Source organism: Leptospira noguchii serovar Panama str. CZ214 (genome assembly GCF_000306255.2).
Classification (GTDB): domain Bacteria; phylum Spirochaetota; class Leptospiria; order Leptospirales; family Leptospiraceae; genus Leptospira; species Leptospira noguchii.
Window position 1 is genome coordinate 1 of the sequence record NZ_AKWY02000015.1, and the last position, 57,500, is coordinate 57,500.

At 36.2% G+C, this 57,500-nt stretch carries 43 protein-coding genes, 2 tRNA genes and 1 pseudogene (1 of these 46 running past the window's edge); 25 read left to right on the plus strand and 21 right to left on the minus strand.

The window, feature by feature from the left end; all coding sequences use genetic code 11:
* The coding region (locus tag LEP1GSC059_RS05740) for an IS5 family transposase (protein WP_238323704.1) at positions 1–302 on the minus strand (302 nt) is incomplete at its 3' end.
* A gap of 568 nt (positions 303–870) precedes the next feature.
* Between LEP1GSC059_RS05740 and LEP1GSC059_RS05745 the strand changes: the two genes are divergently transcribed.
* Positions 871–1,227 (plus strand): Zn-ribbon domain-containing OB-fold protein, encoded by a 357-nt coding sequence (locus LEP1GSC059_RS05745; protein WP_002176291.1) that lies wholly within the window; start codon positions 871–873, stop codon positions 1,225–1,227.
* Between the two features lie 619 nt (positions 1,228–1,846).
* Here LEP1GSC059_RS05745 and LEP1GSC059_RS05750 read toward each other — a convergent pair.
* From LEP1GSC059_RS05750 to LEP1GSC059_RS05765, 4 genes are all read right to left on the minus strand, one after another.
* Positions 1,847–3,061 carry an imelysin family protein gene (locus tag LEP1GSC059_RS05750; protein WP_017214095.1) on the minus strand — a complete coding sequence of 405 codons (1,215 nt, stop codon included), beginning with the start codon at positions 3,059–3,061 and terminating at the stop codon, positions 1,847–1,849.
* A complete protein-coding gene (locus tag LEP1GSC059_RS05755) occupies positions 3,058–4,401 on the minus strand; it encodes a di-heme oxidoreductase family protein (RefSeq protein ID WP_002176311.1) in 1,344 nt (447 codons plus the stop codon). The genes LEP1GSC059_RS05750 and LEP1GSC059_RS05755 overlap by 4 nt, the downstream gene beginning before the upstream one ends.
* 198 nt (positions 4,402–4,599) lie before the next feature.
* Positions 4,600–5,916 carry an imelysin LruB gene (gene lruB / locus LEP1GSC059_RS05760; protein WP_002176222.1) on the minus strand — a complete coding sequence of 439 codons (1,317 nt, stop codon included), beginning with the start codon at positions 5,914–5,916 and terminating at the stop codon, positions 4,600–4,602.
* 423 nt (positions 5,917–6,339) lie between these two features.
* Complete coding sequence (locus LEP1GSC059_RS05765) at positions 6,340–8,805, minus strand: TonB-dependent receptor family protein (protein ID WP_017214097.1); 2,466 nt, start codon at positions 8,803–8,805, stop codon at positions 6,340–6,342.
* A 967-nt stretch (positions 8,806–9,772) separates the two neighbouring features.
* Here LEP1GSC059_RS05765 and LEP1GSC059_RS05770 point away from each other — a divergent pair.
* Together LEP1GSC059_RS05770 and LEP1GSC059_RS22860 are read left to right on the plus strand one after the other, a co-directional pair.
* Positions 9,773–12,184, plus strand: coding sequence for a M4 family metalopeptidase thermolysin (locus LEP1GSC059_RS05770; protein WP_020980474.1), 2,412 nt, complete (start codon positions 9,773–9,775; stop codon positions 12,182–12,184).
* 137 nt (positions 12,185–12,321) lie between these two features.
* A protein-coding gene (locus LEP1GSC059_RS22860; RefSeq protein ID WP_238323699.1) for an IS5 family transposase occupies positions 12,322–13,061 on the plus strand; the annotation gives its coding sequence in 2 pieces (ribosomal slippage) (positions 12,322–12,610 and positions 12,610–13,061; 741 coding nt in all).
* A 1,188-nt stretch (positions 13,062–14,249) separates the two neighbouring features.
* Here the strand turns inward: LEP1GSC059_RS22860 and LEP1GSC059_RS05785 are convergent.
* The 7 genes from LEP1GSC059_RS05785 to LEP1GSC059_RS05815 form a co-directional block, all read right to left on the minus strand.
* Entirely contained in the window at positions 14,250–14,597 is a 348-nt protein-coding gene (locus LEP1GSC059_RS05785) for a transmembrane 220 family protein (RefSeq protein WP_017214100.1), read from the minus strand.
* Positions 14,579–16,162 carry a bifunctional GNAT family N-acetyltransferase/carbon-nitrogen hydrolase family protein gene (locus LEP1GSC059_RS05790; RefSeq protein WP_036057169.1) on the minus strand — a complete coding sequence of 528 codons (1,584 nt, stop codon included), beginning with the start codon at positions 16,160–16,162 and terminating at the stop codon, positions 14,579–14,581. The genes LEP1GSC059_RS05785 and LEP1GSC059_RS05790 overlap by 19 nt, the downstream gene beginning before the upstream one ends.
* Positions 16,162–17,586, minus strand: a complete 1,425-nt coding sequence (locus LEP1GSC059_RS05795; RefSeq protein WP_020980455.1) for an FAD-binding oxidoreductase — start codon at positions 17,584–17,586, stop codon at positions 16,162–16,164. Before LEP1GSC059_RS05795 ends, LEP1GSC059_RS05790 begins: the two co-directional genes overlap by 1 nt.
* 10 nt (positions 17,587–17,596) lie before the next feature.
* Positions 17,597–19,735, minus strand: a complete 2,139-nt coding sequence (gene ppk1, locus LEP1GSC059_RS05800) for a polyphosphate kinase 1 (RefSeq protein ID WP_002176204.1) — start codon at positions 19,733–19,735, stop codon at positions 17,597–17,599.
* A 1,060-nt stretch (positions 19,736–20,795) separates the two neighbouring features.
* Positions 20,796–20,945 (minus strand): hypothetical protein, encoded by a 150-nt coding sequence (locus LEP1GSC059_RS23585; RefSeq protein ID WP_017214104.1) that lies wholly within the window; start codon positions 20,943–20,945, stop codon positions 20,796–20,798.
* A 99-nt stretch (positions 20,946–21,044) separates the two neighbouring features.
* A complete protein-coding gene (locus LEP1GSC059_RS05810) occupies positions 21,045–22,241 on the minus strand; it encodes a M23 family metallopeptidase (protein ID WP_002176248.1) in 1,197 nt (398 codons plus the stop codon).
* A 1,428-nt stretch (positions 22,242–23,669) separates the two neighbouring features.
* Positions 23,670–24,386 (minus strand): MIP/aquaporin family protein, encoded by a 717-nt coding sequence (locus tag LEP1GSC059_RS05815; RefSeq protein WP_017214106.1) that lies wholly within the window; start codon positions 24,384–24,386, stop codon positions 23,670–23,672.
* 559 nt (positions 24,387–24,945) lie between these two features.
* On the opposite strand from LEP1GSC059_RS05815, the gene fliD reads away from it, so the two are divergent.
* The 3 genes from fliD (at position 24,946) to LEP1GSC059_RS05830 (ending at position 29,081) form a co-directional block, all read left to right on the plus strand.
* A complete protein-coding gene (gene fliD, locus LEP1GSC059_RS05820; RefSeq protein WP_002176394.1) occupies positions 24,946–26,865 on the plus strand; it encodes a flagellar filament capping protein FliD in 1,920 nt (639 codons plus the stop codon).
* A 17-nt stretch (positions 26,866–26,882) separates the two neighbouring features.
* Entirely contained in the window at positions 26,883–27,839 is a 957-nt protein-coding gene (locus tag LEP1GSC059_RS05825) for a hypothetical protein (RefSeq protein ID WP_002176290.1), read from the plus strand.
* 624 nt (positions 27,840–28,463) lie between these two features.
* Positions 28,464–29,081: a DUF4304 domain-containing protein gene (locus LEP1GSC059_RS05830; RefSeq protein ID WP_017214107.1), complete on the plus strand. Its 618-nt coding sequence runs from the start codon at positions 28,464–28,466 to the stop codon at positions 29,079–29,081.
* Positions 29,082–29,265: 184 nt separating this feature from the next.
* Here the strand turns inward: LEP1GSC059_RS05830 and LEP1GSC059_RS05835 are convergent, their stop codons facing one another.
* The 3 genes from LEP1GSC059_RS05835 to LEP1GSC059_RS05845 form a co-directional block, all read right to left on the minus strand.
* Positions 29,266–31,041 carry a SpoIIE family protein phosphatase gene (locus LEP1GSC059_RS05835; RefSeq protein WP_020980450.1) on the minus strand — a complete coding sequence of 592 codons (1,776 nt, stop codon included), beginning with the start codon at positions 31,039–31,041 and terminating at the stop codon, positions 29,266–29,268.
* A gap of 3 nt (positions 31,042–31,044) precedes the next feature.
* A complete protein-coding gene (locus tag LEP1GSC059_RS05840; RefSeq protein ID WP_002176404.1) occupies positions 31,045–32,823 on the minus strand; it encodes a SpoIIE family protein phosphatase in 1,779 nt (592 codons plus the stop codon).
* Between the two features lie 99 nt (positions 32,824–32,922).
* A complete protein-coding gene (locus tag LEP1GSC059_RS05845) occupies positions 32,923–33,879 on the minus strand; it encodes a bifunctional riboflavin kinase/FAD synthetase (RefSeq protein WP_002176218.1) in 957 nt (318 codons plus the stop codon).
* Positions 33,880–33,910: 31 nt separating this feature from the next.
* On the opposite strand from LEP1GSC059_RS05845, the gene LEP1GSC059_RS05850 reads away from it, so the two are divergent.
* Positions 33,911–34,513, plus strand: coding sequence for an LIC10729 family protein (locus tag LEP1GSC059_RS05850; RefSeq protein ID WP_017214109.1), 603 nt, complete (start codon positions 33,911–33,913; stop codon positions 34,511–34,513).
* Positions 34,514–34,590: 77 nt separating this feature from the next.
* Here LEP1GSC059_RS05850 and LEP1GSC059_RS05855 read toward each other — a convergent pair whose 3' ends face one another.
* Positions 34,591–35,070, minus strand: a complete 480-nt coding sequence (locus LEP1GSC059_RS05855; protein ID WP_002176257.1) for an LIC_10730 family protein — start codon at positions 35,068–35,070, stop codon at positions 34,591–34,593.
* A 137-nt stretch (positions 35,071–35,207) separates the two neighbouring features.
* On the opposite strand from LEP1GSC059_RS05855, the gene LEP1GSC059_RS05860 reads away from it, so the two are divergent.
* The 4 genes from LEP1GSC059_RS05860 to LEP1GSC059_RS05875 all read left to right on the plus strand — a co-directional run bounded on the left by LEP1GSC059_RS05860 (position 35,208) and on the right by LEP1GSC059_RS05875 (position 40,949).
* On the plus strand, positions 35,208–36,470 hold the full coding sequence (locus LEP1GSC059_RS05860) for a serine hydrolase domain-containing protein (RefSeq protein WP_017214111.1): 1,263 nt from the start codon (positions 35,208–35,210) through the stop codon (positions 36,468–36,470).
* 650 nt (positions 36,471–37,120) lie between these two features.
* The gene (gene bcp, locus LEP1GSC059_RS05865) at positions 37,121–37,600 is read left to right on the plus strand and encodes a thioredoxin-dependent thiol peroxidase (protein WP_002176242.1); all 480 of its coding nucleotides are present in this window, start codon (positions 37,121–37,123) and stop codon (positions 37,598–37,600) included.
* Positions 37,597–39,084: a leucyl aminopeptidase family protein gene (locus tag LEP1GSC059_RS05870; RefSeq protein ID WP_017214112.1), complete on the plus strand. Its 1,488-nt coding sequence runs from the start codon at positions 37,597–37,599 to the stop codon at positions 39,082–39,084. The genes bcp and LEP1GSC059_RS05870 overlap by 4 nt, the downstream gene beginning before the upstream one ends.
* 1,046 nt (positions 39,085–40,130) lie before the next feature.
* Positions 40,131–40,949 (plus strand): DUF4846 domain-containing protein, encoded by an 819-nt coding sequence (locus tag LEP1GSC059_RS05875; RefSeq protein WP_155243408.1) that lies wholly within the window; start codon positions 40,131–40,133, stop codon positions 40,947–40,949.
* Positions 40,950–42,028: 1,079 nt separating this feature from the next.
* Here the strand turns inward: LEP1GSC059_RS05875 and LEP1GSC059_RS05880 are convergent.
* Both LEP1GSC059_RS05880 and LEP1GSC059_RS05885 read right to left on the minus strand, forming a co-directional pair.
* Positions 42,029–42,535 carry a hypothetical protein gene (locus tag LEP1GSC059_RS05880; protein ID WP_020980471.1) on the minus strand — a complete coding sequence of 169 codons (507 nt, stop codon included), beginning with the start codon at positions 42,533–42,535 and terminating at the stop codon, positions 42,029–42,031.
* On the minus strand, positions 42,525–42,992 hold the full coding sequence (locus tag LEP1GSC059_RS05885) for a RidA family protein (protein ID WP_002176402.1): 468 nt from the start codon (positions 42,990–42,992) through the stop codon (positions 42,525–42,527). The genes LEP1GSC059_RS05880 and LEP1GSC059_RS05885 overlap by 11 nt, the downstream gene beginning before the upstream one ends.
* A gap of 118 nt (positions 42,993–43,110) precedes the next feature.
* On the opposite strand from LEP1GSC059_RS05885, the gene LEP1GSC059_RS05890 reads away from it, so the two are divergent.
* From LEP1GSC059_RS05890 to LEP1GSC059_RS05910, 5 genes are read left to right on the plus strand one after another with little or no spacing between them, the layout of a single operon-like run.
* The gene (locus tag LEP1GSC059_RS05890) at positions 43,111–43,914 is read left to right on the plus strand and encodes a class I SAM-dependent methyltransferase (RefSeq protein WP_002176249.1); all 804 of its coding nucleotides are present in this window, start codon (positions 43,111–43,113) and stop codon (positions 43,912–43,914) included.
* Positions 43,911–45,533 carry a DEAD/DEAH box helicase gene (locus LEP1GSC059_RS05895; RefSeq protein ID WP_017214115.1) on the plus strand — a complete coding sequence of 541 codons (1,623 nt, stop codon included), beginning with the start codon at positions 43,911–43,913 and terminating at the stop codon, positions 45,531–45,533. The genes LEP1GSC059_RS05890 and LEP1GSC059_RS05895 overlap by 4 nt, the downstream gene beginning before the upstream one ends.
* Positions 45,500–46,591 carry an N-acetylmuramoyl-L-alanine amidase family protein gene (locus tag LEP1GSC059_RS05900; protein WP_017214116.1) on the plus strand — a complete coding sequence of 364 codons (1,092 nt, stop codon included), beginning with the start codon at positions 45,500–45,502 and terminating at the stop codon, positions 46,589–46,591. Before LEP1GSC059_RS05895 ends, LEP1GSC059_RS05900 begins: the two co-directional genes overlap by 34 nt.
* Positions 46,572–47,348 carry an LIC_10740 family protein gene (locus tag LEP1GSC059_RS05905; protein ID WP_017214117.1) on the plus strand — a complete coding sequence of 259 codons (777 nt, stop codon included), beginning with the start codon at positions 46,572–46,574 and terminating at the stop codon, positions 47,346–47,348. Before LEP1GSC059_RS05900 ends, LEP1GSC059_RS05905 begins: the two co-directional genes overlap by 20 nt.
* A 43-nt stretch (positions 47,349–47,391) precedes the next feature.
* Positions 47,392–48,999 (plus strand): hypothetical protein, encoded by a 1,608-nt coding sequence (locus LEP1GSC059_RS05910; RefSeq protein WP_002176316.1) that lies wholly within the window; start codon positions 47,392–47,394, stop codon positions 48,997–48,999.
* 730 nt (positions 49,000–49,729) lie between these two features.
* Here LEP1GSC059_RS05910 and LEP1GSC059_RS05915 read toward each other — a convergent pair.
* The 3 genes and pseudogenes from LEP1GSC059_RS05915 to LEP1GSC059_RS24065 form a co-directional block, all read right to left on the minus strand.
* The gene (locus LEP1GSC059_RS05915; RefSeq protein ID WP_004426478.1) at positions 49,730–50,155 is read right to left on the minus strand and encodes an ASCH domain-containing protein; all 426 of its coding nucleotides are present in this window, start codon (positions 50,153–50,155) and stop codon (positions 49,730–49,732) included.
* Positions 50,128–51,594, minus strand: coding sequence for a GNAT family N-acetyltransferase (locus LEP1GSC059_RS05920; RefSeq protein WP_017214118.1), 1,467 nt, complete (start codon positions 51,592–51,594; stop codon positions 50,128–50,130). The genes LEP1GSC059_RS05915 and LEP1GSC059_RS05920 overlap by 28 nt, the downstream gene beginning before the upstream one ends.
* 639 nt (positions 51,595–52,233) lie before the next feature.
* Positions 52,234–52,457 (minus strand): annotated as a pseudogene (locus LEP1GSC059_RS24065) (hypothetical protein).
* A 332-nt stretch (positions 52,458–52,789) separates the two neighbouring features.
* Between LEP1GSC059_RS24065 and LEP1GSC059_RS05930 the strand changes: the two are divergent.
* The 9 genes from LEP1GSC059_RS05930 to rpoB all read left to right on the plus strand — a co-directional run.
* Positions 52,790–52,861, plus strand: a tRNA-Thr gene (locus LEP1GSC059_RS05930).
* Positions 52,862–52,872: 11 nt separating this feature from the next.
* Positions 52,873–52,943: transfer RNA gene (locus tag LEP1GSC059_RS05935), tRNA-Trp, on the plus strand.
* A 50-nt stretch (positions 52,944–52,993) separates the two neighbouring features.
* The gene (gene secE, locus LEP1GSC059_RS05940; protein WP_002176366.1) at positions 52,994–53,182 is read left to right on the plus strand and encodes a preprotein translocase subunit SecE; all 189 of its coding nucleotides are present in this window, start codon (positions 52,994–52,996) and stop codon (positions 53,180–53,182) included.
* A 27-nt stretch (positions 53,183–53,209) separates the two neighbouring features.
* Positions 53,210–53,755, plus strand: coding sequence for a transcription termination/antitermination protein NusG (gene nusG, locus LEP1GSC059_RS05945; RefSeq protein WP_000536871.1), 546 nt, complete (start codon positions 53,210–53,212; stop codon positions 53,753–53,755).
* A 26-nt stretch (positions 53,756–53,781) separates the two neighbouring features.
* Positions 53,782–54,210, plus strand: coding sequence for a 50S ribosomal protein L11 (rplK, locus tag LEP1GSC059_RS05950; protein WP_000729204.1), 429 nt, complete (start codon positions 53,782–53,784; stop codon positions 54,208–54,210).
* Positions 54,211–54,216: 6 nt separating this feature from the next.
* Positions 54,217–54,909, plus strand: coding sequence for a 50S ribosomal protein L1 (gene rplA / locus LEP1GSC059_RS05955; RefSeq protein ID WP_002176262.1), 693 nt, complete (start codon positions 54,217–54,219; stop codon positions 54,907–54,909).
* Between the two features lie 27 nt (positions 54,910–54,936).
* The gene (gene rplJ / locus LEP1GSC059_RS05960; RefSeq protein ID WP_002176383.1) at positions 54,937–55,470 is read left to right on the plus strand and encodes a 50S ribosomal protein L10; all 534 of its coding nucleotides are present in this window, start codon (positions 54,937–54,939) and stop codon (positions 55,468–55,470) included.
* Positions 55,471–55,518: 48 nt separating this feature from the next.
* Positions 55,519–55,899, plus strand: coding sequence for a 50S ribosomal protein L7/L12 (gene rplL / locus LEP1GSC059_RS05965; RefSeq protein ID WP_002176323.1), 381 nt, complete (start codon positions 55,519–55,521; stop codon positions 55,897–55,899).
* A 209-nt stretch (positions 55,900–56,108) separates the two neighbouring features.
* On the plus strand, positions 56,109–57,500 hold the beginning of the coding sequence (rpoB, locus tag LEP1GSC059_RS05970; protein ID WP_017214121.1) for a DNA-directed RNA polymerase subunit beta. The gene runs 2,289 nt beyond the window's last position; the window shows 1,392 of its 3,681 coding nt (coding positions 1–1,392); its start codon is at positions 56,109–56,111; its stop codon lies off the right edge, out of view.

Genomic DNA, 57,500 nt, shown 5'->3' on the forward strand with positions numbered 1-57,500 from the left:
ACCATTGCCGAATCCATCGAAGCCCAGTCCCATGCTATTTGATTCTTTACATCATAATATTTTAAAATAGATTTATAAATCTTTTTGAATACTCCTGCTCGTTCCCATTCTTGAAATCTTCTGTGACAAGTTTGGCCTGATCCAAACTCATTCGGAATGGCACGCCACTGACAGCCTGTTTTCATTCGATAGATGATACCTGACATTACTACTCGTGTTGGTACTCGATTGCGACCTCCTTTCGGATTTACATTTTCTTTCGGGATTAATGGGGCTATTTGTTTCCAAAGTGCATCCGGTATCTCTGAATAATATTTGTCCATTTCACATTGATATTATTACCCTTTCTCTCTACAAACAGTTTTGAGACCGGCTCTTAGTCTGTGGGAACTCCTATAATAACAAAAGAATTTTAAAAAACTATAAATCATACGGTTTCTGTAGGAACTGCTACACTTTATTGAAAATTTAAAAAAGATTCTTCAAAGATTTTAAAATAGAGTTGTTGAAAAATGAATTCTCCATTAGTTTCTCTTTCATTGAAACAGTTTTGTTGACCTGAACTATGGAATTTTTCAACAATTCTAATACATTTAGCCTAAAATAAATAGATTTTCTAAATTAGAAAATTAAAATATTCTTATTATTTTTTAACTTAAATCGAAATTCAAAATTAAACGTTTTTTGATTTTATCCGTATCGGTTTTAAAACGTTAAAGTCCAAGTTTGGAAAATACGAAGATCGTTTTGGGATTGCGAAAAATGACAATATAAAAGATCAATGTTTTTAGAGAAATTGTGGAATAGTTTCACGTCCGTCTTGGTGAAAAATCTATTATAAAATAAAGTAATAAGCGTAAGGGATTCAACATGTCCGAAAGTATATTAGAAATTTTGAAAGGAAAAAGATGCGATTCCTGTGGATTCCAAACTGTGGAAACTATCATAGCTTGCACACGTTGCGGAAGTTCTAAAACATCTGAAATCCAATTTTCGGGGAAGGGAACAATTTATACTTACACCATTGTTTATGTAGGTTTCGGACATTTATCTAAAAGAGTTCCTTATGTATTAGCAGTCGTAGAATTGGAAGAGGGAATCAAAACGATTGGAATTTTAGAAGGAAAAATTTCCGGGATTCCAGTAACCGAATCTGTAAAAATTGATATTCCGGTTCGATTTCAAAAAGATGAACCAGGGATTGGGTTTATATTTAATGTAGTTTAAAGTAAGTTCGACGTAAGAAAATCTGAGCGAATCCGGCTTGCCTATGGCAGCCGGACCGGGCTCTCAGCTTTGGTCAATAAATTGCATACGGAACATGATACAACATATTATTTTTAGTTTCAATTTATTGACCTCGCGTCGATCCCTTTCGCGTTATACAGAACTCACGTTCAATAGAACGATCTTACAATCAAACTTCTACATGAAATCGCTGTTATACAATCATTCTTAAATTTAAAATTTATTTATAGAAATTTTTTACAGTTATAAGTTTGATATAAGAACCCGAATTTTTCATAAAAAGTAAAATATAAGAACTCTTACTTTTAGAAATAGCGGTTCTCACATATTACTCAGAACTGTATAATAGGCTCCTAATATTTCGTATTGAAACAGGGTTTTACGATTAAAATTTGCGGTACTTAATTTTATAGAAATTACTCATAACTATATAATAGAGTACCTAATATTTTGTATGGAATCAGTGTTTTGTGATAAAATTAACGATACTTAATATTATAGAAATTAGTAAGGTTTTGAAACCAATTGATTTCCAAGTATAAAAAGAAATCATAATCTAACAATAAAAGTTAGGACGATTTTAAAATGTAATTCCTTTTTAATCACCGTCCGAATTAGAAGGAAGAGCGTTAGCACCTAAGATACCGATGACTTCAGTAGCAAATATAATTCTAAGTTCTCTAAATCTCGAATAAATTTCCGTATTCACAAAGCTAAGGTTTGCAACTAGATCAGATTTGAGAGTTGTTGGCGAGTTGATCCTTCCTTGAATGAGTGATTTTAAAGTGGAAATTTTAGATCTTAAACGAGCGTCTAACGCACTATTTTGAAACTGAACTAAATAGCTCAGAGATTTTGCTTCACGATCCCCGGGATTACCAAAATAAACTAGCTCCAAACCTTCTAAAGAAGATAACAAATCTTGATACGCCGTATCGCTGTAAACGGATTCTAGTTTAGTAGGATATTGGGTTGTTCCTGCAACCGTGAGGCCTGCTGGCACCCCCACTCGAACGTCTTGATTTGTATATTCCAATTGAACCAAACCGTTGATAAACGAATCGATCGCATCTTTGACGCCGCCGAAAGAACCTTGGCCAGAGGCTAATTCTTCTGCAAAGTTTCCAGAAGAAGAACTCCAGGAATTTAAAAGTCTTTGTGCGTCCAATTGGATCACGTTTGCGAGAGAAACTATATAAGTCCTTCTTCCCACGTTCCCATTTGCAACATTGATTGCGGCTAACGTATGTATTCCGTTTCCATCGTCGAAAATGAAATATTCTAAAGCGGCAAAACCTTTTCTTGGCAGAGGATAGGAATCCACAGTATTTGTGTTCGGATTGGTGGCCGCGGCCGCGGTTAAATCGTTTGGTACAGGACGACTATTCTCATTTAAAATATAACCGTCCAATCTATGAAAGTAATTGGAAGGAAGATAAGATCGGTTGATATAAAAAATCTCTGATTGTTTAAAAAGTTTTCTCGCGGCCAACCATTTGGATTGAAGGTCCGAGAGAGTAGTGTCGTTCTGATTGGCTTGGTAGGTCGCGGCGCTCGTTTTTAATTCGTCTGTTGCAATTAGAAGGCGCTTAAATTGAGGAACCGCAACTTGATTGGCGGTATAATTCAAAAATTCTCCCGTACTTGCATTTGCAAACAATGCAACTAGTAAAATTTCGGTTCCGGTAATTTTTCCCAAATCTTGACAACGGATTCCCGGTAAAAGAATTGTAAAACTTAGGAACAATCCCGTAATCCCTTTGAAACCCCGAGTTTTTCTAAAAGACATATTCGTAAATTCTAAAATTCTCATAAAGATTCTAGAAATAAAATCAACTTGTCTCTATCGGCTTTCGGAAGATTTACGAACTTATTTCTGGATGTCAAAGCCTCGCCTCCGTGCCAAAGAATTGCTTCTTTATGGCCTCTTGCACGTCCGTCGTGAAGTAAATGATTGTGGCCGTTGACCTTCTGTATAAGACCCGTTCCCCAAAGAGGAGGAGTTCTCCATTCCGTTCCTGAGGCTTCAAAATCTTCTCGATTGTCTGCAAGGTCAGGCCCCATGTCATGAAGTAAAAGATCCGTATACGGTTTGATATGTTGAAACGAAATTTCAGGAAATCCTTCCGAATATCCCGTAAAAATATGAGGTTTGTGACAAGCGTTACAGCCGATTTCTGAAAAAATTTCTTTCCCTCGAACTATGTCTGGTTGAGTCCAATTTCTTCTGCCTGGAACGCCTAACAGTTTTGTGTAAAAGGTCACTAACTCAGCGGTTCTATTGGAAATTTCGGTTCCTTCTGGATTTCCGTTATTACCCGCAGGAGCTGCAAAACAGGCGGCTTGTGCGCCAACACAATTTTGATCAGGAAACAAAGGACTTGTAATTCCTATATCTCCTAAAAACGCACCTTGGTTTTGTTGGAATAAAGTCGGCTCGTTTGCCTTCCAACCAAATCTACCTAAAACTTTCTTTTGTAGTTTTGCGTCCCAAACTAGATTCGGTTTTCCTGATATTCCATCTCCGTCCAAATCGTTTTCATCGGCAAAGGAAAGGATCGTAGATTCTGGAATTGCTTCTAAAAGTCCAAGCCCTGGAATCATGGGAGATGTTCGGGGAGATTGATGTACAAGCGCAGGTGCTACGAAGTTCCAATTTGAAATTGTGAATGTAGGTCTTCTCAGAGAATAGGTTTCTCCATCCGGAAAATTTCCAGGTTCTTCCGCAAAGTTTACTGTAGTAGTCGCTTCGGCTTGAATTCCCGGAATTGCACGGTTATTGATTTGAAGTCCATAGTTATCTAATCCGATTGGTCCGCCCGTGATCGGATCTTTTCCATCTTTGCTGACTCGAATCAACATAGTAGAAAAAACGTTACTCCCATCCGGTGGAGGAGTTCCTCTTCCGTCTTTTACGTGACAACCGTTGCAGGCTGTACTGTTAAAAACCGGACCCAATCCATCGGAAGCGGAGTTGCCTCCTTGAACCCAAGTGCGATTGAAAAATGAATTTCCACCTTGAAATTCTATGTTGCCACCTTCTCTCAGATTTGAGGCGGCGAGGTCGAAAGCGTTTACTGTAGTATCAAAGGTTGTAGTGTAACCTCCGGAGTATTGTTCTCCCGGATCCATATAGGCGAGTAGTAGCAACATAATCGCTAGTTCTTGGTCGTTGTTTTTTTTATGGTCAAAAATTTTGAGGTTACACTGAGTGAATAAACAGAATAGGATTCCGATTAGAAATCCCATTCGAATTTTAGAATATACTGAAATTTTGCGGGGAATCAATTTTCCCCGCGCTGAAGGTCTTTTAATTTTCATTTTCTCTCATATTCAAATATTATTTTAAATTTAAATAGAAAAGTCCGTGATGGAAATTCCGATAGTTTTTGCAGCATCTGTGATCGTCTTTTTCATCTTGTCTCCGATAAACTTTTGTACTTCAAAAAGAATTTGATATTCGCTATCCGTATTTCTGATAATTTGATCGTATCTTCCGGTCAAAGAACCAGGTTTACAAGAAGTGGTATAATTTGGATCTGCGGTTTGTTCTGGGAGATTAATACAGAATGTGTCTCTGGCCGCAGTCGCTTGAAAACCGATCCCAGGAACGTTAAAAGTACCAAAAAGATTTTTTAGACCGGGACCTGTGGAAGTTACGGTTCCTTTTTTCAATTCGTAAGATCCGTTCCAAATGTTCAACACACTTTGTGCGTTATAATAGAAGTCTGCTTTTGTAGTATCACTAAAACAAGAATGCTCTTCTTCTTGTTGTCCGCCAAAAGTTCCGGTAAGTCTTTCTCCTCCCCATTCTCCTGCGATAAATTTACCAAGTCCTTGAAAGATATAAGTGACCGCTACGTCAGGATTGGATTTAAGTCCATTCGAATATTGGGCACCATCTTCAAATTGATTTCGAATTAATCCTAATTGAAGAACGAGTCCGTCTGTAACTGCTTTCATATAGGTTCTTCTTTTATGTCCGTCTGTGCCAGCAGCTCCTGTAAGTTCGGCTATCGTACGTTGTCCTGAAATTTGATTGACTCCTCCGTTAGATGTATCCTGTCCCCAGAGTATAAATTCAATTGCGTGCCAACCAACTGTAAGTGCAGTTTCATCGTCTTGATCATCTGCGTTATTTGCGTTTGCATCTCCGTTTGCGGCTAAGACATTTGCATAAGTCATTTGTGCTGCGTTAGTGTTGTTAATATAACCATTAATCGCGCTTTCGTCTAACGGCCATCCGTTGATCAATCCTTCACATTCTTCGTCTCCGGAACCGTCTGCATTACTTCCACAACCTAAAATGTCTACGTTGTCTATCGGTCCGGATGAAAAACGAAATGCTTCTGTAGTTAAATAAGAAGCTCTTGCGATGATGTATAAATTTTTAAGATTGATATGATCTGCCGCAGTCGGATTGTTATTGGCGGCAAAGGCTGTGACAGCGGTTTGAAAAGCGACCGCGTCTTTATAACTTTGATCGTAGGACTCGTAGCCTAATTTAAGATAACGATCAACTACTTGCGCTTTAGTTGCAGTAGGTTGAAATAAGGCCATCAGTAAGGCTAAACCTAAATCGTTGTTTGTATCTGATTTACAATTTGAGAAAAGAAACGATACAACGATCCAAGGTAGAAAATAGTGTGTGATTTTTTTTAGATTCATTCAAATTTCCTGAAAGTTTTTGAAAAAGATCCCGGAAGAGGGCGTTGCCCGCAACCGGGGAATTTTCGATGAACTGGTTGTTATGATATTGATACTAATTCTCAATATCAAATTTTATGTCAATCGAAAATATTCTATTTATGGGAACTCATACAAAAAAATTTACAAACAAAGTAAGTTCCCATAGGTTTCATAAAAAATTTCTGCATCAAATCGTTGTTGTGCGGTCATCCTCAAATTTAAAATTCATTTTTATAAAAGTTCCCTGGAGCAAAAGTAAAAAACTCTTATCAAAAACGTTTAGTATAAAATTGTGTTTGAAGGCGTAAAAAGGCGCATAACGCACCTAAAACATAAAAGGTTTAATAGAGTCAAACTTTTGATTTTCTAAGTTTTAAAAGATCGAATCTATTAAAACAAAGATCAAAGTTCAAACGAAGCGCCTACGTTGATTTGACGAAACGGGCCGACTTGAATCCCTTCTGGTAGACGACCTGAAATGTAACGGACGTCCGTTAAGTTTTTACCCGTGATAAAAAGGCTCCAGCGTTTGACGGGGTCCTTATATCCTAAAGAGCAATTGATCAGTTCGTATGCAGGAATTACACCGGTTTCGCCGGAACTATTAGAAGTAATATTCAAATATTGTAATACTTTTTTGCCAAGAGGGTCAGTGATAGAATCCGCCCAATAAACGGTTCTGGTATTTGAGTCGTCATGATACTGGGAGGAAAAATATTGATATTCCGCTCTTACATAAAAACCTTTGGGATGAATAAAACCAATCGCCAAAGTCGCAGTATCTCTAGAAACATACGGAACGTAGTTTCCATTTTTATCTTTTTGGGTAACAACAAAATCTAGAAAAGACTGATCGGCTGTAATTTTAGAAGTATCTATGGAATATTGGTTCATTCTCGCGTCTGCTCTTGTATAAATCAGATCGATCGGAAGTTTAAAAGAAGCGTCGAACAATTGGGCCGGATCGAAAGTAACGTTAGTTTCCACACCTTTGCTGTAGGTCCTGCCGCCGTTTTTAGCAGAAGAAGCAGAATCGTTACCGGAAGTAGAAGAAGTGATTATGATCTGATTGATGTAGTTTAAGTGGAAGTAAGTGATCTGGGCATTTAAGTATTTTGTAATATCACCTCTAAAACCGGTTTCGTAATTATAGGAATATTCCGGGTCAATCCGATTTATGATTCCTGAATTATTCAATGCGTCTTGGTATCTAGGCGGAGAAAAACCTTTGTGAGCGCCCGCAAACCAAGTTAGGTCTTTAAACCAATTTGAGTTTTTACGAATATCGTATGTAAGACCGAGTCCTGGAATGACTACGTGATAGGTATGTTTACTTCCTTTATCCACTTCTTGAGAAGGAGAATTTGGATCAGGTTGATTGGTCACAGGGTCAATGGTTTGTTGACGGAGGATCGTCCTATTTTGAGTAAACATTTCGTAACGAATTCCTGGGATTACGGAAAAACTATTCTGGAATTTAAAACTGTTTTGAGCAAAACCTGCGATTGACTTGGTATTATTGACTTCGTGGTCTCTTACGTTTCCCGATTTTGCAAGAGAATATTCAGAGGAAACAACTCCGGTAGGTGGATTGTTAAAACCGTTGCCAAACATCGCATAATCGGGAGTAGGTGGCCCGTCCAGATATTTGATATCTGCGGTTTCGTAGTGATAACGAAGTCCGGTGTCTAGTTGGTTTTTAATTCCTAAAAATTGATAGTCTTGCTGATAACGAGATTCCACTCCTACAAAACGGTAGGAACGATTTCTATGACCCACACTATCTAACATATAAACAGTATCACCTGGACGATTTACAAAAGGTTCCGTATCGTATGATTTGATCACGTTAGACGGAATTGCGCTGAAGTTGGAGCCGGTGTTTCTAAGGTAATTTTGTCTTGCCCAGTTTCTTTCCGTATAAGCAGAATAAACTTTGGTTACAAGCTTAGAATGATCGGCTAGTTTCCATTCGTGACCTATATCGCCTGAGTATCTTTCTAATTTTCGATTATCTTGTTCCGCAAAGTTAGAAGAAGGATGGTTCCAAAATTGAGCCGTGGTAAGACCTAGATAAGTCATATTCGCGTCTTGTGCGGTTGCAAGAAATTTAGAAGTAAGAGTATGTTTTTCGTTTAGATCGGTGACTGACTTAAATGAAAATTCGTGTATTCGAAAACTTTGATGATCTCTAAATCCATCTCCTTGTTTTCTAAGAATTGAAATATCGATTCCTGTATTTCCGAAAGTTCCGCCGTAAGAAACTTGAGAAGAAAAAAAGCCGTAAGATCCTCCTTGAGCAGAAACGGAAAATACTGGATTTTTAGGTGGACGTTTTGTGATGAAGTTCACCACTCCTCCGATTGTGGAAGGTCCGAATAGAATTGCTCCTGAACCTTTGACTACTTCGATTCTTTCCATACGATCTATGTTAGGTGTATAGTATTGTTCCGGTGCGGAGTAGGGGTTTAGAGAAGTAAAAACTCCATCTTCTAAAATGAGTACTTTTCTTCCTAGGTCGTTATTTACTCCTCTAAATCCAAGATTTAAAATCAAACCAGTATCTTGGTAACGGATCGAGGCACCAGGAATTCTTCTTAAAACTTCCATCGAATCTACCGGTTTAGTCTGTTCTAAGAATTCTTTTTCAATGACTGTGGCAGCTCCAGGAATTCTTTTAAGGTCTGTTTTTCGTTTTCCTATTACCGAAATGGTTCCTTGGTTCCATTTTTCTTTTTCGGTTTCTTCTCCGTTGGAAGAAGATTCTGAAAGGATTGGTTTGTTTGTTTCTTCTGGTTGTGCTGAAGTTTCCCAAGTAAAAAGAAGAAATAGGAAAATATAAAGAGGCAAAGCGAGTCTATGTTTCATTTTGAGTTTCAATTTTGAAAATGATTCTCAATATTTGTTGGTAGTTTATAGAGTCAAGGGAGAATGATCTAAAATCATTTCTTTTTGAGAGAAAAATTCTAAAAAATTAGGATTAGAGGAAGAAAAGAAAGTTTTGCGTTCGTGTGAGTTTGAAGATTGATTTTGTACAAGTGTGTTTTTCTGCAAAATAAAATTGGATGTGGGATATCTCTGTTTTTATAGGTAAATTCTAAAATGTGGGAACTCTTACTTTTAGAACTACTATAAAATCTAAAGATAATGATTGCCTAATCAGATTTTTGCATAAAATCGCTGTTTTGCGACCATCCTTTGATAAAAACTTTTTCTAATATGAACATAAATTCGATGTAGAAAAATTAGGAAAATTTTTTCTAAAAATAAAAAGTTCCTGCATAGATGGATAATTTTATGCCTCATTTTATAGTTTTTAAAAACATATAGAGGTTCCTACACAACTGTGTTTAACTATAAAGTATGGATCTTAATTGAGAAAAAATCTAATTTCTAAAGTGTAGAAACATTTAACGCGGATTTGGCGTAATAAATTTTTGTTTTTTGAAAAGTTATTTTTTCCCGCATCTAATTTGAGTTATTTAGAGAGAGTCGATCATATATTGCAGAACTAAACTAGAGTATCATGCGATATAGCTACTTTTAGAAAAATTTTTATAAAGTAGTTCCTACATTTTAAGAATCAATTTTTCAACTTTTTTCAAAAAAATGAATCATAAATTTTTACGCCAAACTAACGTTAGGTAAGTTTTAAAATCAGAAATTTGGTCCTTAAAATTTCAAATTCAATATTTTTTTGCTCTCAATTTAGAAACTTAGTCAAAACCAAAAGAATAAGAGTGTTATGATTTAGTAATTTTAAATATTCTAGAATGCTATTGTGTCAGATAAGGACTAAAACAATGCCATTCTAAAAACATAGGAGAGCTATCAAATGGGATATAAACAAAAGTTTCGATTTGAGAAGATTAAAATCTTTTTTCTTTATTTAGGGATTCTTTTAAGTTTTTTTTTGCAAGGTTGCAAAGGGGATGATGGAAGAACCTTCGCCCCAGAGTATTGGTTGGGAATCTTAAATTCGGTTCAGATGGACCCAAAAGCAGTAGCCGAAAGAGGGTATTCGTCGAACGGCGCTATAACTTTTATTCGATTCAATTCGGACCTTGTGCCATACAATAGGGGCCAAGCTTCGGAGGTTTTAAAAACGTATCTGCAAATTCCTACCGAATACACACATAAACTTGCACGTTCAAACGAATCGAACGGACAGATTCTGGATCGTTTTCAACAATATTATAAAAGTATAAAGGTTGAAAATAAAATCTACACCGTAGTATCTAAAGATAATAGGATCGAGTTTATGGGCGGTGACTTTTCTGGAATTGAACAAAGTTTGAACGTAACTCCGAACTTATCTAAAGAAGATGCCTTATCAAAAGCGTTGATACATTTTGGCGCAAAAAAATATCTATGGGAATCGTCTGAAAGAGAGGAGAGGCTTCGTTCCATCAAAGGAGATCCAAAAGCGACTTACTTTCCTAAAGGAGAATTGATCGTATACAATCGAGCTGAATCAAATCTTAAAAATGAATATCGTCTAACGTATAAATTTGGAATTTCTTCTTTAGAACCGCCGAGTTCAAAATATGTTTATGTGGATGCTGGTTCCGGAGAAATTCTTACAAGCAGAGATGCTGTGCGATTTGAATCTCAACCTGGTGATGGTGGCGGAGGAGGTACCACTCCGTTTCCATTGCCCACAGATCTGGGAATTTGTTTTCCAGATAAAACACCTTGTATCAAAAATGGAACGGCAAAAACTCGATTTAGCGGGTATAAGACAATCACAACTTGGACAGCGGGACAAGAAAATCATTACGAGCTCAAAGACTATTCAAGAGGGAAGGGAATTATTACTTATTCTTGGGAGTTTGTAGATTTAGGTATTTTAGGCGCTCAACTTCGGAAAATACCAATGATTGATTCCAATAATTATTGGTCTGCGGCCGAATATCATGACGACTATAATCATGACGCGGTATTGGATGCTCATTGGGGAGCGGAAAAAACCTACGACTATTTTAATACGATTCACAATTATTCCGGATATGATAGAAACGGTGCAAAAATAATTAGTAACGTTCATACGATTTCCGGTTTCGGATTTAACAATGCTCATTGGGATCCGATCACAGAAGAGATTTATTATTATTACTGTCCTCCGGAAAGTTTTTGTGCGACTATTTATACAAATCCAAGAGACATCGATCCTCAATACGACGATTTTACTTCTCTTGATTTCGTATCTCATGAGTTTGGACACGGATTCAGCGCATATACTTCCGAATTAGGATATATTCATGAACCAGGAGCTTTGAATGAAGGATTTTCAGATATTTGGAATATAGCCGTCAATCATTTCGTAAATAAGACTAACGGACTGAATAAGAATATTTGGCTATTTGGCGATGAGACTCGTCCATCGGGAGGTGAACGCTCCGCTTCCAATCCAAAATCAAGCACGGTTCGTACCCCCGGACCGAATACTTATAAAGGCGCTTTGTGGGATTTTAGCACAACGGAAGACCCTCACATAAATGGTAACGTGTTAAGTCATTGGTTTTATATACTCTCGAATGGAAAACAAGGAATCAATGATCTATGGTGTGAATACAATACTTCCGGTATAAGCATTGAAAAAGCGGAGAAAATCGCCTATTCGACGTCAATGTATCTCTGGCCTACTGCCGAGTATTTTGACGTAAGATCGGCGAGTATCCTTGCATCAAAATATTTATACGGATCGTTTTCGCAGGAAGTAAAAAGTACAATCGACGCTTGGGATGCAGTAGGAGTGCCTGCAAATACCAGTTCACGCGGAGGTATTGGAATGAAGCCAGATCATTATATTACTTTGGTAAAACTTTCTGAGATGGAAAGAAATTCCGGGAATGATTGCGGATATAAAGATAATACTTATCTAAATCAAACTATATACAAGGGTTTGACATATACGATTCGATTATCTAGTCGTGGAGATTCGGTTATCAATATGCCATCTAGAACACATAAGTGGAGAGTATGGATCGATTTCAACCGTGATGGAGTTTTTAACAATTATGTTGATTCTCCTGAGTTAGTTGCTGAAGGAACTATTTCTTCTTACAGCGGAGGAACGATTCAAAAAACTTTCACAATTCCTATAGATGCTTTGACTGGGAACACTAGAATGCGCGTATCAATGAAGGCCGCGACTGGTGGGGAGACGTATCCTCGTCCGGATGAAACATTTATCCAAGGAGAAGTAGAAGATTATACGGTTACTATTCGCCAGTTTACTCTTTAGGATTTTGAGAATAGGTTATTACACTTAGAGCCGGTCTCAAAACTGTTTGTAGAGAGAAAGGGTAATAATATCAATGTGAAATGGACAAATATTATTCAGAGATACCGGATGCACTTTGGAAACAAATAGCCCCATTAATCCCGAAAGAAAATGTAAATCCGAAAGGAGGTCGCAATCGAGTACCAACACGAGTAGTAATGTCAGGTATCATCTATCGAATGAAAACAGGCTGTCAGTGGCGTGCCATTCCGAATGAGTTTGGATCAGGCCAAACTTGTCACAGAAGATTTCAAGAATGGGAACGAGCAGGAGTATTCAAAAAGATTTATAAATCTATTTTAAAATATTATGATGTAAAGAATCAAATAGCATGGGACTGGGCTTCGATGGATTCGGCAATGGTTAAAGCTCCCAAAGGGGGAGCTTAACTGGGAAAAACCCTACAGACCGTGCCAAATTAGGGGTTAAACGGCATATTCTTACAGATGGAAATGGAATTCCTTTGGCAATTACATTGACTGGAGCTAACGTTCATGACAAACACGGTGTAAAAGATACGTTGAATTCAATCCTAATATTTTCCGGAAAAAGAAGAAAGAAGCCAAAACATATTTGTTTAGATAAAGGTTATGATTTCAAAGATATAGAAGTTTTAATCAAAAGAAGAAACATTCAATCTCATATTCGGAAAAAAGGTGAAAAGCCTCTCATCGGTAAATATAAAGGAAAACCTAGACGTTGGGTCGTTGAAAGAACTAACAGTTGGCACAATCGATTCAGGGCTATCCTAATTCGTTGGGAAAGAAAATCTGAAAATTATCTTGCATCTCTTTATCTCGCAAGCTCTATCATTGCTTTTAACTTTTTTGATAGGTAGTTTTGAGACCGGCTCTTAGATTAGAAAAGACACTTTGGTGATCTAGTTTTAATCGAAAGAAAAAATTATTTTCAATAACTCTCATGAAGGACCGATCAAATCAACCAGTTATAGATCGGTCCATTTTTTATTTTTCTAAAAGTCGCATTTGAAGATTTTATTTTTGGATTTGACTTTACTTTTTAATTATTTTTGAAATGGCTTTCTAATATTGAATCTAATTTTATAATATTCTAATTTAATGTGAGTTCTACGTAAGGAAATCAGGGAAATCCAACTCGTTTGTTACAATTGGACCGGGTTCTCAGTTTTGGTTAATAAATTGCATACGGAAAATTTAATTCAATATTTCGTCTTTAGTTTCAAGATAGAACGCGATTTGTCAAGCGCCCATAAGCGAGACGCTGAGTTTGAAATAGCGTGGCTTGAGTTCTCTCGAATCGATCCTTTTTTCGCGTTATGCCGAATCATGCTAAATTAATGCGAGTTGGAGTAAGGGACCCATGATTCTGAAAAAAGTTGAAGTCTGAACTTTATGGATTGATTCCTTAAATGTGGGAACTCATACAAAAATAAATGTTTAAAAATTTATAATGTGATTAAATTTATGGGAACTCCCGCAAATTGCGATTTTATAGATAAATTCTAAAATGTAGGGATTCACCACATTTTTAGAAAATTCTTTCTCATTTTCTGACGTTAAACTCACGTTAAAATATAAACTCGTGGAAGGAATTCCTACAAATTAAGTTTCTTAAATAACTTGATTATCATTAGAGTTGTTGAAAAATGAATCGCCATTAGTTTCTATTTTATGGAAACGGTTGATTGAAGCAGTTCTCTTAAACTTGAACTATGGAATTTTTCAACAACTCTTTTATAACTGATCGTGTAGTTCCCACGCTACAAAGTTTTATCGTAAAATATGGATTTGTGGTAGTTCCCACGTTTAGTTTTTACAGAAAAACCAAGTTCTAGAATGATTCTCTTACGTTAAATTACTAAAAGGGATCTCAAAAATACTTTATCTTTGCCTAAAATGCCGATTCAAATTATTTTTGAGATAGCTTGTAAACTAAAAGTTCTTATAAAATCAATGTCGCAAATTTTACTATCGACGCATGGAGATCGTTCCAAAAGTTAACGAATCAATCTTATAAAAGATGCAGAAGTCATCAAAAATTGTGCCTAATTTAAATCTTTTTTACGAATCCAATAACCTAAAATTCCAGACCAAATCGCGGATAAAATCAGACCTCCGGTTTCTCTCGTGATTTCGTCGTCAAAAGAAAAACTCTGGATCAAAGTTGCTGCAAAAACAGTTCCCGCACAAAAAAGTATAGAAAGAATCCAAGAAATGTAAAACCAAAATTTCGTTTTTGCCGGATATATTATAAAACCTGCATATAAAACGACAACACTCATATAAATTGGAATCCAAAGCCAAGGATCTGGATCGTTCCATTGAAGACCCGCAAATACAAGCCAGATTAAAATTGCTATAATTGAAAAAATTTTCATGATTCGTAAATCCATTTTAGTTCATAAAGATCTCTTCTTCGATTAGAAAGATTGCGAACGGAACCTTTTTTACGAAGTTCTTTTAAAAGGTCCAGATCTAAATCGGCGATCAAAGTCATTTCGGTATTGGGAACAGACTCGGCGGCAACACAGTCATGAGGAAAAGCAAAATCGGAAGGAGTAAATACTGCCGACTGAGCATATTGAATGTCCATATTCTCCACGTGAGGAAGACCACCAACTGAACCCGAAATAACCACATAACATTCGTTTTCGATTGCTCTGGCCATTGCACAGTGTCTGACTCGGTTATAACCATTTTTAGTATCGGTATAAAAAGGAACAAAAAGAATATCCATTCCTTGATCCGCTAAAAATCTAGGAAGTTCCGGAAATTCTACATCAAAACAAATCAGAATCCCTATCTTACAAGCGTCCGTATTGAACACGGAAAGGTTGTATCCACCTTTAACTCCCCAATAAAAATCTTCGTCTGGTGTAATATGAAGTTTATATTGTTCTTCGTAGGTGCCGTCCCTTCTACAGAGATAAGAAACGTTATGCAGCGTATTGTCTCTGTATTCCGGCATACTACCGGAAATGATATTGACGTTGTATGAAACTGCAAGCTCCACCATCTTTTCAATGATGTTTTCGGTATGACTGGAAAGCGCACGCATCGCATCAGAGGGGTTTCTGTCATTGTATTTTGCGAGCAAAGACGCATTAAAAAATTCAGGAAATAATACGAAGTCTACGTTATATCCAGCAACTGTATCTACGAAAAATTCCACCTGATGCATCAGTTCTTCGATTCCTGCAACTGGACGCATCTGCATTTGAACCACTCCTACACGAACGACGGTTTTTTGGCCTCCGATCAGAGCGATTTCTTCTTTTTCGTAATATATATTCAACCATTCTAATAGAACCGCGTAAGAACTATAACCTTTCGTATTTCCGAAATATCCTCGTTTAAGTTTACGAACGTGGAAACCATTTGCTAATTGAAAAGAAAGAACCGGATCGTAAATTTCCTTGTCTCTTACCTTTTCGATATACTGAGCTGGGGTCATGGAATCTTCGTAGTTTTCGTATCCAGGCATCCAAGCTCCGACTACAATTCTTTCTAAATTCAATTTTTCGCAGAGTTCTTTTCTTGCGTCGTATAATCTTCTACCGAGACGTAAACCTCTGTATTCAGGATGAACGAATATATCTACTCCGTAAAGAGAGTCTCCGTTTTCATTGTGGTTTTTAAGATCTCCCTTTCCTACAATTTCTTCGTAAGTGTGATTGTCTCCATAATCGGACCACTTGACGATTTGACTGATTGCAGCTCCTACTACCTTGCCGTTGTCTTCGATACAAATTTGTCCTTCGGGAAACTTTGTGATCTGAGAAACGAACTGATTTTTTTTCCAAGCACCGTCAAACTCCGGAAAGACGATGTCCATGATCTCTTTTACGTCCGCGTAGTCGTCCAGAGTAAGACTTCGCATAACAATTCTGTGTTCAGATTGTATCTTTTTTTTTCTTTTACTCGGTTTTTTGCCGCTTGAGCCGTTAGTGGAAATCATTAGAATACTTTGCCCGGGTTCATAATGTTTTTTGGGTCCATTGACTTTTTGATTTCTTTCATCAAAATGATTTCTGCTTGTGTTCTGGAAAAATGGAGAAAGTCTTTTTTTAAAAGACCAATTCCATGTTCGGCGCTGATCGATCCATGATATTTTTGTAATAAACGAAACATGTCTGGGTCCACTTCCTTACATTTTTTAAAAAAATCTTCATTAGAAAGATCTTTCGGTTTTACGATGTTTAGATGAAGATTTCCGTCTCCGACGTGACCAAAGAGAGCAATTTCAAATCCTGGATATTTGCCGTTTAACAACGATTTCATGTCTACGAGAAACGGTTCCATGTTTCTCAAGGGAAGAGAAATGTCATTTTTATGAACGGTATATTCGATAGAAATACTTTCGCTGATCCCTTCTCTGTATTTCCAAAAAGTTTCAGATTGTCTGGAGTTTTGCGCAAGACTTCCGTCTACAATCAGACCCTTTTCCGTAATCGTTTCTAAAAAACCGAATAGTTTTTCGTCGTCGGATTCTTCCGCAATTTCAAATTCCATCAAAACATAATATGCACTTATAGATTGAAACGGATTTGGAACTCCAAGGTGAGACTTAACTTTTTCGAGGCAGTATTCCGTAAAAAATTCAAACGCAAGTAGTGGAACTTTGACAAGATGGGTTTCTTGAAATAAAGAAAGAATAGATGTGAAATCAGAAACCGCAACGAGTAAAACTCGACTATCCAGAGGTTTTGTAGTCAATTTAAGAGTTGCTTCTGTAATGACACCTAACGTTCCTTCTGAGCCGATAAATAGTTGTTTAAGATCGTATCCGGTATTGTTTTTGAGGACTTCTCCGTTAAATTCCAAAACTTCTCCCGTTCCGGTAACTACTGTAAGCCCTAAAACCCATTGACGAATCAATCCGTAGTGAACGACCCTGACACCACCTGCGTTAGTCGCTATGTTTCCTCCGATTTGAGAAGAGCCAGTAGAAGCAAAGTCCACCGGAAAATAGAAATTTCTTTCTTCCACTTCTTTGTGAAGATTTTTAGTGATCATTCCTGCCTGAACTTTGATACTTCCAAAAAAAGGATCGAAGTCTAAAACCTTGTCCATCTTGGAAAGAGAGAGTACTAACTCCTTGTTTTTAGCGATTGCTCCACCTGCGTATCCGGTTCTTCCTCCAGAAGGAACGATTGGAATTTCGTTTTCATATGCGTACTTTATAATTTTTGCAACTTCTTCAGTTGTAGTAGGAAAGGCGAGAATGTCGAAATCCGGTTGATAGACCTTGGTTCTATCCGTTCCGAAAGAAAGAAAGGCTATTTCGTCAAATTCTGGATCGTTTCTAAAAAATATTTTTTCGGGTCCGATAAGGGATTTAAGTTCAGATTTGTTGATTGTAAAATTTGTAGTCATGTTCATTTTTAAAGTTTTATTCTGCAAATGTCATTCTTTCAATTTGAGAATCTACGGGTTTTTCATCTTTTTCTAATATTTTTTTTACGTAATGTCCATCTGGGCGTAAAAATCGAGCTTTTACGTTGTCTCTTAATTGTACGTCTAAAATCTTTTTGATTCGTTCTTTATTTTTACTTTCTATAATCGGAAAAAGTACTTCGATCCTTCTTTCGAAATTTCTAGGCATACAATCCGCGGATGCAAGGAAAATAGATTCGAAACCTCCGGAATGAAAGTAGTAGATTCTGGTATGTTCTAGGAACCTTCCGACGATCGATAACACAGTAATGTTTTCGGAAATTCCTTTTAGTCCCGGTTTGAGACAACAGATTCCCCTGATAATCAGGTCGACTTTGACTCCTGCTTGGCTCGCCTTATATAAGGAAAGTATAATGTGTGGATCTACAAGAGAATTCATCTTAAAAATGACCCTTGCTGGTTTTCCTGAAAGTGCGTTTTCTTTTTCTTTATCTATTAGAGAAATAAAGGTAGATTTTAAATTGTGAGGAGACGCAGATAAAAGATTCAGAGTCGGCATTTTAGCGTAACTAGTGATCGTGTTGAAAATTGTGGCTACGTCTTCCGTGATCTGTTTATTTACAGTAAAAAAACTGAGATCGGTGTAATATTTGGAAGTTGTAGAATTGTAATTACCAGTTCCAAGATGCACATAACGCACTAGATGATCGTCTTCCTTCCGAACGATCATAAGCATTTTACAATGAATTTTTAATCCGACTACTCCGTAAACTACGTGAACTCCTCTCGCTTCTAATTTTTGAGCCCACTTGATGTTTCTCTCTTCGTCAAAACGTGCTTTGAGTTCTACAAGAACGGTTACTTGTTTTCCATTCTCTGCGGCTTCTCCTAAATATTGGATAATGGGGGAATCTCCGCTCGTGCGATATAACGTCATCTTGATTCCTAAAACTTTAGGATCTTCGGAAGAGATTCTAAGTAAATCTTCAATGGCGGAAAAGGATTGATACGGATGATGAAGTAGTCTGTCTTTCTTTTTGATCGCTTCGAAAATTTTTTCCGGAGTTTCGAACTTAAGAGTGGTTTTTTGTTGGAAAAAAGGATATTTGAGTTTGGATGTATGATCCAATCCGTAAAAAAACATCGCATCGTTTATGTTCAAGATGGAGGCAACGTCGAATACTTCGTGGTCTTGTAATTCTAAAAGTTCTCTCAAAGTATTTTTAATAAAAGGAGACGTGCCTTGGTGTATATCCATTCGAACCGCGTCTCCCCAAATTCGGTTTCTAAGTTCATCTTTCATTGTAATAAGTAGGTCTTTGACGGATTTTTCTTCGTCTATAGAAATATCAGCATCTCTTAATATTCGGAAAGGATAAATTTCTCTTACGGTCATTCCATAAAAAAGATCGTCTACGTGCAGTTTGATAATTTCTTCCAATGGAAAAAATCTTCTTTCCTCTCCTTTCCCTTTGAGTTGTAAAAATCTGGGAAGTACAGACGGCACTTGTACGACTGCGAACAGATCTTTTTTTCCTCCGGTTTTTTCGTCGTCTGTGCTTAATACCATTGCAAGGTTTAAGGATTTATTCAATATATGTGGGAAAGGGTGAGCCGTATCGATTGCAAGAGGAGTAAGGATTGGAGATACGTCTTCCTGATAATAATTTTGAATCTGTTTAATTTCTTCTATAGTCAGTTCTTCCGGATTGAGTATTAAATGAATTCCAGCTACTTTCAATTCTTCTAATGTTTTGGCGAAAGTTTCATATTCTTCCCTTACAAAGGTTCTGACTTTATCCGATAAGTCTGATAAAATTTCTGACGCGCTGTCCCCGTTTAAACTTCTTTCGTCGTTTCCTTCCTTTACTAGGTTGCGAAGTCCTGCGACTCGAACCATATAAAATTCGTCTAAATTGGTTTCGGTGATACTTAAGAATTTCAGTCTTTCCAAAAGTGGATTTTCGGGATCGTTAGCTTCTTCCAATACTCGCCGATTAAAATCGATCCAAGAAAGTTCCCGGTCAAAAAATATATTTGGATTGTTTAAATGAATTTCTGGTTGGTTCCCGTTGGAAGATTCGTTTTGATTTGTTGTTGCCGGAGTTTGGTTTTGTACTTTGGGTTTTGACATTCGATACCTGAAAATTTTCAAAAATCCCGGAGTATTTCAAGTTTTGTCGGGGGATTTCTATTCCTGTTTAAACCTGCTTTATCGGGAGTCAATACTAAGAATCATTTCGATGAACTTCCTTATATTAGATTGAAAGAGACATAGAACTTCAGGTTCTACAGATATATTGGGCAGTTCCGACTTTTGGCGTCCAATTTAAGAGATTGGTTCCTATTTTGAAGCTATGAATTGTTTCTTCTTTCATGAGTTTGAATTGGATATTCATGAAAGTCCATTTTTCCGTGAAAATAAAATTGAGTGTGGAAACTACAATTTTGGAATTTTTTACTTCCATCGGAGCTTGAGATACAAAATTGAAAGTTATCTTATGAGTTCCTACAGATTAAAGTTTTACAGTAAAATATAGATTTGTGAGAGTTCCCACAGATTAAGTCTCATTATAAATTTTAAAACATTCGTTTTTTGTGATTTGAATCGAGTAGTTCCCACATTTTTAGGAGACTCACTCGCAAACGTCCAGAAGATAACGATTTTTGTAGGAACTCTTAGTAGTTTAAACGTGAGTTCGGCTTAAGAAAATGAGAAAAGGTTTTTTCAAAAATGTGAGCTTCTGCAATTTTAGAATTTGTTCGTAAAATATAGATTTTGCAGTAGTTCCCACATTTTAAATCACATTATAAATTCTTAAACATTTACTTTTATATGAGTTCCCACATTTTAGAATCGATCAGTGAAGTTCAGATTCAACTTTTTCAGAAAAATAAATTTCTTAGGCCGAACTCATGTTAGTTTAGTATTGAACATGAATTAACGCGAAAGGGATCGATGCAAGAAAACACAGCAGAACGCCTTTTCAAACTCAGCGTCTCACTCCCTGAACTCAATGCATCGCTTCCTGGATGCCGATCCTTAGAGAGGCATTTGCTGAGTTTCCTGGGTCGCTCTGCAGGTCGTTCGAAGTAACTCAGCGTCTCACTCCCTACGGGTCGTTCGACAGATCGCGTTCTATTGAACGCTAAAAACAATTATTATATAACATTTTTTGTATGCAATTTATTGATCAGATCTGAGAGCCCACTCCGGCTGCCTGTGACAAGCCGGATTCTCCTAACTTTCTTGCGTTACTTAGAGTTATATAAATAAAATCTTCCAAAATACCACCTAACAATAATTTGTCTAAAAATGATTTTACGGAATTGTTCAGAGTCATAGAGTTCCTAATGATTTGTTTCGCGATAGTATTTTGAGATAAAAATTTAAGATACTCAGTATTCTAAAAATCAGTAATAGTAAAATGATAACTCGTTTGTTATCTTTCAACAAACCAGGTCTTAATAATTTCGATGTCGTTAATTACTTGAATTCTATAACTGCCAGTTATCTGCTCTGGAAATACATTCCAGTCGAGGTAAAATATAGAGGATTTCCATTGGGGTTGAAGAATCCAATCGATTCTTTTACAAACTAAATTTGGATTACATACTTCCACCTTTAAATCATACTTTCCAGGTTTTCTCACTTCGAGCGTAAGAATTGGTCGTTTTTGAGGATTGAAGTTTTCTTCGCAGTCCAAAAGTTTTTTTTGGATAAGGTCGGAACAAATCTTTAAATCCTTTTCAAAGAAAATTTTTCCGGCGGGTAAAACTTTAGAAGGATTCCAATAGACGGTTCCAGCTTTGAGTTCGTCTAACACTCCTTCGTCGGTCTCGAATGAAGTAGGAAAGGATTCCAAAGTTTGAAAGTCAACCGATGGTCTTAAAACATGAAAATGTAAATGAGGGGCGCTACTAAAACCTGTGTTTCCGGAAAGAGCGATTTTATCTCCAGTTTGAATGATTTGTCCTATCTGAACAAATACACCTCCGTATTTTAAGTGTGCATATTCCGCGATACTTCCATCTTTATGAAGAACTTGGATGAAGTTCGCTTTATCTTTGAAAAATGGATGAATTCCGCCGGATTGATATTTATCTTCTTTAGCGATTACAAGACCACCTCTTGCCGCGACTACAGAACTTCCTTCGGGAAGAATGAAGTCGAGTGCATAAGGAATTGTATCTGAATGAGTGAACTTTCCTTTATAACCTTGGCCGATTCTCGAAGCCGATTCAAAAGGCAAACGGTAAGGAATCATATTTTCTTTGGAAGTGTTGTCTCCTGCTCTTACGTAGATATGAGAACTGTAAGAACTTGATTTATAAATGTTGATCGGACTGATCGTAAGAATTTTTTTTGGTTCTGAACCACCTTTAGAAATAAAACGATAAGGAAGAGTAACGTCGGATTCAAAATTTTCTAAACTAGTAAAGTAGAAGTTCACTGAGAATGGATATTCTCCGGAAGGAGTTCTATTTTGAACGTAAAATTCTATTTTATTATTTTCATTTCTGGTAAGAACACAAATCCATTCTTTGGGTTTGCATTCTCCTTTTAAATCTGGAATATCCGCAAATAAATTATAAGAAGTGAATGAAATAAAAATAGAAATAAAGACGATATTTCGCATCTCGTTTCATTATTTTTTATAAGATATAAATTAGAAAATAAGTTTTTTACTATTATCCACAATTCATTTGATTTTTAGAACTCCGTGACTTCTACGGCTTTACACTTGATCGTTAATTTTATATCTAACAGATCGATTCTGACCAAAATTGCATAGAGTTAATGAAGAATTAATTCTCCATCTGTTTCATAAAAACGGCCTATTGAGGTAGTTTTGTTAATCTGAACTATAGAATTTTTTAACAACTTTAATGTACTTTATTGATAGTTATAGAACAAAATTCTCAATGTTTTACAATCCCAGTAGGTTTTTGTGATAAAGATTAGCAGTAATTGATTAGATATTTCTGAATGATCGCTAAAATAGTGCACAGGTAGCATTTATATCAGAAGGATTTTCATCATTCTATATAATTCTAAAGTTCGGGAATTAGGTCAGTGCTTACATAGTCAACTAACGCGCGTTTTATATTAAAATGTCTCATCGAAGGCCATAAATCTGAGATCGGAAATTTGTTTTAAAATTTACGGTATTGATAATAAAAAGAAAAACGAAATTTTAGAAAAATTAGTTTTCTTCTGTTCCTATTCATTACTCGGAGCTATATAACAGAGTATCCAATTCAATCGTTGACACTTCAATAATGTGAAATTTTGAGTAAGAAAGTCTGGCGTTGTCCGATCGCGTTTCGTATTGAATTATACAGAAATCACGTTAACCGACTTTTTGTCACAACATTTAAGGATACTCAATTTTCTAGGAACCAGTAGTTTTTAAAGACTAAAAAACAATGGAGTTCCCACATTTCTAGGAAACTCACTCTCAAACGTCCAGGAGATATGACGATTTTTTAGGAACTCACATTAGTTTAGTATTGAACGTTAGTTAGCGCGAAAAGGATCGATGTGAGGTGACTCAAGTCACGCTCTTTCAAACTTAGCGTCTCACTCCCTACGGGTCGTTCGAAGTAACTCAGCGTCTTCACTTCCTGAACTCAATGCATCGCTTCCTGGATGCCGATCCTTAGAGAGGCATTTGCTGAGTTTCCTGGGTCGCTCTGCAGGTCGTTCGACAGATCGTATTTTATTGAAGCTAAAAACAATTATTATATAAGGTTTTTTGCATGCAATTGCTTGATCAGAGCTGAGGGGCTAGTCAGGATGTCTGTGGCAAGGCGGATTCCCGCTAATTTTATTACGTTACTTATAATTATATAAATAGAATATTCTAAATCTTGATTATAATAACCTTCGTGAGCGTAAAATTATTATATCGTTTTGAGTAAGAATCGATTGACAGAGTTAGGATTCTAACTTTTTTAGAAAAATTGAATCATAGAGTCTAACTCAAGTTTTTTTAGACAAAAAACCGGACGTTTGTCGTTTTGAGCGGAATGATTTTTAACTTTAAATGCCATTTTTTACTATATTATAAAAATCGAATTAATATTCCAGCACAGGCGGCCCCACTTAAGGGAGCAAGCACAGGTAGCCAAGAATATTTCCAATTGGAAGTTCCTTTTCCTGTTATGGGTAAAATAAAATGAGCAAGTCTTGGTCCTAAATCTCTAGCTGGATTAATCGCATAACCAGTTGTTCCTCCCATAGAAAGTCCGATGCTCCAAACAAGAATTCCTACTAAAAAAGTTCCGAAATGAGCACCTAACCCCTGTATTTTGGGGGAGAAAATGGAAACGATTCCTAAAATGAGTACAAAGGTTCCTAAAAACTCGCTAAAAAAATTGGAAACGTTATGCGAAATTGCTGGCTCGGTAGAAAACACTGCTAGAATTTTTCCTGGATCTTTAGTTTCTTTCCAATGAGGCAAATAGTGTAAGTAATTAAAGACCGCTCCTAAAAACGCTCCTGCAATTTGTGCTGGGACATAGAATATCAATTTAGTGTAATCTCCGGATTGAATCGCAAACGCAAGCGTTACAGCGGGATTGAGATGTGCGTCCGAACTTCCAAATGCGTTAGAAACAAAAACTCCGATCATTACCGCAAAGGCCCAACCTGCTGTAATTACAATCCAGCCCCCGTCTTTGGATTTACTTCTTTCAAGCAAAACACCGGCTACAACCCCGTTTCCCAAAAGAATCAATACAAAAGTTCCTAAAAATTCTCCTAAAATAGGCGATCCCATCATTCCCCCGTAATTATCGAAACTAAAACCACAGACAAGGTTCTGAAATTCTATTTTTACTCAACAAAAATACCCAAAGGCTGCCAAAGATTTTATAAGAAGTGAGAATACTTAAGGACTTTGCCTTAAAACTTTAAGTCTAATACATTGCGAATCAATTTTTCTAAAACCCAAGATCGCTTGAAAAAGAAACATAATTTGTAGAAACTCGTATGGAAATTTACCAATGAAAAAGCGGTTCAAAATGGTAAATTACAGAATTTGTGGGAACTCACACCACGCAGAAAGGTTTTCAAAGATCGCAGTAAACTTGAAATGAGACTTAATCTGTGGGAACTACTGCAAATTTGAAATTTTACGTTGAAATTTTGGAACTCTCACAAGTTTTAAAATCCTCTTAGAACCTGTTTCAAAACTCGATTATAGCTTTCGAAGTTTTTAGGACGGACTTTTAAAACGATCCAAAATTTGCAGTATTATACTGGTTTCCTACATTGAATTTTTTCAATTTCCCTTATCTTTTTTCTGAATCGACCGATTAAGAATGTAGGAGGACAAGATGCCCGCGTTTACGATTCCAGGACTTAGCTCCGGACAAGATACGAACTTAATCGTAAAAAAATTAGTGGAATTGGAAGCAAAACCAATCCGCAGACTTGAACAACAGAATTCGTTTAACAAAGCTCAGTCGAAAGCGTGGAGCGACCTCAAAACAGTAACAACCGATTTACAAGAAAAAACAAGAGCACTCATTTCTTTTACAGCTCCATTTGCGATGAAAAGTATCGTCTCCGAACCAGAAGGAATCATTAGCGGAGACGCGTCTCGTTCTGCAAGTTCCGGTAAACGTAGAATCGAAATTAAAGAACTTGCAACTTCTCACCAAATTTCAGGAGAAAAGACGGACGTAAATAAACAGATTCCCGCTGGGAAATTTAAAATCTTTTCCGGAGATTCCGAAAAAGAAATAGAATTTTCAGGAGGAACAATCCGAGATCTTGCTTCTTCGATCAAAATTTCTGCCGCAGGACTTGTAAACACCGGACTTGTCAAAGTGGACGGAGATAATTACGTACTTACTCTAACGGCGACTTCTTCTGGAAAAGATCGTAAACTGAAGTTCGAAGATTCAAACGGAGTTTTACAAGCAGCCAATCTTGTAGGCGCGATCGAACCTGCAGATCCTTCTAAAGAGTTGAATTTTTTTCCCGACGCAGATCAGATCCAGGTTTTTCAGCCTGAAAAATACGGAATTCCTTCCGATTCTAAGCCCGTTTTTAAAGAAGAAAACGGTAAGAAGTGGATGGAAATTGCGAGCGTTGGTTCGTTTCAATTTGGAATTCCTACTACTGAGTTTAAAAAGAATACAAAAATTGAACTTACTACTTCCACAGAATTTGCACCGGAAGACAAACTAGAATTAGGAATTCTTTATAAAGAAAACGATAAAGAAAAAATGATATTTGAAACCGCTTCCAAAGAGAATGGAAAAGTGATTCTCAATTTGAAAAACTTTCCCTCTGGTCAAAAGGTTCATAAAATACTTTTAGCGAATTCGAGCGGTAAAACCATTATATTAGATTCTTTTCATATAATAATTCCAGGAGAATTTAAAGGCGCCAAACCTTCCAAAGAAATCACCGAGGCAAAAGACGCAGTTTTTTTAGTAGACGGGATCGAAGTCAATCGTCCTAAAAACGAAGGGCTTACTGACGTTTTAGATGGGGTTTCGCTTAATCTTCATAAAAAAACAGAAGGACCAGTGAACATAGATATAAAAACGGATTCTGATAAAGGTATCGAGATGATCAAGGAGTTTGTGGCTGCTTATAACACTGTATTAAAATTTTCTAAAGAATCCACTGCCGTAGATAAAAATGCCACCGTTCAAGATGGAAAAGAAGAAGGTGCAGAAATTGGACAAAGTTTTTGGGAAGGAAAAACCAAAACGGGACTTTTATCCGGAGAACATACTGTAATTCGATTGATCGCTGGAATGAAAACGGTTGCGAGTTCATCTTATCCGGTAAGCGGAGAAAATCCAGTGAGAATGTTAAGCGACATAGGAATTAACACCGGTAAGGTGGGAAGCAAATGGGCCGATATACAGGACGGTTTTTTAATTTTGGACGAAGATAAACTTCGTTCTAAACTCGCTGAAAATCCGGATTCAGTCAGAAATCTTTTTGCAATCGATACAAATTTGGACGCGAGGATGGATACAGGAGTCGCAGTCGATTTGTTAGAACATATAAAACCTTACACTCAGTATGCGGGGGGGCTTGTCTCTGGAAAAGTAAAGATGCTCGAAGAACAAGTCGCTGATAACAATAAGAAGATTAAGGAATTTGAAAATCATCTTGTAAGTTACGAGAAAAAATTGAAATCCAAGTTTCTTTATATGGAACAAGGAGTCGGTAAGAACAAGGCTGTAGGCGCTTATTTGAACAATAACTTAAAAGGCGCTAGAAACGAGTGATAGAGTAGGAGAATGAAATGGAAATTTATATCAACGAACATCTCATAGATAGTTCTCTTGAAAACGAAAGGAAGTTAGGCGAAGTTTTCGGCGAGGTCAACAAATGGGTCGAATCAAAAGGTAAATATCTTCTAAGCTGTACCGTAGACGGAGTAGAGTTTCAAACTTCTATCATGAACGATCAAGGAATAGAATCGGTCGCCAAGATGGAATTTTTTGTAGGAGAAGAGATGGATTTTCTAGTTTCCACGTTAACCGAATTGGATCTATACGTGGACAAGGTAGGTTCTACTTTATTCGGAAGAGATTCTTTGACTGAAAAAGAATCCGGAGAACTATCAGACGGAATCAAATGGATCGGTAGCGTTTTAGGCTCTGCCTCTAACTTATTACATCTCAAACTAGATCAGATCAAGCCGATGGGAACCGGAAATACGGTATCGCAAATTTTAAACGAAATTTCGTCTAACTGTGGTAATTTAGATAACACAGAAACCATAGAAAACTTTTTAGAACATTTAAGAGATCTGAAACTTTTTATCATGGATCTGATTGCTAGAACTCAGGTTCTGGATTTAGATTTTCCAACTCTAAAAGAAATTTTAAATACGTTTATAGAGAACATAGGTGGTCTCAAAGAGGCTTTTGTAAAAGTAAACGAATCGTATCAATCCGGAAAGGATGAAATAGCAATCGAATTATTGACTCAATCCATTTCACAAATTAACGTGTTGTTGACTTCGTTTATTACTTTGAAGTTGAAAAAACCGGATTTGGATTTTTCAGAGATTGAAATTGACGGAATCGGTTTTGAAGAAAAAACCGGAGAATTAAACGAGATCCTGGCTTCGATCGCGGTCGCATTAGAAGAAAAAGATATTATTCGTGCAGGAGATTCGATTGAATATGAACTTCCTGGAACGTTAGACGAAATACTTCCGTTTTTAAAACTGATCCGAGAAAAAATTTCTTAAAACAAAACACTGAGTTATCTCGAGACGACCCCATGATAATTCAGCGGACGCTTCTTACGGATTGAGATGTTAAAATTTCCCGCATCTTTCATTGTTTAGAGTTTCATTTCTATAAAATTAAGTACTTAAATGTTTATCACAAAGTGCTGTTTCGGGAGAGTTCTATAGAATCCGATAGGAAGCGTAGGAAACTAGTAGAACATTCTTTCAAACTCAGCGTCTCACTTCTATAATGAATTGAAACTAAATACGAATATTGTATTACGTTTCTTTTATGCAATTTATTGACTGGAGCTGACAGCGCGGTCCTTCTGCGCTAGATTTCCCTAGATTTTCTTTCGTTGAATTCACCTAATTGAATAGACTATTGGATCAGGTTCTTTATTATGTAACTTAATATATTGGAGTTATTAAAAAATGAATTCTTCATTTGTCTCTGTTTTATAGAAACTACTGATTGAAATAGTTTTGTTAATCGACAAAATGGAGTTTTTCAACAACTCTATTTTGTAGTAATAATTTACTCAAGGTATTCAATCTTATAGACATTCATAAAACCAAAGTATATTCCATTTTTATAATAAGAGATTAATTTTTTCAATAACCCTTTAGCGTGATTTTATAATGCAGAGTATTCCGGAAAAAATATTTAAAAAAATCTCCAAAGAAGGGTTCTATAAAATTTTGAAACCTCTCGGATTTAAAAGAAAAGGTAATCGATTTTGTCTAATGAATGATGAATATGGTAAAGTGGTTGACTTACAAAAAAGCCAATGGAATTCAACAGATCGCTTAAGTTTTACTATTAATATAGGGTTCTTTTTTTCTGAATACTGGAGAGGATTTTTTTATGAAAAAGAAAAATTCGAGATCCCGTCCTTTCCAAGGATTGAAGAATGTTTTTTGACTAAACGACTTGGAGAATTAAGAAATAGTAATGATATTTGGTATGATATTGATTTCAATTCAGATACAGATTTTATGATCAATCAAGTTTATGAAAACCTGAATTTGTATATTCTGCCTTATCTAAATCGATTTGTATCTAAAAAATCATTATTAGAAATATTAGAAAAAGAATATTTTCATTTAAGACCTTATGCCCTTTTGATTATTTATGGCGAACTTGAAGAGATGGAAAAATTTCAAACTGAATATTTAAAACTACGACATGGTTTGAAGACTACCAATTCACTAGTTCAGCTTGAAAAGTATGCAACTAGATATAAAAGGAAGATTTAATGATGTATTAAATTTAATTTTTAAACTGTCTTTTAGATATCAATGACTCATTGTGTATAAATTAACTATTACAATAACGTTGTTTAAAAATTAATTCTCCATCCATTTCTGTTTCATAGAAACTGTCGATTAAAGCAATTTTTTTAAGCTGAGCTATGAAATTTTTCAATAACTCTAATTTTCATTAAAGAACTTCCAAACAAAAAATCGTAACGTCGTCTGAAATTTCTCCATTCCCGTAAGAACTAGAATACGAAAGAATTGAACGGATCATAGAATTTGTGTCCTCCACGACCAAGGATCTGATCGCTTCGAGAAATTGATTTTGACTCAGGGAATTTCCTTCTCTGTTTTTTACTTGGAATAAACCGTCCGAATATAAAAGAATTCTATCTCCCTTTTTTAGATCGAGTTCGTATTTTCGAAGATTGGGGGCGTGAGTTGTAAATAGAATTTCTCCTGAACCTTCTACCGGAATACAAATTTCGTTTCTGAGCAATAAAGCACAATGATGTCCTCCATAAGTATATTCTAATTTTCTTTCAGATGGAGTATATCTCATATATATACAGGAAAAGGAATGAAGCGTGATTGTATCTTTTAAAAGTTCGTGTATAAAAAGAAGGTTATTATCCGTAGAGTCATTTCTATTGGTCGCAGCACCGAAAGCAATTGAGGTCATGGCGGCTACCATGGCTGCAGAAATTCCATGTCCGGAAACGTCCCCAAAAAGTATATGAAGACTTTCGTCCTTTTCTTTGATTACATTTAAAATGTCCCCACCTACTTTTACGTAGGGTTGAAAATAGGAGTAAATTTTATAATCCGAAGAATCCGGAAAATTTCGAGTAGTAATCATTTGTTGGATGTCTCTTGCAAGATCCAGATCTAGGTCTAGCCTATATAATAATCTTCTAATTTTTTCAAGAGAATCTTTTTTTTCGGTAATGTCTCTGAGTATATATACCTTTCCGTCGTTTTTTCCAGAAAAAGAAATCGGAGAAGACGAAACTTCAAGATATCTATTTTCTACGACTCCGGGCGGATGGTCTTCGACTTTTATGGTAAGATTGACAAATTCTTTTCTTTCAAAAAAGGAATCGGAGGGAAATCCTTCCAGGTAATTGTTTAGATCGAAATTTGATCCCGTAGATACGTTATCTGAAATATTTAACATTTTTTTTGCAGATAGATTACTAAAGATAAGATTTCCTTTGGAAGAAAGAAGGATCACTCCTTCTCTAATTTCTGCATAAAGTTGTAATGCGATGTGTTCTAACTTAAGATCCATAAAACCATATTTATGGATTGCTATAAAAATACAGATCGACTGGATGAGAGCTGAGCTTCCGCTTAACGGAGGGAATGTAAGCGAAGAGTTCCAATATCTAGGAAGGAGTGTAGTAATAAAACTAATTAGATACGAAAAAATTGTTCCGTAAGCGACTAGTTTAAATTGTTTATTTAAAAGTGAATTGTGGGATCGTAGTCCGTTAAAAATTAAAATCAAAGAACCGGTTAACGTAGGAATTCCAGTTGCTAAAATACTAATGGGAAGATATAAGGGCCCGGCTTGAATCATGTCTCCCCAGTAAGCGCGAATAGTTCCTTGGACTACTAAATTGGTACTGATTGTTACAAGAAATGAAACTAAACAAAAACCTCTAAATAAATAGATTAGAAATCGAAATGAAGAATTTGAAAATCGAACTGCAAATTCGAAGAATAAACAACCTATAAAAATCCAAGAAAAAGAAGACACTTTGAAAATTAGAGTAGGCCAATTCTCTGGTAAGAAAGACCAATAAAAAATAAGAGAAATGTGCCAGATAAAAAGTATAAAAGAAAATCTTTGATAGAGAGTTACCGTCTCGGATTTTCCTTTGAGCGAGCTTACATAAGCAAACAATGATCCGTTGATAATTAATGCTGAAAAAGGAATCAGAATATACGGGTTCATTTTTTAGAGAATCTCCAAAATCAAGATTGTCAAATCGTCCGTAAGTTTTCCGTTATTAAAATTGAGAGCTAGATCGATTGCTGTCCTGAGAATTTTGGATGGACTATAAATCGGTATTTCGCTCATTTTTTGTATGAAGTTTTCGTATCCGAATATTTCCCCCGATGCGTCTCTGACTTCGAAAAGACAATCCGAATAGAGAAATACAATATCTCCTTTCTTAAACTGAAAAGTATAGTTGTTTAATTCTGTTTCTGGTGTAATCAAAAGAATTCTTCCTTCACCTTCTAAGGGAATAATTTTACCTTCTCTGAAAACTAAAATAGGGTGATGCCCTGCATAAGAATATTCTAATATTTTTGTGTTTGGATCGAAAGAAAAATATATCGCGGAAACGTGGTGACTTAATACAGCGTTTAAAAGTAAAGATTGTATTTTTTCTAAAGCTTCTTTTGGGGTTGGATTTGTTTCCACTGCCAATTGAAAGGAAATAGAAAGCATTCCGGTTACCATAGCCGAGGAGATTCCGTGACCGGAAACGTCTGCAAAAAAGACGTCTAATTTACCGTCGGAACGTTGTAAGGCTTTCAAAAAATCTCCACCTACAAGTTCGAAAGGCTGAAAGTGAGAGTAAAACTTAAATTTGGGACTTTCCGGGAATTTAGTAGAAATTGCTGAGGTTTGGGCTATTTTCGCAATTTCTAAATCTTTATTAAATGCAGAATAGATACTTTCTATTTTTTCTCTATATTCTATTTTTTCGCTGATGTCTCTTAAAATAAAAAGGTAACCGTTCCCTTTTCCGGTTAGTTGTATATTTGATCGAGTAAGTTCAATCCCTTTACAGTTGGAGTTAAAGATTGGTTTATATTCTTTAGAAAAATAATCTGGGTTTTCCTGATAGTCTTTTAAAAAATCGGAAGGAAAAAAATGAGAGGGTATAAAATTAGAAATTCCTAATATTTTTATTGCAGATTCGTTTATAAAAAAAAGGGATCGATCTCGTTCTATCAAAATCATTCCATCATGAATGTCTCGAAACAATTCTGTTGCCAATCCTTCCACGTTAATTTTTAAAAAACCGTATCTTGTAATCGCGATGAAGATCAAAAGGGATTGAACTAAAATTCCGATCGAAGTGAGAGGTGGGGATAATAATTTACCTTGATCGTCTATCTGAATGACTTCGTAGTAAAAACTCACTAAGATTAAAAACATGGAACCGATTAGTACCAGGCCGACCTGTTTTTTTTGTTCGCCTTCCGAAATCAAAAAAGATTTAGTTAAAATTCCCAAACCTATAAAAGCGGGAAGCGCTACAAAAATGAGAATTACAAGATAAAGCAAAGGATTGGGTTCGTTTTCATTTCCCCAATGATAGTGTACAATTCCATGAATGATCCAGTCCGTGGAAAGTGTGATCAAATATAGGATTGGAATTCCGATCCTGAAGAACCAAAGAAAAATCTCTAAAAGAAAAGTATTAAAATTGGATCCTAATGAAGAACGAGTTTTTGGATTTAAATTTTGAGAAAAAATATGAACAAATTCTAAATGAAATAAACCGACTGGAAGCCAAGTGATGGAAAGAATTCTAAAAACCCAAGGTTCGAAAGGAGAGGCCCAATAAAATATACAAGTAAAAAGCCAGGCTTCTAAAATGATCGCATAAAGTAAATAAAAACGAATGACAAGATTATTCGTACGTCTTGCGTATATGAAAGCTATAAACATAGCGTTCGCAGCAAAAGAAACCATTGGAAGAAAAAGATAATAGTTCATGCAAAAAAACGAATTTGAAAATTTTATCCGCCTTGATATAAGTGCGATGATAAATTTAAATTATAAAATACTTATTTTTACTAACTTACTAAACTACGCTTAAAAATGAGTCGAATTTTTTCCAATTGTGGATTTTAGGATATTTCTTGCGATAATTTCGTCTTGTTTGAGTTGAGAGATCAATGTTTCAACGCTTGAAAATTTAATTTCGTCTCTGATTTTTTCCTTAAAATAGACTCTCACGGTTTGGTCGTAGATGTTTTTTTGAAAGTCGAATATATGAGACTCTAAGGTTAACGAATTTATACCAAATGTAGGATTACGACCTATGTTGATCATCGAAGGATATTCAATTTCCCCTACCTGAGTAAAGCCTGCGTAGACACCGATGCCTGGAAGTAGAATGTCCGTGTTTGGTTTAACGTTTGCAGTTGGAAATCCGATTTCCCTTCCTCGTTTGTGTCCTCCCACTACAACTCCGGATATCGAATAACTACGATTCAAACAATAAAAGGCTTCTTTTACATTACCTTCTGTTATCAATTTTCTTACATAAGAACTGGAAAGTTTAGTATCATTTAAATATACTGGATCTACCTTTTCTACTGAGTATTTTAGTTTTTCTGAATATTCTTTTAAAAGTTCGTAATTACCTCTTCTTTGTTTCCCAAAACAATGGTTGAAGCCGATGACAATGTTTTTAGCTTTTAATTGTTTAAGCAAAATTTCCTCTAAAAACGATTCCGCATTCATTTCCGCCAATTCGATGTTAAATGGAAGAATAACTAGAAAATCGATTCCTTTTTGACGGATCCATTCTTCTTTATCTTCAAGGGACATGAGAATTTTCATTCCGGCTTTTTTCCCGAGTACGATTGCTGGATTTGGATCATAGGTGACTACGCAGGAAGAGAGTCCGGTTGTTTGGGAAACTTTTAAAACCTGATCTAAGAGCGCTTGGTGTCCCAGATGGATTCCATCAAAATTTCCCAAAGTCACTACGCAGGGGGAATGAATCGTTTTTCCGGCTTGTTTGATTGTATGGAATGTGATCAAATTCTTCCCAATCCTGTCGATACTAGAGTAGATGGTTTGGCACCGGTTAATACTCGTTTTATTCTGTTTTACTTTTACCAATACGTGGTTTCTACAATCGAAAGAAAATCCGAAATTTAAAAAATTCATCAACTTTGATCATCAAGGAGAAGATGGGGAACCGCTTCGAACGGAAGATTTTAGAACTTATTCCGAACTTTCCACTTGGGCGATTCATAACGGAATGCAATTGGAGAGGGATCGTCCTGACTTTGCTCCCGGTGCGGGGACTGGTATACTTCAAGATGGGCTTTGCAGAATGATTCCGGAAGAGGGACTTCGTTTTTATTTGACTGCAGATCCGTTTGGTAACGATCCGATTTATGTTCAAATGGATCTAACGCAGTTTACGTATACTGAAAGACCGAAGGGAGTGAAACCTAGAGAATTGAAAGTATATATGAACGGAGTTTTAAAGACGACGGTTCGGTTTCCGGGGAATGATACGTATTCTTCTCAATTCCCTGTAAGGTTTCGTGTAGATCCCGGAGAGTTGATTCAAGGAAGAATGGATTTAAAATTGATTCCGAATGCTGGAGAAATCGGTCGTTTTTGGGGAATCTGGGATGTTTTTTATCATAGTAAGCGAGACTAAAGTTAAGCCCATTGTGTAACAACTCTAATGTACTTAAAGGAAATGGTATCGTCTAATTGATGTTTGTTGAAAAAATCTTATTGAGGAAACTGGACCGGAGTGGAAGGAGTTGTACTTGTTTCCCCGGATAAAATCCTACTAGGTAGTTTGCAGAATTGATTACATCGATCCATACATTGTCTTTGTTTTGCGCTTCTATAACCTATAATCGGTAAAAAGATAGAGGTAAAAGGATACCATTCTTCCATACAGTTTGCCTGGCATTTAGAGAGAAGTTGAGTGCAGGCGTTTTCATACGAGAATTTAGATTCTTGACCGACTAAAGCAAAACCTTCCGGAGAAAGTCCAATTCGTTTTCTTTTTTGGATTAGTTTTGCACGTTCTACTTGTGTGAGATTGGCTTCTTCTGTGGTGGGAAAAGCGTCCGGCGACGGGGCATTCTTTCCTTTTTTATGATTGGGGGAATCCCAGTCGACTCGGACAAAACAATCCGTGGTTACAATAGAAGCACAAAGAAAACAGATCAGAAAAAAACGAACAACGAATCTTGAATTCATCGCAAATTACGGTCTCAATGAATAAAATACTTGCAAAAGTTTAAAAAAAATCTACTCAAATCCTGGTTTGAAAGTCGTTTAAAGAACCGTCGGTTTAAAAAAACGGTAGGAAATAAATTTCAAAAATTAAAATACAAATGAAAAAGAATCGATTTCAATCTTTTATAAAAAAGGGTGAGTGTGTTAATATGAGAGTTTTGTTTTTTCTGATCTGTATAGGATGGTTTCTTTCCTGTACCAGCGCTGTGCGAGATGGAGAAGTGGCGCTTAAAACAGTTTCTCGTTCTTTTGCTCCGAAACAACTCAACAGAACTCCATTTGAAGGTTTTTTAGTGGCTTTACCAGAAGACGCTGGTTTAGATTCCGCATCATTACTTCGTTTATCAAAATCCATTCGAGAAGAAGGATTGGAAGTTCGTTCTCTTTTGATTTTAAAAGATGGAAAATTAATCATGGAACGTTATGCGGGAGGTGTTACTAGAAATCACAACCATAGCGTTTATTCGGTCACAAAAACGGTTACTTCTACTCTACTTGGGATTTTGAATTTTGAAGGAGTTCTAAAAAATGTAGATGAACCGGTGATGGATTCACTTCGTTCTCTTGGAAATTTACCTTTTCCTTTGCTTGAAGGAAAGGAATCTCTTCGTTTGAGAGACGTTCTACATATGGCTTCCGGAATGCGTTGGTCCGAATTTCCAGAGCGAGAAGATATAAGAACGGCGGAAGATCCGCTCGTAATTGCTCTGTTACCTGAAGTAAAAGATAAACCAGGAACGAAGTTTGATTACAGTAATGGGGATTCACAACTTGCGGCTGCGGTTTTGGAAAATAAGTCTGGATCTACACTGCTTCAATTTGCTGAAAAAACTTTATTCTCTTGGTTAGACTTTAAAGACTACGAATGGTATACCTCTCCTTCGGGAAGACAGACCGCTGGTTTTGGATTGAGATTAAGGCCTGTGGATATGTTGAAACTAGGAATTTTATATTTGAACAACGGAAATTATAGAGGTAAAAAAATTCTCAAACCGGATTGGATCAAACAAGCGATCAAACCGGGCGCTTCCCAAAATTATGGTTATCAACTTTGGACACATCAGTTCGAAGGTAAAAGGACTTTTATGGCTAATGGAAAGGGAAGTCAGTTTGTGTATGTCATTCCTCATAGAAGAATGGTGATTGTGATCACTTCCGCGATTTGGGATAAACCCATCAATTTTCTTTTGGATAAAATTCTTGAAAATGTAAAGGAATCTTTGGATTCAAAAGATAAGAAAAAAGTTCCGGAAAAAGAAGCTCAGTTTTTAGAAGAAATACACGAAGCGTCTCTTACGATCGGGGACTCCGCTCTTTGGAGGGACCTGGATGAACCTCATTTAGTTCATCATAAAAATTAACCGTACTCAATCTTATAGAACTCACGTTAAGTAGTCTTGAGCTTGAGACAAGTTCAAAAAAGATTCTTAATTTTTTGATGGTCGTTAAACTTGAGTTTTATACAAGAATTTAGTTGAATGAAGATTCTTTTCAGGTTTTAGAAAGATTCTTCTATCAAGTTCGTGGAGAAATCTTGCGAATAAAAAAACTCAATGTTGCTTTCTCTATGAATCGCAGATGAATGTTCCAGTTTTTTACGGGACTCATACATTTTATTACTGATAGTTATATAAAAAATACCATTAACTTTATATCTAAAATGTTAGTGGCCTCTAAAACTTCTAATTAACGTGAGTTCGGCATAACAAATGCGAAAGCGATTGTAGCGGAAATTCCGAAGGAATTGGAGCGAAAAGCGCGGTCGTGAGCCATTTTAACTATGAAATTTGCGAGCGATTCGCCCCAATTTTCTTACGTCGAACTCACGTTAATTACTAGGAATGCAGTAACTATTTGGTAATTCTAATCCAGGTTTGGATAACTTCTTAAAAGCGGATTTGTAGGTGAGGTCAGAGTTACGACCGTTTTGAAATTGTATAATTTTTTAGAACTATCTTGCAAGACTAACCGGTTAAAAAAAAATTCTAAGATAATCTAAAGAGGTATTTCCATGAGCGAACTCAAAACGGGGGTCAAAGCGCCAGGTTTTTCTGCGCTTAACGAAAAAGGGGAAAAGGTTAAACTTTCTGATCTGTCAGGACCAAAGGGAACTGTACTTTATTTTTATCCAAAGGATCAAACTCCAGGTTGTACAACTGAAGCCTGCGATTTCAGGGATAATTTTTCAAGGATCAAAAAAACCGGATTTAACGTGGTCGGAGTATCAAAAGACAGCGTAAAGTCACATCAGAAATTTATTGAAAAACAGGAACTAAACTTCACACTCATCTCGGACGAGGACGGAAAAATTTGCGAAGACTATGGAGTTTGGCAAATGAAAAAGTTTATGGGAAGGGAATTTATGGGAATCGTAAGAACTACATTCTTGATCGGAGCGGACGGAAAAATTCTCAAAGTATATCCCAAAGTCAGCGTGAAAGGACATGTAGATGAAATCCTTTCCGACATTAAAACATTGGAGAAAAAATGAAACTGGATAAAAATAAAATCCAAATATCAATCGGAAAAAATCCTTCTAAGACGTTTTATAAATTACAACTTCTTTTAAAAGATCATTTTCCGGAAAATTTAAAGACGAAATTCTCTCTTCAAATTGCTTCCGGAATTTTTACGGGAGAAAACGGACAGGTTTTTACAGATGAAGTTGAAAAAATCATCTATTTAGGGTTAGGTGAAACTTCCAAAGTAAAAATTAGAGGAGTCGCGCAACACTTCTTTCAATTTGGAGAAAAACTTAAAAAATGGGAAGGTGTGGGTTTGGAAATTCATATTCCAAAAAATCTTACTACTGCGCTTCCCGCCGATTTAGTAGTTTATCAAATTGTAAACTCTTTGGAACAGGGAGCTTATGCGATCAACTTTTTGGCAAAAGAATATAAAGAAAATTCCAAAAAAATAGGGAACGTCTCTTTTATACTTCAAGACGCGGCAAAATTAAAAGAAGCCGAAAAAGGACTCAAACGGGGAAAGATAGTCAGCCGTTATATCAACGGAGTTCGTCATATCGCTCATCTTCCGGCAAATCATTTTACTCCCGAAGAATTTGTTTCCAGATCGAAAGAAATCGCAAAAGACAACGGACTTAAAATTACAGTCTTTGACGAACCTCAGTTGAAAAAAGAAAAAATGGGAGGGATCCTTTCCGTTTGCGAAGGTTCGGATAAAAAGGCGAAGATGATTCTTTTGGAATATACTCCCATAAAACCAATTACGAAGAAAAAACTTGCGATTATAGGAAAGGGGCTTACTTTTGATTCGGGTGGGATCAGCATTAAACCGGCTCAGGATATGCACGAAATGAAATACGATATGTGTGGAGCAGCTACGGCAATCCATGCGATCGGAGCGATCGCCGAACTAGGATTAGGTGTTCCAGTAATAGCGGCTATTGGAGTCGCTGAAAATATGCCTGATGCTGGAGCGATCAAACCGGGAGACGTATATACTGCGTATAACGGAATTACTGTGGAAGTTCAAAATACGGATGCGGAAGGTCGTCTGGTTCTGGGAGATGTTTTATCTTACGTAGGAAAAAAATTTAAACCAGACTATATGCTGGATCTTGCAACTTTAACCGGAGCGATTATCATTTCTTTGGGACACGAGGCCGCTGGAGTGATGAGTAATTCCGAGGTTCTTACAAATCTATTAAAAGAAGCGTCTGTTTCTTCGGATGAACGAATTTGGGAAATGCCTCTTTGGGATGAATATTCGGAAGACTTAAAAAGTGACATCGCAGACATTCGAAACGTAGCTGGAAGGGCAGGAGGTTCATTGTCGGCTGCAAAGTTTTTGGAAAGATTTGTGGAACCAGGAATTGCTTGGGCGCATATTGACATCGCAGGAACTGCTTGGAGAAAGAAAACTTCTGGAACTCAGATTGGTAATGGGCCGACCGGATACGGAGTTCGACTTTTAGTAGATCTGGTTGATAAAATCGGTAAAAAGAAATAAAAAGTTCGGTGTATATTAGATTTATATGTTTCTTGTATTAAATCATTGTGCAGGATCGTAAAATTTTAGCTTACAAATCAAACAGTCTTCGTTTGTAAAATCCAAAAGTCTGGATTTGGTTATGGAATAAAAAAACCTTGACCATCTTTTGTTTTGATTGTCGGCGTTGGGAATTTATATAACATTATAAATCTTTCATACATTAGTCGGAGTTATATAATTAAATATCGCAAATTTTTATCGTAAAAGTCTGTTTAAATAAAAAACATTGGACACTCTGTTATATGGCTTTAAGTAGGGAAGTTTTTAAGAACTCATACTTTTTCTTTAACTGAAATAGGATAAGACTTATTAAATTCTATACAATAGAGTGAGTTCGACGTAAAAAAATTAGGGCGAATCCGGCTTGCCACAGGCAAGCCGGACCGGGCTCTCAGCTCTGGTCAATAAATTGTATGCAGGAAACGTTATGCACCATATCGTCCTTAGTCGCAATTTATTAACCTCGCATCGATCCCTTTCGCGTTGTACTCGGGCTTGTCCCAAAACTTCAAAGAATTTTGCGTGATAATTCTTTAGAAATTTTTAATAGAGTTGTTGAAAAATTAATTCTCCAACTGTTTTCTATCTCATGGAAACGGTTGATTAGCAGTTTGGTCAGTTGAGCTATGGAATTTTCAACAACTCTATTAAAATGTAGTAGTTCTTACAAATTAAGTTGCATTTGGCAATTTGCGAGCAGTTCTAATGTCGTTAAATCTTCGTATGAGTTTCCACATTGGGCGGTTTTGGGACAAGTTCTAAATTCACGTTAAAATAAAGTATCTAAAATTTTATATTAAACGGTTGGGTTTGTTTCAAGATAAATGTTACACTATTATTTTATAGGAATCAGTAGAACATAGTTGTTTAGAAAAAAAGAATGTATTTGATAATTTTTACTGATCTCTATAAAATAGAGTACCGTTAATTTTATCACAAAACACTGATTCCATGCAAGATATTAGGTATTTTATTATATAGTTATGAGTAAAAAAAGAATCGTAGTGAAATCTATTTTAACTTTTGTTAATAAACTTCAAAAACCAACTTTAACATTGATTCAATTTTCAAGATCTTTTGTTCTAAAATTAACTTTCACCATTTTGGTTGTATTTGGTTTTTTCCTCCCTGCTTATCGTTGTGTGGATGCGGATTCGATACCTTCTAAAGTGAATGAAATCCCACTTCCACCGGGAACTACACGGGTTCGGTTTGAAAAAAAATCTTTTCCAGATTTTGTACAAAACATCTCGTTAAAATCGGATCGGACTCTTTGGACATATAAAAAACAGAATATCATTCTACGTTATGATACAATTGCAGTCCTAGACGTTCCACTTTTGTTTCAGAGTGATTTAGAACAATGTGCGGATTATACGATGCGTATATGGGCAGAATATCATAAACAAAGTAATCTCTTAAACCGGTTGTACCTTTTTGATTATAATGGAAATCAAAAGTTTTTTTCTAAAAGTAGACTTTCTTATTCTTCCTTTCTGAGAAAAGCGTTTGCGTCTTCCAACTCGTATTCTCTTAAAAAAGGTGGGAAAACAATTTCGGAGACGGATTTAAAACCGGGAGATCTTTTTGTTCAAAATGAAACTGGAGGCATCGGGCATGTTTCTATGATTTTAGATTTAGCAGAAAATCAAAAAGGAGAAAAATTTTTTTTGATCGGATTCAGTTTTATGCCTGCTCAGGAAATGCATATTGAAAGAGCGCCTAAAGAATTTGGTTATCGAGGTTGGTTTACCTATTCTGGTTTTCTTTCTCATCTAAAAAAGTCGTATCCATATGGGGATTCTGTTTTGCGAAGATTTTAGAAATACAATTTGTAAATTTACCAAATGTTAATTTTAAAATTATAATTTTTTAATATTAAAAATAATTTTTGGATGTGTGCGGGATGGCTATCAATAAAGTGAGTTGTTGGAAATTAATTTCCGAGTCTGTTTTTATTATGAACTTGTCCCAAAACCTAAAAAGATTTTATGCGATAATTCTTTAGAAATTTTTAATAAAATGCAGTAGTTCCCACAAATTTTGTCACATTTGGTAATTTGCGAATTTTCAAATAGTTCTAATCTAGTTCAATTTTTGCAGTAGTTCCCACATTGGACGGTTTTGGGACAAGTTCTATATTGAAATGGAAAATTGAAGTAGTTTTGCTAATCTTCTCTATGGAATTGTTCAATAACTCTACAAAGTTATTTCAAAAATATCTTAGAATAAGAGAAACTTTTTTAAAGAAAAGATTAAGCATTTTTGAGATGGCTTATAATCAATTTTCTGCATAAATTATTGTTTTGGGATCTGAATCAGATTCAGAATTTATTTTATAAACATTCTCTAAAAGAATGTCTGTAAAAAGTGGTAGTTCCCACAAATTTTGTCACTTTACGAATTCTTAAATATTCACTTTTCGTGGTTTAAGTTCATAGTAGTTCCCACATTTTTCAGAATTTGACTGTAAAACTCAGTTTTGTTGTAGTTCCCACAAAGAATGTCATTTGCGAATTTTAAACAGCTCTAATATCATTAAATTTTCGTATGAGTTCCCACATTTTAGGAATCGTTCTGTAAAGTTCAGATTTCAATTTTTTCAGAAAAATAAATTATGGATTCCTACTCCGAAACTAAGTTGTTTAAATCAGTAAAAATGTGGGAACTACTGCAAATATAGAATTTTACGATGAAACTTTGACTTTGTGGGACAGAGCTATTAGAAAAAATTTTTCTAAAATTCTTTAACTAAATTCACGTTACTTTATCTTTTAAGAACCGACAGAAAATAAATTTGTACTTTCTGCAATTTAAAAGAAAACATTTTTCAAAGTTAAATAGGAAGTATAACAAATTATAAATTCAAAAAATATAATTTACTTTTTAGATAGATTTTATATCAATCCTTTTCAAAAAACAGTTTTAAAGAAAATAAAGTAGTCAAACCCCACGCACCCAAAAACGTGTAGAATTTCCAGCTAAAGACGTAGTCCTCAGCGTTTAGAAAGTTAACAAAAAAAGATTCCGGAAAAAAAATACCAGCTAACGCGCCTAAGCCGAGAAGAAATTGAACGCTCAAAAGAAATGTACCTAACCAGTGAGAACGCCAAAACGAACCAAAGAAAAAAACACCGGCAGAAAGAAAAATAAAAAAAAAGTTAGACGAAACTCTAAGCCCTTCGGTTTCTTCGCCGCCTAAATTGATCGAATATTCGATCCAAGTCGAAAGACTAAATAAAAGTTGAAAAGTAAGCGCAATGAAAAGACCTTTTTCAGAGACGGATTTTTCTTTCCAGAATTCTTGAAACCTTCCGGAAAAAGAAAGATAAAACGTAAGCCATTCTTTCAGGATCAGAGAAATCGAACGAAAACCCCATTGAATATCTTTCCAAAGATTACGAAACATCTTCAACCTGAAAGGTTACTTCCACTTCCACAGGAGCGTTCAAAGGAAGAGAAGAAACACCCACTGCAAAGCGCGCATGACGTCCCGTTTCACCAAACACAGAAAGAAAAAAGTTACTGCTGTGATTAGCGACTAAATGGTGTTCTGAAAAATTTATACTAGAAGCTACAAAAACCCCAACTTTCACTACCTTTACGATTTTATCCGGACCGCCACAAACTGCTGAAGCGGCTGCAATAGCGTTTAAGCTGGCTTGAATGGTGGCTTCTTTTACATCTTCAATGGAAAGACTTTCGCCCAATTTACCGGAAAGAATTAACTGGCCGTCTTTAAGAGGTAGTTGACCTGAGGTAAAAACTAAATTTCCGCATTGGTTTGCGGGAATATATGCAGCGATTGCTTGAGGAGGAGGGGGAAGTTTATAACCAAGGGATTCGATTTTATTTGAAATGTTCATTACTTGTTAAAGAATTGTAGAAGATCCTTCCAGAAAGATAGTATCCCTCGATTTTTCAAGCAGTTTCGAAAAAAGGAATTTTCTTTCTTTTCGCTTTTGGTTTCTCTAGATCCAAAGAATGTATCCAAAGCTTGAACTTGTTCCCCATCCTCAATATCCCAAACAGTATCAGATCTGCAAAAGAACAGGAGTTTGTTACTATAAACTCGCCAAACCAAGGGAATACAAAGACTCTTATTTTTTAGAAGAATATAAAAACCAATACCAAAAAACCTATTATGAGGACGAAACTTCTCTTCGCATGTTGGCACAAAGACGACTTAAAATTATACGAAAGTTTCAAAACCCAATGAAAGCAACTTTGTTCGAACTTGGATCGGCCGCCGGATTTTTTTTAGACGAGGCTCGAAAAGAAGGTTATCAAGTAACTGGCCTTGAAATTTCACCAGCCGAGGTTCAATATTCTCAAAAGACTTTGGGATTAGAAGTTTTCTGCGCTTCTTTTTTAGAAGAGAATGTATTACAAGGTCGTATCTTTGACTTGGTATCAGCCTTTTTTGTAATAGAACACTTTCCGGATGCAGATTTTGTATTTGAAAAGTTAACAAATTTAATCAAACCGGGAGGGTTCTTATTCTTAGGTTTACCCTCGCTTTATGGCCCAACGTTTCAAACCAATCCAGAAGAATGGTTTCGTACACATCCATCGGACCATTTTTGGGATTACAGCCCAGGGTCTCTGAAAAAAATGTTGAAAGGATACGGTTTTAAGACTGAGTATAGGAAACCGATGTCCTACCACCCGTCCCGAGATAAGGGTTGGAGAGGAAAAACACTGAATCATCGTCTTTTTACATGTCTTTCAGACCTCGCCTGTTATGGTGATACATTCCACTTAATCGCTCAGAAGCGTCACACATGAAATTCGAAGAACTATCCATTCATCCAAAGTTACTTTCTGCCATTCAAGAAATCGGATATACGGAACTAACTCCGATCCAGGAAAAATCAATTCCACATGGATTGGAAGGAAAGGACATTACCGGACTTGCGCAAACTGGAACCGGAAAGACCGTCGCATTTTTAATTCCGGTTATTCACGCCATTCTTACCAAAGGAATACAAGGAGTTGCAGCGCTCGTATTGGCTCCCACAAGAGAACTTACGATGCAGATCGCGGAAGAAGCAAAAAAATTACTCAAACATTCCGAAGGAATCCGATCAGTCCCGATCATAGGAGGAACCGATTATAAATCCCAGAACAAGGATTTAGAAGGATTAAACGGAATTATTGTAGCCACTCCCGGAAGATTGATCGATATGATTAAATCCGGTTCCATCGATATATCGAACGTAGAATTTTTCGTACTCGATGAAGCAGATAGAATGTTGGATATGGGATTTATCCAAGATATTCGTTGGCTTTTACATAAGTGTAAGAATCGAAAACAGACTTTATTGTATTCCGCTACTTTGTCCGTGGAAGTGATGAGACTCGCTTATCGTTTTTTAAACGAACCAGTAGAAATTCAAATCAACCCAGAAAAAATCATCACCGAAAGAATTGACCAGAAAATCGTACATCTGGGAAGAGAAGAAAAGATTCCCTACATGACCAACTTAATTGTAAATTCAAAAGAAGAAGGTCAAGGAATCATATTCACAAATTATAAAGCAAATATTCCAAAAATTGTATATACTCTCCGTAAATACGGGATTCCCGTCACTGGAATATCTTCCGAGTTAGATCAGAAAAAAAGGCTTAGACTTCTACGGGATTTTAAATCCGGAAAATATAGATATATGGTCGCCACCGATGTTGCTTCCAGAGGGATTGACGTAGAAAATATAGATATCGTTTATAATTACGATCTTCCTCAAGACACAGAAAACTACGTACATCGAATTGGTAGAACCGCAAGGGCGGGAAGAAAAGGAAAAGCGATTGGTTTTTGTTCCGAATCCGATTACGTGGAACTAGAAAAGATAGAAAAATATCTAAAACAAAAGATCGAAATTTTAGAAGTTAACGAAGAATATATTCAATTTCCTGCAGGTGATTTTCAATCTTTTATCGGAGGAGATTCCTACGATCGGGAAAAAGAAACCCATTTTAAACAAAACGGGAGACGTCCTCACGATAGAAATGATCGTGTTCCTCACAAACACGACAGGGATCGCAAAAAGGACAAACGACATACGAGTCATACACATTCTACCGAGAAAGATTCTCACAAGAAAAAACCGGCTGCTGCAATTCAAGAAGCAGAACTATTTTTACAAAAGGCGGATTCCGTTTTATCTTCGGAACCGAAAGGAAAAAAATCCGGAAAAGACCAACATAGATTTCAGAACAAAGACAAACAGCGTCCGGGGCACGGTGTACAGAACAGTCGAAATCAGAATAAAAATCAGCAGTCCGGTAAACAATACGATAAAAACAAACGGAATCTATTTGATATAAATGATACGGGAAAAGAAGATACTAAAAAGAAAAAGGTTTCGATTTGGCAAAAAATCAAATCTATCTTTGGGGGCTGATTTTATTCTTACTAAGCCTATGGGATTTGGAAGCCAAAGTTTCCATTTCTACACAGTCTTCTAAACGTTATGTGCGATTTGAAGATGTTCAAAAAGAGTTTCCCTCTCTCAAATCTACGTTTAATCCAGCGACTTTTGTAGGATCGATCCAACACCCTTCCGGAGAAGTTCGGTTTAGAGTGGGCTCTTCCTTTTATACTTTTAATCAGACCATAGAAAAAATTTCTGTTCCAGTTCTTTATAAAGAAAAAGATTTTCTAATTCCTCCTGAAATTGTAGAAGCCCTTTTTGTACAACTCATGCCGGAAGATGTTCGTTATGAATATAAGGAAAATGTGTTGGAGTTGGAAATATTACCAAGCGCCGAAAAACTAGAAGTTAAGACAATTCTTATAGACGCTGGACATGGAGGAAAGGACCCCGGAACCATGTCGAACGACGGAACCAACGAAAAGTCAGTCGCTTTACAAGTGGCAAAAATTTTACAAAAATTTTTTGAAAAAGTATATCCTACGATTAACGTAGTATTGACGAGGGGCGACGACACATTTATAGAATTGGAACGTAGATCCGAAATCGCAAATCGGGAACTCAAAAAAAACGGGAGCGCTTTATTTATCAGTCTTCATTGTAATTCTTCTATCAATGAGGAAGTGAACGGTTTCGAAATCTATTATCTTTCACAAACCCCTTCTACTGAATTGGCGAGAGAAACCGCACTTCTGGAAAACAGAATTCTCAAGGCGAAGGGAAGTTCTGTGGTTAAAAAAATTCAAGCAGGAATGATGTCTTCTTTGATTCAAAGAAGAAGTAGAATCTTAGCGAGATCCTTGGAATCGGAGATGAAAAAAAAGCTCCAATCTCAAATCTTGTCCAGGGGAGTGAAAAAGGCGGATTTTTCGGTCCTAAGAGGAAGTCTTATGCCCGCGGTTCTCGTAGAGATGGGGTATCTTTCTCATGAAAAAGAATCCAAACTTTTGCAGAGCAAGAGTTTACAAGTAAAGATAGCGAAAAGTATCGTAGAAGGAATCCGTGGATATGAATTGGCAAAAAATTAAAGAATCTGCAAGTACGATTAAAAATACAATTTGGGAAGCAGTGGTAGAAAAAATCAATCAGGGGTATCTTTGGCTTTTCCGTACGGCGAGCGAAGACGGAGTTTCTCGTAAAACCTTATTCCTCACTTATTCATGGATCGGAGTCGTTTTATTTTTTACTTCGTTTATACTTTCGGGTAACAGTCCTTTTATTACTCTGGTTCCATTTTCACTTTACGAGTTAGGCAACCGAGATCATAGAACCGAAATAACAATTTACGTTTCTGACGGAGAACGTCAGGTGTTTCCAGTTCGTAGAAAGGTTCTTTTAGAGGACGAAGAGTTTCGTCATAAAACGATGACACTCATCGGAGAAATTAGCGAGTCTTCTTATTTCGATAAAACTTTAGAAGGGGGAAAAGGAGAGCATTATAAAAATCTAAAGCGCCTTCCAGAAATCCAATATGCGGTAAAAGCGATTTGGAAAAACGGAGGAACGTTGATTTTAGATTTTAGAAAGTCTACTCTTCAAGAAATTCTTTCTGGAATGAAATTTAGAATCGATTATACATATGCTCGAAGGATGAACGACGACGAAAAGCAAAAAGAGATCACTCGAAAAAAAATGGCACTTTTGGATTCTACTTTTTTAGCTTTAGAAAAAACAGTTTTCGAGAATTTTCAGGACGTTCAGAGCGTGGAATATAGGTTAGACGGATTGTCCGAAAACATCTCCGGAATGGAATATTCTCTCGATTTATCACATAAAAGAAATTGATTCACTTTTCTCTTTCGTTTTTTTAGCCGATATTAAAAACAAGATGAAATCCAAATTTCTGGATCGTTTGTTTTCGATCGGTAAATTTAAGAATTTTTCAAAGAATATAAGAAATGTCGAATGTAGAATATTATTCGGCGTCAAATTACGAATTAACCTACAGCGCGTTCAAAAATTTATCGAACGATTTATAAAGGGCAAAGCATCTGAGTTTCTTTTTACTTTATCAAAAAAATTAAACTGGATAATTCAACGTTTCGTTTCTATTGGCGCTCGAGAAACTCAGCGTCTCGCTTCTATTATTGGTGCTCGACGGATTTTGTTCTTAATAAAAAATTTGAATTTAAAGAAATCGTTTTTGATTTGTTTTCTTATCCTATACGTTTTAGGCGAAAGTCTATCTTCTTCTTCCGATCTCCAAATTTCACCGGATATACAAAATATCACCGATTTTAGAACAGACCGTTTAGCGTTTCACTTTATTCAACTTGTGGATAAGGAAGGAAAAACCTTGTCTGAAATCAATCCAAACCGGGATTCTTCCGAAGCAACTCTACTAATTATCTATAAAGGACAGCTAACGTTACTCAAAGATGGTTACGACGATCCAAATCAAATTCGAGAAAAGGAAAGGGAGTATCTGGTCAAAATTTCCAATTACGTAAGACTGAGAGAGTTAGAATCAGAATATTATAAACTTCCCGAATCGGAAAGAACCATAAATCAAACTCAAGACTTAGGTTCTACTTCCGTAAATAAAACTCCTAATACTACGCCGGGTTCAAATTCGTCAACGAATACAAATGTTCAAACTTCATCGACTAACACAACTGAGGCGGGATCAGTTTCCAGCGAACCTTTGAAAAAAACGAAGGAGTTGGATCTTCTTTTAAAATACGATGAAGAGTTATTGAAAAATTACGCTTCGGAAAGAGCCGTAAGCGGAGAACTTGAAAGGTCTGAACGTTTTTACGGAAAAGATTCTCCAAAAACGAGCACAATCCGTTTTAGAGTAGAAGAACTAAGAAAAAAAGTAAATGAAAGACGAAACATATTAATTAACTTTCTAAAAAATCCGGGAGCTTCCACCAATCCATATCCGGGCGATAGAAAAGATCAGGCTTTTTATACGAATGCTGTGAACGGTATTCCCGATTTTTATCTACATTCTACTACTCCCAGAGAGCTTGACGCTCAGATGAAAGGAGAAGAAGAAGTCGGAAAAAAATACGGAGAGTTATATAAATTCGCAAGGGATAAGTTGATCGATTCTCAAATTAGAAAATTATACTATTATCTTTGGAATCGAGAAATGACAAACACTCGGGTCAAAGTAGATAAATGGAAAAAAGGAAAAAAAATCGTAGTAGTTGCGGGAGATTCCACTGTTTTTACAATGATCGATAAAGAAGGAGATGGAGTTACGGAATCCTTTTTTGTAGATAGTCCAGGAGTTCGTTTTTCTTGGGGAAGAAATCTTCCGAACGTAATTTCCATTTCTAATTGTACGGACGAAACCATAATTGCTAAGATTAAAAATTTGACCGAAGACGTTTCATCGGGTAGAGTTCCGGAAAAAGTAGATAAGATTGATCTTACAGTTCCAGAAGAACAATTAGTAATCGAACTTGGACCTAAAATTCCACAGTAACACTTAAAGTTTGTATCAAAAAACTAAAAATTACAAAGATTTAATGGTGGAAGAGTTACTAAAAAGCTCACAAACTTCCACATGTAATTTAATTTGTAAGAGTTTTAACAGATTATTACTTGAAACTACATAATAGAGTTGTTGAAAAATTCCATAATTCAGTTTAATAAAACTACTTCAATCGACCGTTTCCATGAAACAAAAACTGATTGAGAATTAATTTTCAATGATTTTATTATTGTATTTTATGGTGTTTCTGATTTTATAATTAGTCTTTTGTAAATCTATATCTATAAATCAACTTTATAATATTAAAAAATATTTAAATTTTATATATTCGTTCTTAAGAATTCGTCATGCGAGTTATATGATAGATATTTAAAATTCTAATTCTAAAAGAAGATTTTTTTACTCAGAGCTATAAAAAGTACCGAATTTTTCCCTTGGAATCAGGTTTTATGATAAAAATTTAATGTATTCGATTTTATAAGGGTAGTAGGGATTTATGAAATATCATCGTTTATATTTTTTGTTTTGAAAAAGTTAATACTTTATAAAAATATTATAAATTGATTCTGCGAGGAGATGATTCTATATAAAAGTTCGATTTAAATATTATAAACTATTTCAAAAATGTCTTATAATAATTAGAATTTTAAATAAAGATAAAGTGTCTTTGAGATAGTTTTTAGTCTTTAAATTGAGCTAAGACAATTTTTTAACGGAGCATTTATAATTGCTTTTCCATTTTTATAATTACTTTCTCATCTACAAATTTAAAGTTTTGTGGAATTGCGCCTCGAATGCCTAATTGAAAGGGCTTAAGAGGTTTTTTTAATTTGCTTACATTCTTAATTTTGATCCCTACTCCTTTTACTTTTCCATAAAAATAAGTGTAAAAGCGATTTTTATCAATTCCTCCTTGGTGAGAAAATTGATTCCAAAGAGAATCTGGAGTATCAATTACTATGGAATCAATTTTAGCGAAGCCAATGATTTTTTGCTCTGGGCTAGACGAATAAATTACAATGGTTTCTACATTTTGGTTGGAGAATTTTTTTCTAAATTCTATATTTTTTTCACCATTGATAATTTTATGAGCGAATTCAGGTTTAATTGGTAAAAATACTACTCTGTGATTCTTTGAATTAGCCACGATAATTGTTCCTGTCTGATTTTTTGGATCGATTGAATTGGTCCCTTGACAATCCCCATTTTAGAAAGTTCATTATAGTGAACTGGTTGTTCTAGGATTCTCGATTCCCTGAAAAGTACAACTAAAACTTCTTTCTTTGTTAAATTTTCAATTTCCGAAAAAGAATACACTGTCCTTTGTCCGATTTTGCGAATAATTTCTTTCGAATCTTTAGAACGAAAAGTAAATTCACAAATCCCCACTGCGACTAAAGAACGAACATCTTCTGATCGGTAGAATAACAAAATATCTCCAGATACCAATTGTTTGTTGTGTGAATGACAAAGATATGCTTTGCGAATTGTATTTTCTACAGGTAGAAAATATGTGAAAAAATCTCCTTGTTTTTCCGTCTCTCGAAATAATAGACGTGAATATTGAGGTTGAATTGGGACTAAATATATAGAAACCCCATCAAATTTTTCGATGCCAGGCCCAAAGTGAATTTGAAATTCAAGAGAGGTTAATCTAGAGGAACTTTGTATTGGTATTATATTTTTCACAAAAACTAACTCTTCTCTTTCATTTCTTACCGGTATTGCGCGAAATCCAAAATCTTCTAGAAAGTTTATTAATTGAATTTGATGTTCATAAGTTGTTAAGTATAAGTGTACAAATTTTTCATGTCTTGCTATTCGTATAACTGATTTTAATAATAGTTCTCCTAATTTATATCCTGAAAACTTTGCCGATACTTTAAATGTATTTAATTTGAGAATTTTGCCTTTAAGTCCTTTAATTTGATCTTTTGTTTCTTCAGCGAAAATGCAAATAGCAGCAAGGACATTTTCTCTTTGAATGATAATTGCTTCACGGTGTTCACGTTTACATTTTTGAAGCCAAGTGTCAAAATTCGGATAAGATTCTCTTAAACTTTCAAAGATAGGATCCTTGTCATTTAAACTATAAACGGGAATTCTTTTTACAATATCTGGTATTAAAACTTTATCAGGGAATAATCGTAAAAGAAGATCGAGTATTTCATTTAAGCTGAGAACTCGATCTTGGACACATAGTGATTTCGCCTTCTTTCGTAGGGCATTGTCGTCAGAAACAAAATAATCAATTGCGTTATAATAAACAGTAGCCAGCATTTCAATGTCTATATTGTCGTGAGGATTCAGTTTCGGATTTCCTAGAACTGATAAAATGTCTTTTGTTACTTCTGGTGGATGTTTTAATTCTTTATATTTTTTATATGTTTCTATTCGAATTTGTTTTCTTATCGAATCTTGATCGTTTTCAATATCTTTTCTTCCAGCGGGATGAAGATATATATCTATGTTATTGTTTCTGCAGAGTGAAATGAATTCTAACGCAGTCTGGCGTTGAATTTCAATGTCCTTCTCATAAACGGGTTCCAATGGAATCAATATATTTGTATCTATAAGAATTTTCATATATTCTATATTATTGAAATCGGAATTTACTGTAGGTTTTCTAAGATAAAATTTATAAAAATTTACTACTTGAAAGTCTTATAATGCAGAAATTTAGCTAATTTATTATATAGTTCTGATATAATTTGTTAGAATAGCCTTATCCTATTAAAAGGTTAGAAATTATTGCGTTTTAGGTTCTGAAATAGAGCTCTAAATCATTTTTGAGATAATTTTTATTTTTTACTATCTTTATAAGTGTTTTCTTGTGGATCTTGTTCTTATAAATAGACTTTTTAATATTATAAAGTATTTAAATTTTATACATTTCCTATAATTATAAAACAGATTACACGGTACTTGTTATAGGTAGAGTTTTACGATAAAAATTGAAGACGTTCAATTTTATAAAGATCAGTAGTCTTACGAAGATTAGATGTTTATATTTGTATGATTGGAGTAATTCTTACAGGTTTTTCAATAATGTAAGTTTGTTTCAATGTTCAAATTACTTATTTGGTTCTTCAAATCTTGAAATTTATACGCAGTTTAAAAATGAACCTTTCTAAAACGTCATCAGTAAAATGTAGGAACTTTCATATTTTTGTGAAACTAAAGCGTCTTGCTTCTATACTCGCTCGACAGGATTAAACGGATTGCTTATACCGAACTTATGTTATTTAAAAGACTGCGGTTTTGGGCTCGAAAAATTTCTATAAAAACACAAAATCTAAGTTTCAAAAACAAGATTTTTCTTGTACTAAATTTTCTCTCAGGCATCCTTGGTTTAGGTGAAGACCACCGGCCTCGGAACTGGGGGTTTCGTTGCAAACTCCGTGAAATTTTTTGCTCTCTGCTTTCGCTCCCAGAACCGGGGTTTTCAAATAGAGTCGTGCCTACAGAAAAATTTGGTGAGTATGACGAAAAGTGAGATTTCTCAATCGAACAATGCTGGATGAGTTCCTACATTTTATTTTTTATGAAAAAATTAATTTTCAGAAAGAAGATTCACAAAAAAAGTCTCCAACTTTAAGAGTACGGTTTTAAAGAATTTGAATACTTAGAAATCATTGAAATATTGATCTGAGTTTTATTCTATACCAAATTGGAAAAAAGGTATTTAGCAATTTCCGTGCCGGATTTGATTGACGTCTAGCCTACCTTAAAAATACTGTGAATTCCTAGGCATCTTTAGCAGAGAGCCGGAAGGAATATTGCCCTCTTAGCTCAGTGGTAGAGCACTTCCATGGTAAGGAAGGGGTCACCAGTTCAAGCCTGGTAGAGGGCTAACAAATGAACAGGCCTGTAGTTTAGTGGTAGAACTAGGATCTCCAAAGTCCTTGGTGGGAGTTCGATTCTCTCCGGGCCTGAAAGATACTTCTCTCTCTGCGTTGGCCTATAAAATATCTGGCAGGAAATCGTGAAAGTAACTACTTTTATACAGGAATGTAAGGCAGAATTGGAAAAGGTCCAATGGCCTACCCGCGAAGAAGTTGTCTATTCGACAGTGGTAGTATTAATTACCGTATTCTTCTTTTCCATTTTCCTGTTTTTTGCGGATTCAGCATTTGTAAAGCTGCTGACCTGGTTTTGGGAACTGGCTAGCTAGATCGAAAGGAATCTTAAAGTTATCTCCATGGGAACAAAAAAATGGTACGCTCTTCAAACCTACTCGGGGCACGAGAATAAGGTTCAGAAGAATATAGAAAAACTCATTCAACAAAAGAAGTTGGAAGAGAAAATTTTTCAAGTAAAGATACCTACCATGGATGTTGCCGAAATGAAAAACGGCAAAAAGAAAGTAACCAAGCGGAAATTAATGCCTGGTTATGTTCTGATTGAAATGGAAATGGACGATGACACTCGATTTTTGATTCAGTCTCTTCCTTCCGTTTCTACATTTGTAGGATCTAAAGATGGAGGCCCGGAGCCTTTGTCTTTGGAAGAAGTAAAAAACTTATTTTCCGAATCGGGTGATGTTGCATCCGAAGAACCGGTTGCACCTAAGATCCTCTTTAAAGTGGGGGATTCTTTAAAAATTATCGATGGGCCTTTTGCAAATTTCACTGGGCTCGTGGACGAAATCTTTCCGGACAAGGGAAGGCTTCGTGTAAAAGTAGAAATCTTCGGGAGATCAACTCCTGTCGAATTGGACTATCTTCAGGTAAAAACTGAAAATTAAGAGAAAGAACAAAGGAAGTTCTATTCATGGCAGCGAAAAAAGTAGTAAAGCAGATTAAACTTCAGGTAGAAGCGGGTAAAGCAAATCCTGCACCTCCTGTTGGTCCGGCTCTTGGTCAGGCTGGTCTGAACATTATGGAGTTCTGCAAACAATTCAATGAAAGATCCAAAGCACAGATCGGGCTCAAGCTTCCGGTTGTGATCACTGTTTTTTCAGATCGTAGTTTTACATTCATCACTAAATCACCTCCGGCTGCTCTTTTAGTTAAGAAGGCAATTGGGTTGGAAACCGGATCTGCGACCCCTCACACACACAAGGTCGGGAAGATCACTCGTAAACAATTGGAAGAGATCGCTAAAACTAAAATGGAAGATCTCAATGCAAACGACATAGACGCAGCCGTGAATATTATCGCGGGAACTTGCCGCTCCATGGGCGTCACTGTAGAGGCTTAGAATCAGATGCAACGTGGAAAAAAATACAGAGCTCTCAAAGAGAAAGTAGATAGTACTAAATTCTTTTCTATCGACAAGGCTGTGGAATTGGCTAAGTCCACTTCTTACACAAAGTTCGATGGAACTCTTGAAATTGCTACAAAAGTAAATTATAAATCTCTTCAAAATATCCGTGGAACGATTTCACTTCCACATGGAACTGGTAAAAAGATTCGAGTTCTTGTTTTCTGCAAGGGAGATAAACAAAACGACGCGAAATCTGCTGGAGCCGATTTTGTAGGAGATATGGATCTCATCGAAAAAGTAGCGGGTGGTTGGACCGACTTTGACGCTTGTGTAGCTACTCCCGATATGATGAAAGACGTAGGTAAACTCGGTCCGATTCTCGGTAGAAAAGGTCTTATGCCGAAGCCGAAGGCTGGAACGGTAACCACTGATGTTATAAAAGCCGTGAATGAGCTCAAGGCAGGAAGGATTGAATATCGTCCTGATAAGGGTGGAGTGGTTCATCTTGGAGTAGGAAAGGTTTCTTTCGACAATGCTAAACTTGTAGAAAACATCCGCACCGTGGTTCAAACTTTGATGCGGGATAAACCTTCCGACGCAAAAGGCGATTACTTAAAAACTTTCTCCATTTCTCCTACAATGGGAGTTGGCGTGAAAGTAGACGTAAAAGAACTGGTCAATACTTCCATTTGACCTGGACAAGATTTGGAGTATTAGAAAATGGCGAATCAGGAAAAAATAGAAGCAGTCGCTTTACTCAAAGGTAAATTGGAAACGAGGAACAACTTCATTCTCGCTTGCTACTCGGGTTTGACCGTGGAAGAAATCACCGGTCTTCGTGCTCAGTTAAGAAAAGAAGGTTCTGAGATGAAAGTTCTCAAAAATAATCTTTTCTTGAGAGCTTTAAAGGAATCTGGTGCTCACAAAGATAAAAATATTACTTTTGGTCCAGAATACCAAGGACCTCTAGCTGCGATATTCGCGAAGGATAACCTTCCTACGGTCGCAAAAGTTTGTAAAGACTTTGCAAAGAATAATAAAAACCTGATCGTAAAAGCGGGTTATATGGACGGTTCCGTTCTGGACGCAAATGGAGTAGATGCAATTGCGGGCCTTCCAAGTAGGGAACAACTTCTCGCTCAGATTGCAGGAGGAATTAACGGTCCTGCAAGAACGATTGCATCTGGAATCAATCAGATTATCGCGTCTCTTGCAAGAGCGATCCAAGCGACCGCAGAGAAGAACAACGCATAACGTATTTTTAATATAATAAAAGACTAAACGGAATCAAAGGAGCATATAATGTCTACTGAAGCGCTATTAGAGCAAATTGGAAAGCTTACACTGGTTGAGGCTGCAGACCTCGTGAAAAAAATGGAAGATAAATTCGGTATTTCTGCCGCAGCTCCGGTTGCAGTAGCAGCCGTTGGAGCAGCACCTGCAGCTGGAGCTGCTGAAGAAGCTTCTACTTTTAATGTTATCCTAAAGGGATTTGACAGTGCTAAGAAGATCGAAGTGATTAAACTCGTAAGAGAAATCACAGGTTTGGGGTTAGCGGATGCAAAAGGCCTCGTTGAAGCTGGCGGAAAAGCTGTTAAAGAAGGAATTTCTAAAGCGGAAGCAGACGATCTCAAAAAGAAATTCGAGGGCGCCGGCGCACAGATCGAACTCAAAGCGAGTTAATTGTTTCGTTAGAACTCTGTTAGCGCTAGCTTTCAAAAATCCTTTCACTCAAAGCAAGGAGGCCCGGTTGACGGCCCCTTGCTCGTTTGTATTTACAGCCTTTCAAAAATTTGGTAGGCTGGGAGTGTTGGTTTTAACGTTCGACAAAATCGAATGTTAACCGGTTTAATACAGGTCATTATTTTTCATTTATCGATAGGGAGCACAGAATGTACGGTCAAGTAGAGAGAAAACGGGTAAACTTCGGAAAAATTACGAATCTGGATTACCTTCCTAACTTGATTCAAATTCAAAAACGTTCTTTTGACTGGTTTCTTCAAGCAGACATTAAAGACGAAACTAAAAGAAGACATCAAGGGTTAGAAGCTGTATTTCGGGAAACCTTTCCCATTGAAAGTCCGAATAACGACATGATTATGGAATACAGTCATTACATTCTCGGAGAACCGAAACGTTCTCCTCAGGAATGTAAAGACACGGACGCTACCTTTGCGATGCCTCTCAAAGCGGTGATCCGATTGATCATCAAAGAAACCGGAGAAATTCGTGAACAAACGGTTTATATGGGTGATCTTCCCGTAATGACCGAACAGGGAACGTTCATTATTAACGGAGCGGAACGTGTAGTCGTTTCTCAGCTTCACCGTTCTCCTGGTATATTCTTTTCTTATGATATGGAGAGAGACGTTTTCTCCGCTAGAGTGATTCCTTACAGAGGTTCTTGGCTTGAATTCGAGATGGACAATAAGGGAATTTTGATAGCTAAGATTGATAGAAAGAAAAAATTTCCTGCCACTCTTCTAGTTAAATCCTTAGGACATGGAACGAATGAAGAAGTTCTTCGATTGTTTTATAGTTCTAAAAAGGAAAAAATTGCGGGAGCCACTTCCAAGGATCTGAAAAAGATTCTCGGAAGAAGAACTATCAACGACATTATCAATATGGAAACCGGAGAGGTGATGCTCGAAGCCGGTTCCAAAATCAATGAAGACAATATCTCCATCCTAAAAGAGATGAAGGTAAAAGAAGTAGAGTTGATCGAATTCCCAAAAGGAAAAGACAACCCGATTTTGATCAACGCTCTTGAAAAAGACGGAGTGAACGACTACGAGGACGCGATCCTCAAGTTCCATTCTTTGATGCGTCAAGGCGAACCTTCTACGATCGAAAACGCGACTACCGAATTGACTCGTCTTTTCTTCTCTCCGAAAACTTTCGATCTCGGAGACGTAGGTCGTTACAAAATCAATTCCAAGTTCGAGTTCAATAACCCGAAAGAATTCTCCGGTGAAAAATCGCGCGTCCTAAGACCTGCGGACATCATCGAAACCGTTCGTTACATTCTGAATCTTTTCTCCGAAACCGAGAATTATTATCTGGACGATATCGATCACCTCGGCAATAGAAGAATTCGTTCCGTGGGCGAGTTGATTTCCAACCAACTCAAGACCGGATTTTCCAGAGTAGAAAGAGTAATCAAAGAAAGAATGACGGTTCAGGAAATTGAAACACAAACTCCTCAACTTCTCATTTCCATCAAACCGATCACCGCGGTGATCAATGAATTTTTCGGTTCTTCTCAACTTTCTCAGTTTATGGAT

Coding starts and splice junctions, on each gene's coding strand:
- LEP1GSC059_RS05790 (WP_036057169.1), bottom strand. CDS start 16,162: ATGATTTCCACTAACGGCTCAAGCGGCAAAAAACCGAGTAAAAGAAAA.
- LEP1GSC059_RS05855 (WP_002176257.1), bottom strand. CDS start 35,070: ATGAATTCAAGATTCGTTGTTCGTTTTTTTCTGATCTGTTTTCTTTGT.
- rplA (WP_002176262.1), top strand. CDS start 54,217: ATGCAACGTGGAAAAAAATACAGAGCTCTCAAAGAGAAAGTAGATAGT.
- LEP1GSC059_RS05840 (WP_002176404.1), bottom strand. CDS start 32,823: ATGAACTATTATCTTTTTCTTCCAATGGTTTCTTTTGCTGCGAACGCT.
- rplK (WP_000729204.1), top strand. CDS start 53,782: ATGGCAGCGAAAAAAGTAGTAAAGCAGATTAAACTTCAGGTAGAAGCG.
- LEP1GSC059_RS05830 (WP_017214107.1), top strand. CDS start 28,464: ATGCAGAGTATTCCGGAAAAAATATTTAAAAAAATCTCCAAAGAAGGG.
- LEP1GSC059_RS05755 (WP_002176311.1), bottom strand. CDS start 4,401: ATGTTGCTACTACTCGCCTATATGGATCCGGGAGAACAATACTCCGGA.
- LEP1GSC059_RS05810 (WP_002176248.1), bottom strand. CDS start 22,241: ATGCGAAATATCGTCTTTATTTCTATTTTTATTTCATTCACTTCTTAT.
- lruB (WP_002176222.1), bottom strand. CDS start 5,916: ATGAATCTAAAAAAAATCACACACTATTTTCTACCTTGGATCGTTGTA.
- LEP1GSC059_RS05910 (WP_002176316.1), top strand. CDS start 47,392: ATGAAATCCAAATTTCTGGATCGTTTGTTTTCGATCGGTAAATTTAAG.
- fliD (WP_002176394.1), top strand. CDS start 24,946: ATGCCCGCGTTTACGATTCCAGGACTTAGCTCCGGACAAGATACGAAC.
- LEP1GSC059_RS05835 (WP_020980450.1), bottom strand. CDS start 31,041: ATGAACCCGTATATTCTGATTCCTTTTTCAGCATTAATTATCAACGGA.
- LEP1GSC059_RS05750 (WP_017214095.1), bottom strand. CDS start 3,061: ATGAGAATTTTAGAATTTACGAATATGTCTTTTAGAAAAACTCGGGGT.
- LEP1GSC059_RS05870 (WP_017214112.1), top strand. CDS start 37,597: ATGAAACTGGATAAAAATAAAATCCAAATATCAATCGGAAAAAATCCT.
- LEP1GSC059_RS05885 (WP_002176402.1), bottom strand. CDS start 42,992: ATGAACATTTCAAATAAAATCGAATCCCTTGGTTATAAACTTCCCCCT.
- rplJ (WP_002176383.1), top strand. CDS start 54,937: ATGGCGAATCAGGAAAAAATAGAAGCAGTCGCTTTACTCAAAGGTAAA.
- LEP1GSC059_RS05745 (WP_002176291.1), top strand. CDS start 871: ATGTCCGAAAGTATATTAGAAATTTTGAAAGGAAAAAGATGCGATTCC.
- LEP1GSC059_RS05815 (WP_017214106.1), bottom strand. CDS start 24,386: ATGGGATCGCCTATTTTAGGAGAATTTTTAGGAACTTTTGTATTGATT.
- LEP1GSC059_RS05785 (WP_017214100.1), bottom strand. CDS start 14,597: ATGGATTTACGAATCATGAAAATTTTTTCAATTATAGCAATTTTAATC.
- LEP1GSC059_RS05825 (WP_002176290.1), top strand. CDS start 26,883: ATGGAAATTTATATCAACGAACATCTCATAGATAGTTCTCTTGAAAAC.
- LEP1GSC059_RS05765 (WP_017214097.1), bottom strand. CDS start 8,805: ATGAAACATAGACTCGCTTTGCCTCTTTATATTTTCCTATTTCTTCTT.
- LEP1GSC059_RS23585 (WP_017214104.1), bottom strand. CDS start 20,945: ATGACTCTGAACAATTCCGTAAAATCATTTTTAGACAAATTATTGTTA.
- LEP1GSC059_RS05905 (WP_017214117.1), top strand. CDS start 46,572: ATGAATTGGCAAAAAATTAAAGAATCTGCAAGTACGATTAAAAATACA.
- nusG (WP_000536871.1), top strand. CDS start 53,210: ATGGGAACAAAAAAATGGTACGCTCTTCAAACCTACTCGGGGCACGAG.
- LEP1GSC059_RS05795 (WP_020980455.1), bottom strand. CDS start 17,586: ATGAACATGACTACAAATTTTACAATCAACAAATCTGAACTTAAATCC.
- bcp (WP_002176242.1), top strand. CDS start 37,121: ATGAGCGAACTCAAAACGGGGGTCAAAGCGCCAGGTTTTTCTGCGCTT.
- LEP1GSC059_RS05850 (WP_017214109.1), top strand. CDS start 33,911: ATGGTTTGGCACCGGTTAATACTCGTTTTATTCTGTTTTACTTTTACC.
- LEP1GSC059_RS05860 (WP_017214111.1), top strand. CDS start 35,208: ATGAAAAAGAATCGATTTCAATCTTTTATAAAAAAGGGTGAGTGTGTT.
- LEP1GSC059_RS05770 (WP_020980474.1), top strand. CDS start 9,773: ATGGGATATAAACAAAAGTTTCGATTTGAGAAGATTAAAATCTTTTTT.
- LEP1GSC059_RS05880 (WP_020980471.1), bottom strand. CDS start 42,535: ATGTTTCGTAATCTTTGGAAAGATATTCAATGGGGTTTTCGTTCGATT.
- ppk1 (WP_002176204.1), bottom strand. CDS start 19,735: ATGTCAAAACCCAAAGTACAAAACCAAACTCCGGCAACAACAAATCAA.
- LEP1GSC059_RS05895 (WP_017214115.1), top strand. CDS start 43,911: ATGAAATTCGAAGAACTATCCATTCATCCAAAGTTACTTTCTGCCATT.
- rplL (WP_002176323.1), top strand. CDS start 55,519: ATGTCTACTGAAGCGCTATTAGAGCAAATTGGAAAGCTTACACTGGTT.
- LEP1GSC059_RS05920 (WP_017214118.1), bottom strand. CDS start 51,594: ATGAAAATTCTTATAGATACAAATATATTGATTCCATTGGAACCCGTT.
- LEP1GSC059_RS05890 (WP_002176249.1), top strand. CDS start 43,111: ATGTATCCAAAGCTTGAACTTGTTCCCCATCCTCAATATCCCAAACAG.